General features: G+C 68.6%; 55 protein-coding genes and 1 riboswitch (1 of these 56 only partly in view). Of the genes, 38 read left to right on the forward strand and 17 right to left on the reverse strand.

The window, feature by feature from the left end:
- A protein-coding gene (locus AC6EKW_RS05755; RefSeq protein ID WP_498513894.1) for an MDR family MFS transporter crosses the window boundary here: on the forward strand, positions 1–1,716 show its 3' portion. Its footprint begins 123 nt before the window's first position; only the last 1,716 of its 1,839 coding nucleotides appear in the window; its start codon lies beyond the left edge, outside the window; the stop codon is at positions 1,714–1,716.
- 68 nt (positions 1,717–1,784) lie between these two features.
- Here AC6EKW_RS05755 and AC6EKW_RS05760 read toward each other — a convergent pair whose 3' ends face one another.
- The 4 genes from AC6EKW_RS05760 to AC6EKW_RS05775 all read right to left on the reverse strand — a co-directional run bounded on the left by AC6EKW_RS05760 (position 1,785) and on the right by AC6EKW_RS05775 (position 5,928).
- Complete coding sequence (locus tag AC6EKW_RS05760) at positions 1,785–2,552, reverse strand: SDR family oxidoreductase (protein ID WP_498513895.1); 768 nt, start codon at positions 2,550–2,552, stop codon at positions 1,785–1,787.
- A 15-nt stretch (positions 2,553–2,567) separates the two neighbouring features.
- Positions 2,568–3,887, reverse strand: coding sequence for an amylo-alpha-1,6-glucosidase (locus tag AC6EKW_RS05765; RefSeq protein ID WP_498513896.1), 1,320 nt, complete (start codon positions 3,885–3,887; stop codon positions 2,568–2,570).
- 64 nt (positions 3,888–3,951) lie between these two features.
- Positions 3,952–4,749, reverse strand: coding sequence for a PrsW family intramembrane metalloprotease (locus AC6EKW_RS05770; protein WP_273888444.1), 798 nt, complete (start codon positions 4,747–4,749; stop codon positions 3,952–3,954).
- Positions 4,750–4,833: 84 nt separating this feature from the next.
- The gene (locus AC6EKW_RS05775) at positions 4,834–5,928 is read right to left on the reverse strand and encodes a lysylphosphatidylglycerol synthase transmembrane domain-containing protein (protein WP_273888392.1); all 1,095 of its coding nucleotides are present in this window, start codon (positions 5,926–5,928) and stop codon (positions 4,834–4,836) included.
- Positions 5,929–5,969: 41 nt separating this feature from the next.
- Between AC6EKW_RS05775 and AC6EKW_RS05780 the strand changes: the two genes are divergently transcribed.
- From AC6EKW_RS05780 to AC6EKW_RS05820, 9 genes are all read left to right on the forward strand, one after another.
- Positions 5,970–7,235: an ArsB/NhaD family transporter gene (locus tag AC6EKW_RS05780; RefSeq protein WP_498513897.1), complete on the forward strand. Its 1,266-nt coding sequence runs from the start codon at positions 5,970–5,972 to the stop codon at positions 7,233–7,235.
- A gap of 13 nt (positions 7,236–7,248) precedes the next feature.
- Complete coding sequence (locus tag AC6EKW_RS05785; protein WP_273888394.1) at positions 7,249–7,953, forward strand: hypothetical protein; 705 nt, start codon at positions 7,249–7,251, stop codon at positions 7,951–7,953.
- 217 nt (positions 7,954–8,170) lie between these two features.
- Positions 8,171–8,899, forward strand: a complete 729-nt coding sequence (locus AC6EKW_RS05790) for a response regulator transcription factor (protein WP_273888395.1) — start codon at positions 8,171–8,173, stop codon at positions 8,897–8,899.
- Positions 8,835–10,373: a sensor histidine kinase gene (locus AC6EKW_RS05795; RefSeq protein ID WP_273888396.1), complete on the forward strand. Its 1,539-nt coding sequence runs from the start codon at positions 8,835–8,837 to the stop codon at positions 10,371–10,373. The genes AC6EKW_RS05790 and AC6EKW_RS05795 overlap by 65 nt, the downstream gene beginning before the upstream one ends.
- Before the next feature lie 93 nt (positions 10,374–10,466).
- Positions 10,467–11,627 (forward strand): S1C family serine protease, encoded by a 1,161-nt coding sequence (locus AC6EKW_RS05800; RefSeq protein WP_273888397.1) that lies wholly within the window; start codon positions 10,467–10,469, stop codon positions 11,625–11,627.
- Positions 11,628–11,679: 52 nt separating this feature from the next.
- Positions 11,680–12,747, forward strand: a complete 1,068-nt coding sequence (locus tag AC6EKW_RS05805) for a magnesium transporter CorA family protein (RefSeq protein ID WP_498513898.1) — start codon at positions 11,680–11,682, stop codon at positions 12,745–12,747.
- 46 nt (positions 12,748–12,793) lie between these two features.
- Positions 12,794–13,390, forward strand: coding sequence for a glycerol-3-phosphate 1-O-acyltransferase PlsY (gene plsY / locus AC6EKW_RS05810; protein ID WP_273888400.1), 597 nt, complete (start codon positions 12,794–12,796; stop codon positions 13,388–13,390).
- A complete protein-coding gene (locus AC6EKW_RS05815) occupies positions 13,383–15,629 on the forward strand; it encodes an HAD-IB family hydrolase (RefSeq protein ID WP_498513899.1) in 2,247 nt (748 codons plus the stop codon). The genes plsY and AC6EKW_RS05815 overlap by 8 nt, the downstream gene beginning before the upstream one ends.
- 4 nt (positions 15,630–15,633) lie before the next feature.
- Positions 15,634–16,836 (forward strand): zinc-dependent alcohol dehydrogenase, encoded by a 1,203-nt coding sequence (locus tag AC6EKW_RS05820; protein WP_498513900.1) that lies wholly within the window; start codon positions 15,634–15,636, stop codon positions 16,834–16,836.
- On the opposite strand, the gene AC6EKW_RS05825 is transcribed toward AC6EKW_RS05820, so the two are convergent.
- Both AC6EKW_RS05825 and AC6EKW_RS05830 read right to left on the reverse strand, forming a co-directional pair.
- Positions 16,833–18,110, reverse strand: a complete 1,278-nt coding sequence (locus tag AC6EKW_RS05825) for a cytosine deaminase (protein ID WP_498513901.1) — start codon at positions 18,108–18,110, stop codon at positions 16,833–16,835. The two genes, AC6EKW_RS05820 and AC6EKW_RS05825, sit on opposite strands and share 4 nt — an antisense overlap.
- The gene (locus tag AC6EKW_RS05830; protein WP_498513902.1) at positions 18,107–19,123 is read right to left on the reverse strand and encodes a Rieske 2Fe-2S domain-containing protein; all 1,017 of its coding nucleotides are present in this window, start codon (positions 19,121–19,123) and stop codon (positions 18,107–18,109) included. Before AC6EKW_RS05830 ends, AC6EKW_RS05825 begins: the two co-directional genes overlap by 4 nt.
- A gap of 308 nt (positions 19,124–19,431) precedes the next feature.
- Here AC6EKW_RS05830 and AC6EKW_RS05835 point away from each other — a divergent pair, with 308 nt between their 5' ends.
- The 12 genes from AC6EKW_RS05835 to AC6EKW_RS05890 all read left to right on the forward strand — a co-directional run bounded on the left by AC6EKW_RS05835 (position 19,432) and on the right by AC6EKW_RS05890 (position 30,112).
- On the forward strand, positions 19,432–20,823 hold the full coding sequence (locus AC6EKW_RS05835) for a cytosine permease (protein ID WP_273888405.1): 1,392 nt from the start codon (positions 19,432–19,434) through the stop codon (positions 20,821–20,823).
- Positions 20,824–20,895: 72 nt separating this feature from the next.
- Positions 20,896–21,486, forward strand: a complete 591-nt coding sequence (locus AC6EKW_RS05840) for a protoglobin domain-containing protein (RefSeq protein ID WP_498513903.1) — start codon at positions 20,896–20,898, stop codon at positions 21,484–21,486.
- A complete protein-coding gene (locus AC6EKW_RS05845; protein ID WP_498513904.1) occupies positions 21,417–22,073 on the forward strand; it encodes a MarR family winged helix-turn-helix transcriptional regulator in 657 nt (218 codons plus the stop codon). The genes AC6EKW_RS05840 and AC6EKW_RS05845 overlap by 70 nt, the downstream gene beginning before the upstream one ends.
- An 86-nt stretch (positions 22,074–22,159) precedes the next feature.
- Positions 22,160–22,639 carry a GAF domain-containing protein gene (locus AC6EKW_RS05850; protein WP_273888408.1) on the forward strand — a complete coding sequence of 160 codons (480 nt, stop codon included), beginning with the start codon at positions 22,160–22,162 and terminating at the stop codon, positions 22,637–22,639.
- Positions 22,636–23,325, forward strand: coding sequence for an MOSC domain-containing protein (locus AC6EKW_RS05855; protein ID WP_273888409.1), 690 nt, complete (start codon positions 22,636–22,638; stop codon positions 23,323–23,325). Before AC6EKW_RS05850 ends, AC6EKW_RS05855 begins: the two co-directional genes overlap by 4 nt.
- A gap of 73 nt (positions 23,326–23,398) precedes the next feature.
- Positions 23,399–24,976, forward strand: a complete 1,578-nt coding sequence (gene larAH, locus AC6EKW_RS05860; protein WP_498513905.1) for an NPN-dependent hydroxyacid isomerase, LarAH14/15/16 family — start codon at positions 23,399–23,401, stop codon at positions 24,974–24,976.
- Positions 24,977–25,189: 213 nt separating this feature from the next.
- Complete coding sequence (locus tag AC6EKW_RS05865; protein WP_273888411.1) at positions 25,190–26,839, forward strand: acyl-CoA dehydrogenase family protein; 1,650 nt, start codon at positions 25,190–25,192, stop codon at positions 26,837–26,839.
- A 116-nt stretch (positions 26,840–26,955) separates the two neighbouring features.
- A complete protein-coding gene (locus tag AC6EKW_RS05870) occupies positions 26,956–28,140 on the forward strand; it encodes a glutathione-independent formaldehyde dehydrogenase (RefSeq protein WP_273888412.1) in 1,185 nt (394 codons plus the stop codon).
- 17 nt (positions 28,141–28,157) lie between these two features.
- On the forward strand, positions 28,158–28,403 hold the full coding sequence (locus tag AC6EKW_RS05875; protein ID WP_273888413.1) for a hypothetical protein: 246 nt from the start codon (positions 28,158–28,160) through the stop codon (positions 28,401–28,403).
- Between the two features lie 4 nt (positions 28,404–28,407).
- On the forward strand, positions 28,408–28,887 hold the full coding sequence (locus AC6EKW_RS05880; RefSeq protein ID WP_273888414.1) for a YbaK/EbsC family protein: 480 nt from the start codon (positions 28,408–28,410) through the stop codon (positions 28,885–28,887).
- 64 nt (positions 28,888–28,951) lie between these two features.
- Entirely contained in the window at positions 28,952–29,308 is a 357-nt protein-coding gene (locus tag AC6EKW_RS05885; protein ID WP_273888415.1) for a hypothetical protein, read from the forward strand.
- Positions 29,309–29,362: 54 nt separating this feature from the next.
- Complete coding sequence (locus AC6EKW_RS05890) at positions 29,363–30,112, forward strand: SDR family NAD(P)-dependent oxidoreductase (RefSeq protein ID WP_420542066.1); 750 nt, start codon at positions 29,363–29,365, stop codon at positions 30,110–30,112.
- Here AC6EKW_RS05890 and AC6EKW_RS05895 read toward each other — a convergent pair.
- Positions 30,105–32,504 (reverse strand): glycoside hydrolase family 31 protein, encoded by a 2,400-nt coding sequence (locus AC6EKW_RS05895; protein WP_498513906.1) that lies wholly within the window; start codon positions 32,502–32,504, stop codon positions 30,105–30,107. The two genes, AC6EKW_RS05890 and AC6EKW_RS05895, sit on opposite strands and share 8 nt — an antisense overlap.
- Positions 32,505–32,515: 11 nt before the next feature.
- Positions 32,516–33,466: an ornithine cyclodeaminase family protein gene (locus tag AC6EKW_RS05900; RefSeq protein ID WP_498513907.1), complete on the reverse strand. Its 951-nt coding sequence runs from the start codon at positions 33,464–33,466 to the stop codon at positions 32,516–32,518.
- Between the two features lie 39 nt (positions 33,467–33,505).
- Here AC6EKW_RS05900 and AC6EKW_RS05905 point away from each other — a divergent pair, with 39 nt between their 5' ends.
- From AC6EKW_RS05905 to otsB, 11 genes are read left to right on the forward strand one after another with little or no spacing between them, the layout of a single operon-like run.
- A complete protein-coding gene (locus tag AC6EKW_RS05905) occupies positions 33,506–34,078 on the forward strand; it encodes an anthranilate synthase component II (protein ID WP_273888419.1) in 573 nt (190 codons plus the stop codon).
- Positions 34,078–35,106, forward strand: a complete 1,029-nt coding sequence (gene trpD / locus AC6EKW_RS05910) for an anthranilate phosphoribosyltransferase (protein ID WP_420542064.1) — start codon at positions 34,078–34,080, stop codon at positions 35,104–35,106. The genes AC6EKW_RS05905 and trpD overlap by 1 nt, the downstream gene beginning before the upstream one ends.
- The gene (locus AC6EKW_RS05915) at positions 35,103–35,882 is read left to right on the forward strand and encodes an indole-3-glycerol phosphate synthase TrpC (protein WP_498513908.1); all 780 of its coding nucleotides are present in this window, start codon (positions 35,103–35,105) and stop codon (positions 35,880–35,882) included. The genes trpD and AC6EKW_RS05915 overlap by 4 nt, the downstream gene beginning before the upstream one ends.
- On the forward strand, positions 35,876–36,538 hold the full coding sequence (locus AC6EKW_RS05920) for an alpha/beta hydrolase (RefSeq protein WP_498513909.1): 663 nt from the start codon (positions 35,876–35,878) through the stop codon (positions 36,536–36,538). Before AC6EKW_RS05915 ends, AC6EKW_RS05920 begins: the two co-directional genes overlap by 7 nt.
- Positions 36,539–36,543: 5 nt before the next feature.
- On the forward strand, positions 36,544–37,521 hold the full coding sequence (locus AC6EKW_RS05925) for a ring-cleaving dioxygenase (RefSeq protein ID WP_273888445.1): 978 nt from the start codon (positions 36,544–36,546) through the stop codon (positions 37,519–37,521).
- A gap of 1 nt (position 37,522) precedes the next feature.
- Positions 37,523–38,143, forward strand: a complete 621-nt coding sequence (locus AC6EKW_RS05930) for a phosphoribosylanthranilate isomerase (RefSeq protein ID WP_273888423.1) — start codon at positions 37,523–37,525, stop codon at positions 38,141–38,143.
- On the forward strand, positions 38,121–39,332 hold the full coding sequence (trpB, locus tag AC6EKW_RS05935; protein WP_273888424.1) for a tryptophan synthase subunit beta: 1,212 nt from the start codon (positions 38,121–38,123) through the stop codon (positions 39,330–39,332). Before AC6EKW_RS05930 ends, trpB begins: the two co-directional genes overlap by 23 nt.
- Complete coding sequence (gene trpA, locus AC6EKW_RS05940; RefSeq protein WP_498513910.1) at positions 39,322–40,119, forward strand: tryptophan synthase subunit alpha; 798 nt, start codon at positions 39,322–39,324, stop codon at positions 40,117–40,119. The genes trpB and trpA overlap by 11 nt, the downstream gene beginning before the upstream one ends.
- On the forward strand, positions 40,115–40,960 hold the full coding sequence (gene accD, locus AC6EKW_RS05945) for an acetyl-CoA carboxylase, carboxyltransferase subunit beta (RefSeq protein ID WP_420542067.1): 846 nt from the start codon (positions 40,115–40,117) through the stop codon (positions 40,958–40,960). Before trpA ends, accD begins: the two co-directional genes overlap by 5 nt.
- Positions 40,957–41,952, forward strand: a complete 996-nt coding sequence (locus tag AC6EKW_RS05950) for an acetyl-CoA carboxylase carboxyltransferase subunit alpha (protein WP_273888426.1) — start codon at positions 40,957–40,959, stop codon at positions 41,950–41,952. The genes accD and AC6EKW_RS05950 overlap by 4 nt, the downstream gene beginning before the upstream one ends.
- Before the next feature lie 2 nt (positions 41,953–41,954).
- Positions 41,955–42,764 (forward strand): trehalose-phosphatase, encoded by an 810-nt coding sequence (gene otsB / locus AC6EKW_RS05955; RefSeq protein ID WP_498513911.1) that lies wholly within the window; start codon positions 41,955–41,957, stop codon positions 42,762–42,764.
- Positions 42,765–42,800: 36 nt separating this feature from the next.
- On the opposite strand, the gene AC6EKW_RS05960 is transcribed toward otsB, so the two are convergent.
- Genes AC6EKW_RS05960 through thiE form a run of 5 tightly spaced genes read right to left on the reverse strand, consistent with a single transcriptional unit; the run spans position 42,801 to position 46,611 of the window.
- On the reverse strand, positions 42,801–43,421 hold the full coding sequence (locus AC6EKW_RS05960) for a TenA family protein (RefSeq protein WP_498513912.1): 621 nt from the start codon (positions 43,419–43,421) through the stop codon (positions 42,801–42,803).
- Entirely contained in the window at positions 43,418–43,852 is a 435-nt protein-coding gene (locus AC6EKW_RS05965; protein ID WP_498513913.1) for a M67 family metallopeptidase, read from the reverse strand. Before AC6EKW_RS05965 ends, AC6EKW_RS05960 begins: the two co-directional genes overlap by 4 nt.
- The gene (thiO, locus tag AC6EKW_RS05970; protein ID WP_498513914.1) at positions 43,849–44,970 is read right to left on the reverse strand and encodes a glycine oxidase ThiO; all 1,122 of its coding nucleotides are present in this window, start codon (positions 44,968–44,970) and stop codon (positions 43,849–43,851) included. Before thiO ends, AC6EKW_RS05965 begins: the two co-directional genes overlap by 4 nt.
- A 1-nt stretch (position 44,971) precedes the next feature.
- Positions 44,972–45,946, reverse strand: a complete 975-nt coding sequence (gene thiS, locus AC6EKW_RS05975) for a sulfur carrier protein ThiS (protein ID WP_498513915.1) — start codon at positions 45,944–45,946, stop codon at positions 44,972–44,974.
- On the reverse strand, positions 45,943–46,611 hold the full coding sequence (thiE, locus tag AC6EKW_RS05980) for a thiamine phosphate synthase (RefSeq protein WP_498513916.1): 669 nt from the start codon (positions 46,609–46,611) through the stop codon (positions 45,943–45,945). The genes thiS and thiE overlap by 4 nt, the downstream gene beginning before the upstream one ends.
- 79 nt (positions 46,612–46,690) lie before the next feature.
- Positions 46,691–46,785: riboswitch (TPP riboswitch) on the reverse strand.
- A gap of 309 nt (positions 46,786–47,094) precedes the next feature.
- On the opposite strand from thiE, the gene AC6EKW_RS05985 reads away from it, so the two are divergent.
- On the forward strand, positions 47,095–47,931 hold the full coding sequence (locus tag AC6EKW_RS05985) for a glycosyltransferase family 2 protein (RefSeq protein ID WP_273888433.1): 837 nt from the start codon (positions 47,095–47,097) through the stop codon (positions 47,929–47,931).
- 46 nt (positions 47,932–47,977) lie between these two features.
- Here AC6EKW_RS05985 and AC6EKW_RS05990 read toward each other — a convergent pair whose 3' ends face one another.
- Positions 47,978–49,027 (reverse strand): 6-phosphofructokinase, encoded by a 1,050-nt coding sequence (locus tag AC6EKW_RS05990; RefSeq protein WP_273888434.1) that lies wholly within the window; start codon positions 49,025–49,027, stop codon positions 47,978–47,980.
- A 575-nt stretch (positions 49,028–49,602) separates the two neighbouring features.
- On the opposite strand from AC6EKW_RS05990, the gene AC6EKW_RS05995 reads away from it, so the two are divergent.
- Positions 49,603–50,169 carry a low molecular weight protein-tyrosine-phosphatase gene (locus AC6EKW_RS05995; protein WP_498513917.1) on the forward strand — a complete coding sequence of 189 codons (567 nt, stop codon included), beginning with the start codon at positions 49,603–49,605 and terminating at the stop codon, positions 50,167–50,169.
- Complete coding sequence (locus tag AC6EKW_RS06000) at positions 50,159–51,019, forward strand: fructosamine kinase family protein (protein WP_273888436.1); 861 nt, start codon at positions 50,159–50,161, stop codon at positions 51,017–51,019. The genes AC6EKW_RS05995 and AC6EKW_RS06000 overlap by 11 nt, the downstream gene beginning before the upstream one ends.
- Positions 51,020–51,125: 106 nt before the next feature.
- Here AC6EKW_RS06000 and AC6EKW_RS06005 read toward each other — a convergent pair whose 3' ends face one another.
- On the reverse strand, positions 51,126–52,205 hold the full coding sequence (locus AC6EKW_RS06005; RefSeq protein ID WP_273888437.1) for an isocitrate/isopropylmalate family dehydrogenase: 1,080 nt from the start codon (positions 52,203–52,205) through the stop codon (positions 51,126–51,128).
- A 139-nt stretch (positions 52,206–52,344) separates the two neighbouring features.
- Here AC6EKW_RS06005 and aceB point away from each other — a divergent pair, with 139 nt between their 5' ends.
- Both aceB and AC6EKW_RS06015 read left to right on the forward strand, forming a co-directional pair.
- Positions 52,345–53,961: a malate synthase A gene (aceB, locus tag AC6EKW_RS06010; protein WP_498513918.1), complete on the forward strand. Its 1,617-nt coding sequence runs from the start codon at positions 52,345–52,347 to the stop codon at positions 53,959–53,961.
- 162 nt (positions 53,962–54,123) lie between these two features.
- Positions 54,124–54,405 (forward strand): Sec-independent protein translocase subunit TatA/TatB, encoded by a 282-nt coding sequence (locus AC6EKW_RS06015; RefSeq protein ID WP_273888439.1) that lies wholly within the window; start codon positions 54,124–54,126, stop codon positions 54,403–54,405.
- A 100-nt stretch (positions 54,406–54,505) separates the two neighbouring features.
- Here AC6EKW_RS06015 and AC6EKW_RS06020 read toward each other — a convergent pair whose 3' ends face one another.
- On the reverse strand, positions 54,506–55,504 hold the full coding sequence (locus tag AC6EKW_RS06020; RefSeq protein ID WP_498513919.1) for an alpha/beta fold hydrolase: 999 nt from the start codon (positions 55,502–55,504) through the stop codon (positions 54,506–54,508).
- Entirely contained in the window at positions 55,505–56,275 is a 771-nt protein-coding gene (locus AC6EKW_RS06025) for a beta-ketoacyl-ACP reductase (protein WP_420542068.1), read from the reverse strand.
- Positions 56,276–56,309: the final 34 nt, after the last annotated feature.

Here is a 56,309-nt window from a genome sequence, read left to right on the forward strand (position 1 = left end):
GCCGATTTGAAAGGCTTCGACAAATACGCGTGGGTGACCACCTCGTATCTGCTCGCCTCCACCGCGATGATCCCGGTCATCGGCAAGCTCGGCGACATCTACGGAAGAAAGTGGTTCATCTTCTCCGGTATAGTGGTCTTCCTGGCGGCCAGCGCCCTCTCCGGGGCCTCCTGGGGGATGAACGAGCTGATCATCTTCCGCGGGCTGCAGGGGCTCGGGGCCGGCATGATCTTCTCGAACATCTTCACCTCGGTCGCGGACATCTTCCCCGACCCGGCCCGCCGCTCCCGCTACCAGGGCATCTTCTTCAGCGTGTTCGCGCTCTCCAGCGTCATCGGTCCTACCCTGGGAGGCTGGATCACGGACAACCTCTCCTGGCGGTGGGTGTTCTACATAAACCTGCCCCTCGGCATCTTCTCTTTGTTCGTCCTGCCCTTCGTGCTCCCGCAGAGCAGCAACCGCCGCAAGGCGAAGATAGACCTCGCCGGGGCCGCCACGGTGACCGCCGCCGTCGTCGCGCTCCTGCTCGCCCTCTCCTGGGTCGGGCAGGGATACGACTGGAGCTCCGACCGCGTCGTCGGAGGGCTCATCTCCTCCGCCCTCCTCTTCGCTGCCTTCGTACCGCTGGAGCTGCGCGCTCCGGAGCCCGTCATCCCGCTCTCGCTCTTCAGAAGTCGGGTCTTCGCCTCCGCGTCTGCGCTCATGTTCCTCGTTGGCGTCGCGATGTTCGCCGTCATCCTCTACACTCCGCTCTTCGTGCAGGGCGTGCTCGGCAAGACCGCGACCGGCTCTGGGACCATCCTCACCCCGCTGGTTTTGACGATGACCGCGACGGGCATCGTCGTCGGCCAGCTCGTCGCCAGGTTCAAGCGCACCAAGCCCTTCATGGTGATCGGCACCGTCGTGATGGCCGCAGGCGTCTACCTGCTCAGCACGCTCGGCGTCCACTCCGGCGAGGGAACCGTCGCCCTCTACCTCATCGTCACCGGACTCGGGCTCGGCCCGATCATGCCTACCTCCACCCTCTCGGTGCAGAGCACGGTGGAGAGGAAGATGCTCGGTGTGGCCACCTCGGCCACCCAGTTCATCCGCTCGATAGGCTCCACCGTCGGCACCGCCGTCGTCGGTTCGATAGTCACCCGCGGATACGCCGACAGGCTTGCCAGCGATGCCCCCTCACAGGCCCCACCTCGCCTCGTCCACGCCCTCCAGAACCCGCAGGCGCTGGTCAGCGAGCAGGCCCGCCGCGCCCTCTCCCGGGCCGTCTCCGCCTTCCCCGGCGGCGAGCAGCTCCTGGCCGCGGTTCTACGGAGCGCCCGTGCCGCCCTCGCGCATTCGATCCACGAGGGTTTCCTCTTCACGCTGGTCGCGGTCCTGCTCGGGTTCATGGCCGCGCTCGCGATGAAGAACCTCCACCTCGACGACGCGAGCCTCCCCGGACGCGCACCCGAGATGCAGCAGCCCGACTCCGACCGGGAGCGACAGCGGGCGATCCTCACCGGCATCACCCTGGAGTACCTCGCCCGCAGGGTCGAGAGCGCCAACGGTGACTCTCCGAACCTGATCTCGGCCGCCTCCAGGCTCGTCCCCGAGTCTAAAGGCACCGAGAAGGAGCGCGCGGTGATCGCCGCAAGAGAAGTGCTGCGCCCGCTCGCCGTGCAGGCCCTCCTCTCCGGGATGCGTCGGGACGCAGATGACGATGGTCTCTCCTCCTGAGGGAGGATGTCCGGACCGGATGAAGCTTGCCGGCCAGATCTCCGGTGCGGCCGCCGGGGGTGGAGGGGCTAGAGGCTCCCGGACTGTCGCATCATCCCCCCGTCCACGAAGTAGGTGCTGCCGGTGACGTAAGAGGCGGCGTCCGAGGCGAGGAAGACCGCGACCGAGGCGACGTCCTCCGGCTGGCCGATTCTCCCGAGCGGGATCTCCTCGAGGAGCTGCTTCATCTGGTCGGGGTTCTCTTTCAGATTCTGGTTTATCGGGGTCTCGATCGCGCCGGGGCCGATGTTGTTGACGGTGATCCCGTGCGGGGCGAGCTCGACGGCGATCGTGCGCATGAGCATCTTCAGCCCGCCCTTCGCCGCGCAGTAGGGGGCGTTGGTGGGCATGGTTATCTCCTCGTGGACGCTGGAGACGTTTATGATCCTGCCGCCGTCCCCCTGCGAGACCATCTGCTTCGCCGCCTCCTGGCAGCAGAGCCACACCCCGGTGAGGTTCACCGCGATGACCTTCTCCCAGGTCTCGAGCGGCGTCTCCAGGAACGGCTTCTTCTCTTCGATCCCGGCGTTGTTCACCATTATGTCGAGCCGCCCGAACTCCTCGACCGTCCTGCCGACGAGCTTCTTTATGTCCTCGGGCTTCGAGACGTCGGCCTGCACGGCGATGGCCTGGCCGCCTGCCTTCTCGATCTCTTCCACCGCTTCTCTGGCCTCGTCGGGGTGGCTGCGGTAGTCGACCGTGACCTTCGCGCCCTCCCGGCCGAAGGCCTTCGCGATGGCCTTGCCTATCCCGAGCGATGAGCCCGTTACGATCGCGACCTTGTCCTTGAGCTGCATCTCTTTCGGCTCCTTTCAGCCCTCTTCGTCCATCACGGTATCCAGATAGAGCGCGGCCGTCCACGAGAAGAAGACCGAGCCGTGCCCGCTGCCGTCGAACGGGTCGAAGTACTCGTGGAAGCCGGAGTCCTCGACGAGGTTCGCGATGCTCTCCCGCAGGCGACGTGCCTCTTCGTCGTGCCCGTAGCGCTCGAGCCCGCGCATCAAGAACCAGTTTATGTTTATCCAGACCGGCCCCCGCCAGTACTGCACCGGCGAGAAGCCGAAGCCGTGCACGTCGTAGCAGGGGATCGGAATGACCTTCTCGTTCTCCAGGTCGAAGTAGCCCTTCAGGCTCTCGACCATCCGTCTGGCCTGCTCCTCGTCCGGCACCCCGGCGTAGAGCGGGACGAAGTTCGGGGTGACGTACGCCTGGATCTTGCGTTCCGAGACCAGGTCGTAGTCGAGGTAGATGGCGTGCTCTTCGTCCCAGAGCTTCTCGTTCATCGCCCTTCTGGTCTTCTCGCCGCGTTCCTCCATCGGGGAAGGGTCCTCGCCGAGGATGCGCGCGATCTCGGCGAGGTCCTGATCGGACCGGTACAGCAGCGCGTTGAAGAGCACGTCCTGCACCAGAAACGGACAGTCTTCCCGGATCTTCGCCTCGTCGTACTCCCGCTCGGCGAAGAACCTGACCAGCCAGGCGAAGCGGTCGTAGGCGCTGCTCGTCGGGCGGTCGGCGGCGGAGACGGTGTGGGTGTCGGCGCGGTGGTAGCGCGGGATCTCCTCTGCTTTGAGGTGTATCGCGAGCATGACCGTATCCCACAAAGGGGAGTTGTCCATCCCGCTCTCCCACGGGTGGCGGATGTAGACGAGACCCTCGTCCTCCGGGTCACGTTCCCGGTAGAGGTAGTCGTGCCAGCTCCTGAGGTGGGGATACGCCTCTTCGAGGAACCTCCTGCCCTCCTTCTCGTCTCCCGCGTGGCGGTAGGTGTGCAGCACGGCGGTGGCGTGCACCGGGGGCTGGATCACGCCCGAGGTCTTGTGGTGCTCGGGTGCGTTCGGGCTCTCCTTGGCGTGCCAGAACCCGGGACCCGGGAAGTAGTTCCCGAACGCGGGGTTGAAGACGATCTGCGGCAGGAGCCCGTTCTTCCACTGCGCGCTGAAAAGGTGGCGCAGCTCGCGCACCGCCCGGGAGGTGTCGTAGCGGGCGTAGCCGAAGGCGACGAGCCCCGAGTCCCAGGACCACTGGTGCGGGTAAAGCCGCGGCCCCGGCTGCGTGTAGCTGCCGGTCCAGTTGAAATCCAGTATCTTCCTGGCCTGCTCGATCGAGATCTTGCGTTTCTTCTCGCTCGTCAAAGCGCCCACCTCCGTCTCGTGCCAGAAACAGGATAATACCTTCGGGAGAGGGATGCGGGATCGTTCAAGGGGAGGAGCGCTTGTCCGCGCTCGCCTCGCGCACCCGCCGGATCAGGAGCGAGAAGCTCACGAGCGCGACCAGCAGGCCGAGCAGCCTCAGAACGGGCCAGCCGTACACGGCCGGGCCGAGCCCCGCCCCGTTGAAGGTGTCCCAGAGCGCGTGCAACACGACCGCCACGACGAAGGCTCCGACGACGCGGCCGTTCACCACCGGTCTGCCTGCCGCGATGCGTTCGCGCCAGAGCGTCGCGCACACGAGCCCGGTCCAGGCTGCGTGCCCCGCCGGGGAGAGGATCCCGCGCGCCAGGAGCACCGTGTTCAGCGCGGTCAGGTTGCCCCCGGACTTGAGCAGGATGACGAACGCGTAACCCATCGTCTCGAGCGCGGCGAAGCCCATCGCGGTCGCCACCCCGAGTACGATCCCGTCGGCCTCCGAGCGGTAGCGCCCCATGAGGTAGAAGACGACCGGGACCACCAGCTTCGCCGCCTCTTCGATGAGCCCCACCCCCAGCAGCGGCAGGAAACCCAGGCTCAGCAGCACCCGGTACTCGAACACGCCGGCGAGGACGGTGCCGAGCACCCCGCCCCACAGGAAGCAGACGGCGAGCGCCGGAAACGGAACCTCCCAGTCCGGCATCCTCTCGTAGAGGTAGGCGGTGAAGCTCACCGGGACCAGGAAGGCCCCTATCATGATCACCGAAGGGACGTAGTTGGGGTTCCCGGTCCGGACGAGGGCGTTCTCGAGCAAGTAGAGCAGCACGAGCCCGCTCACGAAGATCTGCAGCCACCGGCGCTTGATCATGCCCAAGCGGAAGCCCCCGCCTCTCCTCGACAAGAAACGTTCGATGCCAAGATAGCCGGATCGATGGCGCGGGTCAAGCCAGCCTCACCTCACCTTCCTGCGCCCGACGCGGAGCGTGGGATAGAGCACGGCGGCCAGCGGTATCGGCAGCCAGAAGTTCAGGATGCGGTATCCCAGGATCGGGACGACGGCCTCAGATCCCGTGCCGAGCAGCGCGAGCGTCCCGAGCATGAGCGTCTCGAAGACCCCGATGCCGCCGGGGGTGATCGGGAGGGACCCCACCGTGGTGGCGATGCCGTAGGCGACGAGGAGTTCGACGACCCCCGTGTTCACCTCGAACGCGCGGAAGGTGAACACCAGGCAGAGGGCGTCGAAGGCCCAGTAGCCGGAGGCGAGGATGGCTAGCCGCGAGGCTTCGGCCGGGTTGTTCCGGATCTGGCGGAACATGGCCCGCAGCTCGTCGCGCACCCGGTCGACGATCTGTGCGGCCTTCCTTTCCGCCTGCAGCTCGCCGTGCCGTCGGCCGGGGAGTCGGTACCAGAGGCTCGTCACGCGCACCAGGAAGGCCTTCGCCGTGCGTGGGTTTCTGTTGGCCATGTAGCCTCCCAGGAGGATGAAGCCGGCGATCACGAGCGCGACGGACGCCGTGGCAGAACCGACCGGGCCGCGCCCGCCGTGGGCCAGCATGTATAGCGCGCTCGCCGCGAACATCACACCCAGGGCCGCGTACGAAAGAGCCGTCGCGGCGGCGAGCGCGAGGCCCGCCCGCCGGGGTTCGATCTCCCGGCTCCGTATTCCTCCGTAGGTCACCGTCGCCGCCGCGGCCCCGCCGCCCGGTAGTACCCGCGAGGCGCCGAGGCCCGTGAGCGTCAGGCGGAGCATGTACCAGAAGCCCAGCCCGGCGCGCCTGCGCAGCCCCGGCGACGCCCCTATCCCCGACGCGGCGCCGACCGAGCGCCCCAGGAGCTCCGAGTAGCAGATGCTCCTCACCGTTTCGGAGACGAACGCGGCGACCAGCAACGGGGTGTCGGCGTGCAGCACGAGCCGTACCGAACGCTCGATGCCCGGCAACTGCGGCAGCAGCAGGTGTAGCGCCAGCCCCACCGAGACGAGGTAGAGCAGGTTGCGCACCAGGGTGTGCAGAGCGTATCCTCCCGCTTCTTGGTCGAGACGCCACAAGATAACAGCATCCGGTGCCCCGTGCGTGTATCATCACTTGCGTGAGCGGGCTCTTTGCCGGGCTGGTCTTCGCCGCGACGCTCGCCCTCGTCCTCACCCGCCCCCGCGGCATCGGCGAGGCTTGGTGGGCCGCCGCCGGAGGTGGAGCCGTGCTCGCGGCCGGGCTTGTCTCCCTCTCCCAGTTCGGCGACATCCTGCGGACCACCCAGGACGCGCTGATCTTCCTGGTCGGCCTCATGGCGCTGAGCGCCGTGGCCGAGCGGGCGGGGTTCTTCGAGTGGGTGGCCTCGCGGGCGGCGCGGGCCGGGGGCGGGAGCGTCCCCCGGCTCTACGCTTTCGTCTTCGTCGCCGGGACGCTGGTTACGGCGTTTCTCTCGCTGGACTCGACCGCCATAGTCCTGACCCCCGTGGTCTACGTCATGGTCTCGAGGCTGCGCCTCTCGCCGCTGCCCTTCATGTTCGCCTGCACCTACACGGCGAATACCGCCTCGCTGTTTCTGCCGGTCTCGAACCTGACCAACCTCCTCGTCTACAACACTTTGGGGTTGGGCTTCCTCCGTTTCGCCCTGGTTATGCTGGTGCCGGCCCTCTTGGCCGTGGCGACGAACGCGGCGGTTTTCTTCTGGCTCTTTCGTGGAGAGTTGTCCGGGGCCTACGAGCACAAACCGGCTTCTTTCGTCCCGGAGAACCCCGCCTTCTTCCGACTGGCGGCGGCCGGCATGGCCGCCGTGCTCGCGGGTTTCTTCGTCGCGCCGGCCCTCGGCGTTCCCATAGGCCTGGTTGCGCTCATCGGGGGAGCGGTGCTCGTGGCGGTGGCGCGCTGGCGCGGGTGGGTGGGGCTGCGCGAGGTGGCGGGGTCGGTGTCGTGGGGTCTGATCGTGCTGGTAGTTGGGCTCTTCGTGGTGGTGCGGGCGGTGGAGAACGCAGGACTCGCGGGGGCGCTGCACGAGGCTTACGCGGCGGCCGGTCCCGGCGAGGGGCTGCTTCCGATCCTGGCCGTGGCCGCCGGGACCGCCCTCGGCGCGAACCTCATAAACAACGTCCCCATGACCGTGGCCTCGCTCGGAGCCCTCTCGGAGGCCCATCATCCGGCGCTGGCCTACGCCTCGCTCCTCGGCATCGACATAGGCCCCAACCTCACGGTGGTCGGCTCTCTGGCGACCCTGATCTGGCTCTCCATAGTCCGCGGGCGGGGGATGGAGATCACCTCCCGAGAGTACCTGAGGGTGGGCCTGGTCTCCGCCCCCGTGATCCTGGTGGCCTCGGCGGTGGGGCTCTGGGTCTCGTTCGGCCTCTTCGGACCATAGGGGGTGCTCTCTTTTGCTTGCGATGGTCTGCATCGAGGGGAGGGACCGGGAGCGGATGGTGCGCGGCGCCTCGCGCTACCTCTCTGGGGTGCGTCGGATCCTGCTCGCCCACGTTCTGGACGAGCGGGCCCTCCGGGGCTACGACCTCGCGTTGCGGGGACTGCTCGGGAGGCGCCAGCCGGACTCCGGGGACCTCCTGAGGGAGGCGGAGGCCGCCGCGATGGAGATGCTGGAGGAGGAACGGTCGCTCCTCTCCGGCGCTCTGCCGGGTGCCGGGGTGGAGGTCGGGGTCCTTCTGCTGCGCGGCAGACCGGAACACGAGCTGGTGCGGGCGGCCGAAGAGCACGGGGTCTCGGTGCTGATCCTCGGCCGCGGGGGCGGGGACGGCGGACCGGTCGTGGTCTCCGACAGGATCTCCGGCTGGCACCGCAGCCCCCGCGGCGAGGTCGATGGTTTCTACCTGGAGGACGGAACGGAGGTGCGCTTCCCCCCGCACCGGGGAGCGCAGATCGAAGCCGCCCTGCGCGAGGGCGAGAACGTGGAGGTCCGGGGAGAGCGGCGCCCCCGACACGTCCACGCCCACCTCGTCGTCTCTCTCGACTCCGGAGCCTCGTTCGAGGCTCACCCGCCGGAGCGCGGGCCGGCCCGCCGTCGTCTGGGTCACGTCGCACGCTTCGTGACCGACCACGCCGGCTGCGACGTGGTGTTGCTCGGATGAAGGGTGTGCAGGGACATTCTTACCGGACTCTTACGCGGCTCTGCGCCGCGTCTGACATAGCCACGGTATCATGCGGACACACATCCTGGGGCAGCCTTCACGACAACACTACAACCCCCTCGCTCCGGGATGGAGGTGATATAAGGGGAGGTGCGTCCGGGCGCCTCCCCGCACCCGGTCGGCGGTGGTGTGAAGAGCGAGTTTTCAGGAGAAGTTCTTGTCCAGAGCCCGCGTGCTCGTGATCGACGACGACAGGAGCATAACCGGCTTCCTCAAGCGCGCCCTCTCCTACGCCGGGTTCGACGTGGATCTCGCGCACAGCGGGCCGGAGGGGCTCGAACGGGCGCTCCTCTTCCGGCCTGAGGTGGTCGTGTTGGACATCCTGATGCCGGGGATGGACGGGCTCGAGGTCTGCCGGCGCCTGAGGGCGGCCGACGACACGCCGATCCTGATGCTCACGGCCAAAGACGAGGTCTCGGACCGGGTCGAGGGGCTGGAGAGCGGCGCGGACGACTACCTGGTCAAGCCCTTCGCGCACGAGGAGCTCATAGCCCGGGTGCGGGCCCTGCTCCGCCGTAGCGGCCGGGAAGAGGACCGGAAGAACGTGGTGCGTTTCGCCGACCTCACCGTGGATCTCGCCGCGCGTGAGGTCCGGCGCGCAGACCGGCCGGTGCACCTGACGGCGAGGGAGTTCGATTTGCTCGCGGCCTTCCTCAGGCACCCGCGGCAGGTACTCTCCCAGGAGCAGCTCCTCGAGCAGGTCTGGGGCATAGACTTCGAGGCCCACACCCACGTCGTCGCCGTCTACGTCGGTTACCTGCGCGAGAAGCTCGAGGCGGGTGGCGAGCCGCGGCTGATCCACACGATGCGGGGGGCAGGTTATGTCCTCAGAGAAGAAGAAAGACCCCACGATGGCGAAACCCCGGGCCCTGCGCCTGCCCGGTAGCCTGCGCGCGAGGCTCACCCTTTGGCACGCCTTGATCCTGGGGGTGGTGCTGGTCGCCTTCGCCGCCGCCGTATACGCCATCCTCGCGAACAGCCTCTACGGGCAGGTCCGGCAGTCGCTCGTGGAGCGTGCGCGGCAGGTCAACGACGCGGTGAGGCCCCGGATCACGTACTCCCACTTCTCGCCGGGCGTGGAGATCTTCATCCCGCCGCCCAACACCTTCGCCTCCTCCGACACCTTCGTGCAGGTGAGCACGCCCGACGGACGGGTGCTGGGAACTTCGGAAAACCTGGGCGGGAGGACGTTGCCCGAAGACCCCGTCACCTCCCACTCTGGCCGCCCGGACTTCAGGGTCGTCAGGGTGGGCGGCGAGGAGGTGGAAGTCTACAGCTCCCCGCTCGTGGTGGACGGCCGGACGGTCGGGGTGGTACAGGTGGGGCGCTCCCTCGCCCCCGTCCGTCAGACCCTCTCCCAGCTCCGACTGCTCGCCGGGGTGGGGCTTCTGGCGGCGCTGGTCCTCTCGGTCGGGGTCGTCTCGTTCATGGCTGGCGAGACCCTGCGTCCGCTCCGGCGCCTGATGAGCACCGCAGAGTCGATCGGATCCTCCCGCGACCTCTCCCGGAGGGTGAAGCTCCCCGACTCCGGTGACGAGGTCGGGCGCCTCGCCGTCACCTTCAACGAGATGCTCCGCCGGCTCGAGGCCTCGGACCGCCAGCTCCGCGAAACGCTCGAAGCGCAGAGGCGCTTCGTCGCCGACGCCTCCCACGAACTGCGTACGCCGCTCACCACGATCCGGGGCAACGCGGGGCTGCTGCGCGCGGTCCCGGAGATGTCCGCTGCCGACCGGGAGGCGGCCCTCGCGGAGATCCACGGGGAGTCCGAGCGGATGAGCCGACTGGTCGGGGACCTCCTGACGCTGGCCCGCGCCGACGCCGGGCGTGCGCTGGAGCGAAGGCCCCTGGACCTCGCCACCCTGGCCAGGGAGGCGGTGGCGCAGGCGAGGGCACTCACCGAAGGCCAAAAGCTTTCGCTCGATGCGCCGGAAAGGATCGAACTCGCGGGCGACCGGGACGCGCTCAAGCAGCTTCTGCTCATCCTGCTCGACAACGCGATCAGGTACACCCCCTCCTCAGGGCACATCACCGTCCGGGCCGAAGCCTGGAGGGACGGTGGGGCGCACATCAGCGTTTCGGATACCGGGGAGGGTATAGCGCCCGAGCACCTGCCGCACATCTTCGAGCGTTTCTACCGCGCCGACCCCGCCCGCGCCACGGAGGGTACGGGGCTCGGGCTCTCCATCGCGAGCTGGATCGTCCGGCAGCACGGAGGAACGATTGAGGTCGAGAGCGAGCCGGGCCGGGGCTCGACGTTCACCGTCCATCTGCCTCCGAGCCTTCCCGGGGAACGAGAGAACGGCGCCGCCTCTCGGTCATCCGCCGAGACGGACGGGAGGCGAGGCGGCGGGAATCTCTGATCGGAATCTTACCCGCGCCTTAAACTGGCTTGATCCCGACGTCCTAGACTCGGTGCGTAAGACCTGCCTCGCGAGAGAACGGAGGTCCCCACCATGAGATTCGAAGGTCTGCGCCATCCCCGTCCCGCGCTCGTCGCAGCAGCGCTGGTGGCGCTGCTGCTCGGCGTGGCCGCCGCGGGCTACGTGCTCCTCGACGAGGGTCCCGCGACCGCCCAGCCCACCACGGCCGGAAGTTCCGCTTCGAGCTCTTCCGGAGGTTCGGGGTCCGTGGCGAAGGTCGCGAGCGAGGTGGTCCCCTCCGTCGTACAGATCGACGTTGGCTTCTCTTCGCGGCCCAGATATGGAGCCCGGTTTGGGCAGGGTTCGAGCGGAAGCTCCTCCCAGGGCGAAGAGGGTATCGGAAGCGGTGTGATCTACCGCAGCGACGGCTACATCATCACCGCCGCCCACGTCGTGCAGAATGCGAGCTCGGTCAGGGTGATCTTCGCCGACGGCTCGACCGCCACCGCCAGCGTCGTGGGCACCGATCCCTACACCGACATCGCGGTCCTCAAGGTGAACCGCAACGGCCTCCCCGCGGCCACCTTCTCCAGCGACAGGAGGTTGCTCGTGGGTGAGAGGGCGATAGCCGTAGGCAGCCCCTCTGGCCTCCAGTCCACCGTCACCTCCGGCATCATAAGCGGCCTCAACCGCGACCTTCCAGCCGGGCTGACCGGCACGGGTTCCCAGGAGCCCTCGCTCACCAACCTGATCCAGACGGACGCCGCCATCTCCCCCGGCAACTCCGGCGGGGCGCTGGCCAACATCAAAGGCGAGGTGATAGGGATAAACGAGGCCTACCTGCCGCCGGGCCAGACAGGGGCCGAGAACATAGGCTTCGCCATCCCCTCCTACACCGCCATCTCCATCGCCGACCAGATAATCCAGAACGGCCGGGCCACCCATCCCTACCTGGGCGTCGCCCTGACCGACCTCACCCCCCAGATAGCGGGCCGCTTCGGCCTCCCGGTCGACTCCGGCGCGCTGGTCACGTATGTCCAGCGGGGCGGGCCCGCGGCCAGCGCCGGGATCAGGCGCGGGGACGTGATCGTCGGGATAGGCTCAAGGAAGGTGAGCGACTCGGGGGACCTCATCGCGGCGCTCGAGCGCTACCGGCCGGGGGAGAGCGTCACCCTGACGGTCGAGCGGAGCGGCGGCCGTAAGACCGTGGACGTCACGCTGGGACGCCTGAGCCGGAGCAGCACCCGGAGTTAGAGGAATCCCAAGGTGCGCTCGGACGGGCCACGGTTCGGGTACACTCTGGCGTATGTCTGGCAGGCCAGAAAAAAGATCCGGCCGCGGTTACCTCGGGGTCTGGGATCCGACCGGCGGCGAGGCGAGACGTGGGAGCGGGCTACCGATCGAGGGCGGAGCCGAGCAGGTCAACGTCCTCGTGCGGGCCGGGGGGCGGGTGTGGGGGGTGGATTCGGAGCGGCTCCCCGAGGCCTTGCAGGAGTCCGAGATGGTCTGGATAGACCTCGTGCGGCCCCGCGAGCGGGCGCGGGTTATCCTGGGTGAGGTCCTCCGTCTCAACCCGCTCACCGTCGAGGACTGTCTCTCCCCGCTGCGCATGCCCAAAGTCGACCTCTTCGACGGCGGGGCTTTCATAGCCGGATTCGCCGCCCGGGTGGAGGGAGGCGAGCCGGTTCGGCTGAGCGCGATGGAGGTGGACCTGGTCTTCGGTGAGAGATGGCTCGTCACCGTGCGCGATGGCCCTCTGGAAGAGGTGCGCTCGCGGATCGAAGAGAGGCTCGGATCACCTGCCGGCATTGGAGCGCCGGGGGCAGAGTTGGCCTATTGCGCGCTGGATACGCTCGTCGACGGGCACCTGCCGGTGCTCGTGCAGGCCGCGACGGCCGCCGAGAGGCTGGAGTCGGCGCTCGACCCTTCACACGAGCGTGCTTCGCTCGGGGCTCTGGAGAACCTTATCTCGATGAAGCGTGACCTGCAGGCGTTCCGCCGGCTCGCCGTGGCTCAGCAGGAGGTGATCCGGCGCCTCGGGAGGAGCTTTCGGGAGCAGCGCGACTACCTCTCGGACGTCTCGGACAACCAGCGCGAGGCGGTGGACATGGCCGATGCAACCCGCGACTACGTAGACGGTGCGATAGAGGCCTACAGGATGCGCCGCGACGAGCGCAGCGAGCTCGGCATCCGGCGCCTCACCGTGCTCGCCGCCCTGCTCGGCCCGCTGAGCGTCCTCGCCGGATGGTACGGGGTGAACTTCAAGTACCTCCCCGGCCAGGACAACCCCGCCGGGTTCTGGGTCTTCATCGCCGTGCAGCTCGTCTTCGTCCTCGTCTCCGCCCTCTACCTGCGCCGCCGGGGGTTGCTCTAAAGGGAGCCGCCCGCGCCGCCCTCCCTTCCGCTATACTCTCAGAGCTGTGTCCGGAGTACTGCTCATCCTGTTCGGGTACCTGCTCGGTTCGATCCCGACCGGCCTTCTGGTCGGGCTGGCCCGCGGCGTCGACGTACGCAAGGTGGGAAGCGGCAACATCGGTACCGCGAACGTCCTCAGGAGCGCGGGCAGGCTCGCCGCCTTCCTGACCCTGCTGGGCGACATGCTCAAAGGGCTCGTCCCGGTCCTCGTGGCGCGCGGTCTGAGCGATTCGGAGTGGGTCTGGGCGCTCACCGCCCTCGCCGCCATCGTGGGACACTGCTGGCCGGTCTTCCTCCGTTTCCGCGGAGGGAAGGGGGTCGCGACCGGGGCCGGGAGCGGCCTCGCGCTCGTCCCTCCTGTTGGTCTGGGGGTCTTCGTGCTGTGGTGGATCATCGCGTTCGCCTTCCGCTACACCTCGCTCGCCGCGATCGTCGTCTCGGTGGCGGCTCCGGTGGGGTACCTGATCACGGGTCAGCCCCTGCCGTACCTGGTCTACGCGTTCGTCGGGGCGGCGGTGGTGCTCTGGCGGCACCGGGAGAACGCCCGGGCCCTGCTGGAGGGGCGCGAGCGGAGGTTCGGGCAGAGGAGGAGAGATGGCTAGGCCGCTGCGTGAGCTCTACGCGGGGCGCTCGGTGCTTCTGACCGGTGCGACCGGCTTCGTGGGGACGGCCCTCTGCGAGAAGATCCTGCGCTCCCTGCCACAGATAGGCAGGCTATACGTGCTGGTGCGCCCGGCGCGCGAGAGGAGCGCCCGGGAGCGCTTCGAGCGTGAGGTGCTCGGTTCGGCGGCCTTCGGGAGGCTGCGCGAGCGGCTGGGGGATGGCTTCGAAGGGCTCGTCTCGCAGAAGGTGCGGGTGCTGGAGGGGGACGTGGGCGCCCCCGCGCTCGGCCTCGGAGAGCGTGAAGTCGAGGAGCTCTCCCGCGAGGTGGACGTCGTCATCCACTCGGCGGCCTCGGTCGTCTTCGACGCCCCGCTCGATGCCGCGCTGGCCTCGAACGTGCACGGGACGCTCGGTCTCTTGCGTCTGGCCCGCTCCTGGGAGAAGGAGCCGCTCTTCGTGCACGTCTCGACGGCGTACGTCGCCGGGATGACCGACGGGCTCGTGCCGGAGGAGTTGCCGGGGGAGATCTCTCCCTCCGGCGCCCGGATCGACGCCCGCCGCGAGGTCGAGGAGATAGAGCGTGTGATAGCCCGAACCGAGCGGGATTCCCGCGCTGCGAAGCTGCTGCGCGCCTTCGAGGAGGAGGCGCGCCAGAGCCTCGGGATGGTCGGCTCCGAGGAAGAGGTCTCGGAGAGGGTCGAGCAGCTCCGGCGGGCCTGGGTGCGCGACCGGCTCGTGGAGCGCGGCTCGGAGCGGGCGAAGGAGCTCGGCTGGCACGACGTCTACACCTACACCAAATCGCTCGCCGAGAGGCTGGTCCTGCTCGAAAGGGGGGATCTGCCGCTCGTCATCGTGCGCCCGGCGATCATCGAGAGCAGCCTCCGCGAGCCCTACCCCGGATGGATCCAGGGCTCCAAGATGGCGGACCCCCTGATCATGGCTTACGCCAAGGGTATCCTGCGCGAGTTCCCCGGTGACCCGGAGAGCATCGTGGATTTGGTGCCGGTGGACCAGGTGGTCTGCGCGATCCTCGCCGCCGCGGCGAGACGCCCCGCGGAGCCCGAGGTCTTCCAGGTCGCATCGAGCGAGCGCAACCCGCTGCGCTACCGCGAGATGCACGCCTACGTGAGGGAATACTTCCTCGAGAACCCGCTCAGAGACCCTAGCGGGCGGCCGATCCGGGTCCCCGAGTGGGACTTCCCGGGTAGAAGACGGGTCGAGGCGAAGCTGCGGGCCGAGCTTCTGGGGCTCGGGGTGGCCGGGTCGATCCTCTCCCGGCTGCCGGAGGGGCACATGGTCTCGGATCTGCGCACCCGGGCCTCGCGCGCCGAGAAACGGGCGAGGATGGTGCTCTACTACAGCAGGATCTACGGCGGCTACGCCACGATGTCCGCACGGTTCTCCACCCGCAACACCCGCGCGCTCCTCGACTCCCTCACCCCCGAGGACCGACGCGAGTTCTCCTTCGACATCGACGAGGTCGACTGGCGGCGCTGGATGCAGGAGGCGCACCTGCCCTCCCTGACCGCGAAGCCGGGGCGCCGGGCGAGGCGCCGCACCGCGCCGGAGAGGGACGGGGAGGTCGCCGCGATCTTCGACGTGGACGGCACGCTCGTGGGCTCCAACGTCGTCTCGTACTTCGCGCACCTCAAGCTGCGCAGTCTGCCTCCGGCCGCGCGACCGCTCTGGCTGGCTTCTTTCCTGCCCCGCATCCCTTACTACTGGGCGCTGGACAAGGTGAGCCGGGCACACTTCAACCGCGCCTTCTACCGCAACTACCGCGGCTGGAAACCGTCCGAAGCCCGCCGCCTCGGGCTGGAGAGCTTCGCCGGGTACACGTTGGAGAGGATCTACCCGGAGGCGCTCGAGTGCCTGCGCGAGCACCGTCGGGCCGGGCACCGCATCGTGCTCCTCTCCGGAGCCCTGGACTTCATCCTGGAGCCGCTCGAAGACCTCGCCGACGAGGTGCTCTGCGCCCGTCTGGTCGAGGAGGACGGGGTGTACACCGGCGAGATCTCCGGCGCGCCGGTCGCCGGGGAGGCCCGGGCGCGGATGCTCGCCTCCTTCGCCCGCAAGCGGAACCTGGACCTCTCCCGCTCCTACGCGTATGCGGATTCGATCTCGGATCTCCCGATGCTCGAGACGGTGGGCAACCCGGTCGCCGTGAACCCCGACCGCCGGCTCGCCGCGGTGGCGCAGGAGCGGGGCTGGGAGGTCCGCAACTGGGAGGTCCGCTGAGAGGTTGCGCGCCCTCGTCTACCACAAGTCCGCCCCGCGCTACCTGCTGGTGCGTGTTGCCGGGCGCATCGAGAGGATCGAGACCTCCCGCCTCTCACCGCTGAACCTCGAAGACGTCCCCGAACCCCCGCTCCCCGCGCCGGGGTGGGTGCGCGTGAAGCCCCGCCTCTCGGGTATCTGCGGCTCGGATCTCGCGACCCTCCTCTCGAAGAGCTCGCCCTACTTCTCCCCGCTGACTTCCCCGCCCTTCGTCCTCGGGCACGAGATCGTGGGAGAGGTGGCCGAAGACGCCTCCGGTTTCACCGCCGGAGAGCGCGTCGTCGTCGAGCCGGCGCTCGGCTGCGAGGTGCGCGGGATAGATCCCCCCTGCCGGATGTGCGCCGCCGGGGAGTACGCCCTCTGCACCAACGTGACCGGGGGAGACCTCGCCCCCGGCATCCAGACCGGCTTCTGCCGCGACACCGGGGGCGGGTGGTGCGAGGGGACGCTCGTCGCGCATCCCTCCCAGCTGCACCGCGTCCCGGAGGATCTGCCCGACGAGGCGGCGGTCTCCGTAGAGCCCCTGGCCTGCGCGGTGCACGCCGCACTCCGCGCAGAACCGGGAGAGACCGTCCTCGTCCTGGGAGCGGGGAGCGTCGGGCTGCTGGTCGTCGCCGCGCTGCGGCACCTCAGGCGGCCGGGTCGCATCGTCTGCGTCGCAAAGCATCCACGCCAGCGCGAGGAGGCGCTGCGCCTGGGGGCCGACGAGGTCGCATCTCCGGGCGAGCTCTACGGTGAGCTTCCCGCACGGCTCGGCGCGAGGGTCGAAAAACCCGAGCTCGGGAAGCCCGTCGTCCTCGGCGGCGCGGACCGAACCTTCGAGTGCGTCGGGGTTTCCGGGACCGTCGAGGACGCCATCAGGCTCACCCGCCCCGGTGGGGAGGTCGTCTTCGTCGGGATGCCGGGGGCCCGCAGCCGCCTGGATCTCACCCCGCTCTGGCACGGGGAGGTCGGTCTCGCCGGGAGCTACGCCTACGGCTACGAGGAGTACGGGGGAGAGCGGGTGAGGAGCTTCGCGCTCGCGCTGCGCCTCGCCCGGGAGATAGAGTTGCAGAGCCTGATCGGGCCGCTCTTCCGCCTTACGGACTACCGCGAGGCCGTAGCCGCCGCCCGATCCGCCGGCAGGAGGGGGTTCATCAAGGTCGCCTTCGATCTGCGGAGGCCCTAGCGCAGGAAATCCACGCGCTCTTTCCCTCCACCCCGGTAGAGCGTGGTGCGGGAGGGCTCGGTCTCGGCCACGATTCTGCCGTCCTTCACCACCCACAGGCGGGCGGGGTCGAGGCGCAGCGCGTCGAACGTGCCCGGGGCGTCGAGGACGACGAAGCTCGCTGGTTTGCCCTCCTCGATGCCGTATCTATCCTCCACCCCCAAAGTGCGGGCGGCGCGGTTCGTGACCAGCTCGAGCATCTCCCCGATCTCCTCCTCACCGCTCATCTGCAGGACGTGCAGCGCGAGGGAGGCGGCCCCGAGCATGTCGCCGCGGCCGAGCGGGTACCAGGGGTCCATGATCGAGTCGTGTCCCAAAGAGACGTTCACGCCCGCCTCGAGGAGCTCCTTCACCCGCGCCATCCCGCGCCGCTTCGGGTAGGTGTCGAAGCGGCCCTGCAGGACGGTGTTGTCGAAGGGGTTCGCGACGACGTTGATGCCAGATCTGGCGAGCAGCCGGATCAGCTTGAACGCGTAGGCGTCGTCGTAGGAGTGCATCGCGGTGCAGTGGCTCGCGGTGGCCCGGCTCCCGAAGCCGCCCTCGACGGCCTCCCACGCGAGGACCTCGGTGAAGCGGGAGTTCGGGTCGTCGGTCTCGTCGATGTGCAGGTCGAGGGGCCTCGCGTACTTCTTCGCGAGCTCCGAGGCGAGGTGGACGTCCCTCTCGCCGAGCGCGCGGGTCGGCTCGTGGTGGGGGATGCCGCCGACCACGTCCGCCCCGAGCCGCAGCGCCTCCTCCATGAGCGCAGGACCCCCGGGCGTGGCGTAGATCCCGTCCTGCGGGAAGGCGACGATCTGCAGCTCGACGAGGTCGCGCACCTCCTCGCGCAGCTCGACCAGAGCCCTGAGCGCGGTGAGCTCCGGGTCGCAGACGTCGACGTGGCTGCGGATGAAGAGCGTCCCCTGCGCCGCCTCCCACTTTATCGCCTCGAGCGCGCGGCCCTTTACATCTTCTTCGCTCAGGGTCTGCTTGCGTTCGCCCCAGATCTCGATCCCTTCGAGCAGCGTCCCGCTGCGGTTGAAGCGCGGCTCGCCGACGGTGAGCGCCGCGTCGAGGTGGACGTGGCTGTCTATGAAGGGAGGTGTCGTGAGGCGGCCCCTCGCGTCCAGCTCCCGCTCCGCGGCGATCTCCAGGTGCTCCCCGATCCTGCGGAACGTCCCGTCCAGTATCGCGAGGTCCACCAGACGTCCGTCCATGAGCCGGGCATTGCGGACGAGAAGGTCGGCCCGGATCATATCTGCTGCGGGATGCCGAGCTCTTCCAGCCACTTCTGGTAGGAGATCAGCGGGAGGTCGGCGGGTCGGATGTAGAGCATCATCCGCGAGCTGAGGGGCGGCAGGAGCCACGGCCGCTGGCTCTCGACGACGGGGCGGTCCTGCTCCTGGATCTCGTCCTGCAGCCGCTCGTAGTCCGGGTCGCGATCCACCCCCTTGTCGAAGGTGCGCGCCTGGTAGGAGAAGACGAGGGTCTCGTCCCACGAGATCGGGGAGGATGCCTGCCAGATTACGTAGGTGCCGGCGGCGCTCTCCTTGACGAGCCGGATGCTCGTCGGGGTGACGTGGTTGGTGTAGGTGACCTTCTCGAGCGCCGGCCGTCCCTCGCCGCTTGAGACGGTGTCGTTGGCGGGCTGGAGCATGGTGTAGGTGCACACCAGGCGGTCGCCCTCCCGCCAGACCTCGTGCTCGGGTGGTTCGGGGTGGGAGGGGTCGCCGAGGATGCCGGGGTGTACCCAGGGGAAGTGGGTGTCGTCGAGCGCGGCCATCACCACCCGCGGCGCGCTCGCCCGCCACGGGCCGTAGGTCCTCAAGGGACCTTTATGGAACTCTTCGTCCCCGTACTCGGGGAACGGCGGGATATCCTGTACCGGCTCGTCGGCCAGGCACACCCAGACGATCCCGTACGCCTCCCGGATGTGGAAGCGCCTCACCTTCGCCTCGCGCGGTATGGAGCGCCCTCGCCGGGCCGGGATGTCCACGCAGCGGCCGGTGCGGTCGTAGCTCCAGCCGTGGTAGCGGCAGCGCAGGTAACATCCCTCGACGACGTCCCCGATCGAGAGCGCCGCCCCGAGATGGCGGCACAGATCCTCGAACGCCACCGCCTCTCCTTCGAGGCGAGCGAGGACCAGCCGCCGGTCGAGCAGCCTCACGCCGAGCGGACCCTCGGCGAGGTCTGCGGTGCGGGCCACGGGATGCCAGAGGCCCGAGAGGGCCTCGCGGTAAGCTTCTGCTGCGTCGTCCGGTGCGCTCACGCTGTACGACATGATAGTGCAAATGGGTTCGGTGCGACAGCCCGGACGAGGGCAGGCGTGAAGTTTCGCCGCGGGGCCCGATCCGGTAGATGCCGGGTGGTGCGTCTTTGGCCCCCGGGCCGAAGAACGAAGCCGGGGTCTCTTCTATCTTGATGTACCCCGGATCACCCAGTGACTCGGGGAGAGCGATGGTTTAAACTGGGCCCGGACTGTCGTCCGCCGGAGGCGTCCCCCGGAATGGGGTTTGCGGCGGAGAGGTTGTGCATCGTACCGCTCCCTGTGGGACGGAACGTTTTTGGAGGAGCCGCATGTCAGAAGAAGTAGTAGAGATTCCAGAAGAAGAAGGGATCGAAACCCACGGCATCGAGCGCGTCTCGCCCAAGGCGCGGGTGCACGTCAGGATCCGGGACAACTTCACGATGTGGTTCTCGGCGAACCTGGTCCTCTCGACCGTGTCTCTCGGGGCTCTCGCGATACCGCTCTTCGGGCTCGGGTTCTGGGACAGCCTCGCGGTGATCATAATCTTCAACGCGCTTGGGGTGCTGCCGGTCGCGTTCTTCTCGACTTTGGGACCGAAGCTGGGCCTCAGGCAGATGACGATCTCGAGGTTCTCCTTCGGTTGGGTGGGTGCCGCGATCATGGCATGCTTCAACGTCGCCGCGTGCATCGGGTGGTCGGCGGTGAACGTCATCATCGGTGGGCAGCTCGTCGCCGCGGTCACGCACGACGCCGTCCCTCGCTGGGCGGGCATCCTGATCATTGCATTCCTCACCACGATGGTGAGCATCTACGGTTACCGCTACGTCCACCGCTACGAGCGGTACGCCTGGATCCCGATGGCGATAATCTTCCTGATCGTCACCGCCGTCGCCGCACCGCACTTCAGGATCGTCCCCACCCCCGCGCTGCATACCGCCGAGATAGCCTCGATGGTCTCCTTCGGAGGCGCGATCTACGGCTTCGCGACCGGCTGGAGCTCCTACGCCGCCGACTACAACGTCAACCAGCCGGAGGATACCCCCGCCCGGCGGGTCTTCACGATGACCTATCTGGGCATCTTCCTCGCCTGCATCCTGCTCGAGACGCTCGGTCTCTTCCTGACCACCGTTCCGGCCCTCAAGGGCAAGGAGGGCGGTGAACTCCTCGCCGGCGCGGTCGCCCCGCTCGGCGGCTTCGGCGACGTGCTCGTCGGGCTTCTGGCCCTGAGCGTCATCGCCAACAACATCCCCAACGATTACAGCCTCGGCCTCTCCACCCAGGTCATAAGCCGCTCGTTCCAGCGCGTTCCTCGCTGGGTGTGGACGCTCGCAGGCGCCGTCCTCTACGTCCTCATCGCCCTGCCCGCGGCGAAGAACTTCGGTTCGACGCTCGAGGGGTTCCTCCTGATCATCGCCTACTGGCTCGGCCCCTGGTCCATCGTGCTCATCATCGAGCACTTCGTCTTCCGCCGCGGCCGCTACAACGTCGAAGACTGGAATACCCGCTCGCGGCTGCCGCTCGGTTGGGCCGCGCTCTGCGCGATGGCCGTCGGACTCTTCGGCGCCTTCCTCGGCATGTCACAGGCGTACTTCGTCGGTCCGGTCGCAGACCTCGTCAACAAACCCTACGGCGTGGACGTCGGCTTCGAGCTCGGTATCGTCCTCGCCGCCGCCGTCTACCTCGTCCTGCGCCCCGTGGAGCTGCGTAGAACCGGTCGTTAGAAAGATGCCCGTTGCACCAGCCATCCACCTCTGCTAAAGTTATTTAGGAGTCCTAATTAAAGGGGGTGGCAAGTGGCGCAGGGAGGAATACCGGGTTATACCTACGGGGCGCAGGAGCTGGCGCGCTCCCCGGTGAGCCTGGAGGAGTTGGATCTTCTGCGGCAGACGGTGCTCTTCACGGAGGAGGACGAGCGTTATCTGCGGATGGCGGGGGATGTGCTCGAGGGCCGGCTCGACGACGTGTTGGATCTGTGGTACGGGTTCGTCGCCGACCATCCGCATCTGGTCTACTACTTCAGCGACCGCGAAGGGCGGCCCATAGGAGAGTATCTGGAGAGGGTCAGGGGGCGGTTCAAGCAATGGGTGCTGGACGTGTGCCGCAGGCCCTACGACCAGCAATGGCTCGACTACCAGCACGAGATAGCCCTCCGGCACACACGGGAGAAGAAGAACCGCACCGACGGGGTGGAGGCCCCCGGGGAGATCCCGCTGCGGTACATGATCTCCTTCATCTACCCCATAACCGCGACGGTCCGGCGGTTCCTGGAGGACGGGGGACATCCGGAGGAAGAGGTCGAGAAGATGCATCAGGCGTGGTTCAAGGCGGTCGTGTTGCACGTCACGCTCTGGAGCCAGCCGTACGCCAGGGAAGGGAGCTTCTGAGCGGGAATGAGATAGAGAGCAAGCTCGCCGACGCGCTGGAGCGCCTCTCGCAGGCTCTGGAGGCCTTGCTGCGCGAGGAGGCCGGGCGGCGGGGCCTGAGCCCGATACAGGCCCGCTTTCTCGTCTACCTCCTCCACCGGCCGGTCGAGCTGCGACGGGTCGGGGAGCTCGCTCGCGAGTTCGGACTCACCCCGGCGACCGTGAGCGGGGCGGTGGATGCCCTGCAGAGGAAGGGGCTGCTCGTGCGCGAGGAGTGGCCGGAGGATCGCCGCTACGTCACGCTGCGGCTCACCGGGGCCGGCCGGAGCATCGCCGGGGAGCTCTCCGGCTGGTCCGGGGCCGTACGGGAACCCCTCGGGGAGCTCGGCGGGGAGGAGAAGGAGGTTTTGCTCGGGGCGCTCTTGCGCCTCGTCGCCTCGCTGCAGCGGGAGGGGCTCGTGCGGGCCCGGATGTGCCTCAGCTGCCGTTTCTTCAGACCCGATGCACACCCCGGCCGGGAGAGGCCGCACCATTGCGCGCTGCTCGACGCCCCGCTCGCCGTGCGCGAGCTCCGGGTGGACTGTCCCGAGCATGAACCCGCCGGGTAGTGCCGGAGGGGTTTGCGCCGCCAGGGAGCTGGGGCTAAGCTCTTTCTGGTTCGTCGAGGCAGAGAGCGTCGTGGGAGGTCTTGCGGATGGCACGGACGAAGGACCGGGGGGAGATCCTCCGTGAGGTGCGCCGGGTCTCGGGCTCCGGAGGTCCGGATCAGGAGGTTTTGGAGGAGGTCGTGCGGGTGCTGCACGAATCGCACCCGCGCTGGGATTGGACCGGCATCTACCTGTTGAAAGGAGACGAGCTCGTGCTCGGGCCCTGCAGCGCCCCGGCCTCGCACGAGAGGATCGCCCTCGGCGAAGGCGTCTGCGGCACCGCCGTCGCCGAGGGCGAGAACCAGCTCGTCGACGACGTGCGCGAGGTCGAGAACTATCTGGCCTGCTCGCTGAGCACCCGCTCGGAGATCGTGGTTCTGATCCGCCACGAGGGACGCATCGTCGGCCAGTTCGACGTAGACAGCGACGAGGTCGGCGCCTTCGGTGAGGAGGACGAGACACTCCTCGAGGAGGCCGCCCGCATCGTCGCCCCGCGGGTCGCCGCGCTCGCCGCGAGCGCCGGATGACGGGTTACGCGGCCCGGGTCCTGAGCGTGAACCTCGGGCGCGTGGTCCGTCTGGAGGGGCGCCGAAAGAGCGTGCCGAGCGCGATCTTCAAGGCGCCCGCCCCCGGAGCGGTGTGGCTCGGGCGGGAGGGCTTCGCCGGAGACGAGCAGGCCGACCGCAAGAACCACGGCGGGCCCGAGAAGGCCGCGCTCGTCTACCCCATGGAGCACTACGTACGCTGGCGGGGGATGCTCGGCCGGGAGATCGGCCCCGCCGCCTTCGGCGAGAACCTCTCCACCCGGGGTATCACCGAGGAGGACGTCCACCTGGGGGACGTCTGCCGGCTCGGGGGTGCGGTGGTGCAGGTGAGCCAGCCGCGACGCCCCTGCTACAAGCCCGCCTGGCGCCACGGTGTCCGGAACATCGCCCTCCTCACCCAGCAGAGCGGGCTGACCGGCTTCTACCTGCGGGTCCTGGAGGAGGGAGAGGTGAGAGCCGGCGACGCACTCCTCCTGCTGGACCGTCCGCCGGGGACCGTGAGCGTGGGGGAGGCGAACAGGGTCATGCACCGGGGCCGGGACGATGCGGAGGGGATCGAAAACCTCCTGTCCTGCCGCTGGTTGCCGCCCTCCTGGCGGAGGGACCTCCGCCGCCGTCTCGCCGGGATGGAGGAGGACGCCGCGGAGAGGCTGGAGGGACCCATCTGAAACCCGGGGCCCTTGCCAGCCGGGGGCTGCGGCCTCAGAATAAGGTCCGCTCGCGAGAAGACGTGGAGGTGAGATGAGCCGGCCCAGCCAGACGATATACCTGGAGAAGACGAGCCCGCCGATGATGTTCAACGCCGGGGACGGCTTCCACTACGAGAAGCTGCCCGAGGGAACCCGCGTCATCTACGCCCCGGGGCCGCTGGAGCCGCTGCCCGACGAGAACGTCGCCATAGAGCGCGCGCTGCTCTCCCCGCTGGAGATGGAGCCTTTGCACGAGCTTCTGCACCCGGGGATGAAGCTCACCATCGCCTTCGACGACATCTCGCTGCCCCTGCCGCCGATGCAGCAGCCCGACATAAGGCAGCTCGTCATCGAGAAGGTGCTCGAGAAAGCCTACGCCAGGGGGGTCGAGGACATACACCTGATCGCGGCGCTGGGGCTCCACCGCAGGATGACCCGCAAGGAGCTCGAGCACTGCCTGGGCAAGAAGATAATGAGCGCCTTCTACCCCGAGAGGCTCTACAACTACGACGCCGAAGACCCTGAGGGCAACGTCCCGATAGGGAAGACCGAGAAGGGCGAGGAGGTCGTCGTGAGCCGCCGGGTCGCCGAGAGCGACCTGCTCGTCTACGTCAACATCAACTACATCCCGATGGACGGCGGGCACAAGTCGGTGCACACCGGGCTCTCGCCCTACGCCTCGATCCGCCACCACCACAACCCGGACACCCTGCATCACAGTCGCTCCCTGATGGATCCGCCCAACTCCGCGCTGCACGCTTCCGTCGCGCGGATGGGGCGCCTCTTCGAGGAGCACGTCAAGGTCTTCCACATCGAGACGACCCTCAACAACGCCGCCTTCCCGCCCGTCTTCGACTTCATGGAGAAGCCCGAGCACGAGTGGAGCCCCATCACGAAGGCCAACTTCCTCGCCAACCACGCCGCCACGAAGAGGCTGCCGAACGCGATCCCGCACCGCATCTTCCACTCCATAAAAGCCCCCCACCGCATGACGAGCATCCAGGCCGGGGCCACGGAGCCGGTGCACGAGAGGACCCTCGAGAACTGCCACCGCCAGCAGCTCGTCCCCGTCGAGGGACAGGCCGACGTGCTCTTGATGGGCATACCCTACCTCGGCCCGTACAACGTGAACTCCATCATGAACCCGCTGCTCGTCTTCAACATGCTCCTCGGCTACCTCTTCAACCTCTACAGGGGCAAGCCGCTGGTGCGAAAGGGCGGGGTCCTCATCGGCACCCACCCCATGCCGGAGCAGTTCCACAAGATCCACCACCCCTCCTACATAGACCTCTACAACGAGGCCTTCTCCGAGACCCACGACATCCGCGAGATCGCCCGCCGCTACGAGGAGAAGTACGCGACCGACCCCTGGTACCGCACGCTCTACCGCAACTCCTACGCCTACCACGGCGCCCACCCCTTCACCGTCCTCTACTGGGGCGCCCACGCCCTCGACCATCTGGGGGACGTGATCGTGGTCGGCGCGAACCCGAACGCCGCTTCCCGCATGGGCCTGAGGCGCGCGGACACCATCGCCGAGGCGCTCGAGATGGCGAAGGACACCGTCGGGCCGAGCCCCGAGATCACCTACATGCACCTGCCGCCGCTGTTCATGTGCGAGGTGAGCTGAGGGGCGGCGCTCTCACCGCCCCCTTTAGATGCGGCCTCTGTTATCATCCGATACCATCGGAGGGAGAGGAGGCCGTCCGGAACGGGGTTGCCGGAGAGCGTGCCGCTGACCTCTCCGGAGTCTTCTCCCCCTGCGGCCCATCCCCGGGGCGCTGGTCTGGCTCGCGCCGCGGAGGAGTGGAGCGCTGCTCGAGCTTTTACTCTAGGAGGAGAGATGCCGGAGACGCACGAGGTCTTCAACCAGGTCCCGCCCCTCGTGGACTACGACGCCTCCGACGACCCGGCGCTGCTCGAGGCGCTGCGGCGTGAGGGTGCAGGAGAAGCGGAGGCGGAGGTGCGCAAGCTGGGTCGGCTCGTCGGCTCGGCCCGCATCCAGGAGCTTACGCGCCTGGCGAGCGAGTACCCGCCGGTCCTTCACACCCACGACCGCTACGGCCACCGCATCGACGAGGTCGAGTACCACCCGGCGTGGCACGAGCTCATGCAGACGGCGGTCTCGCTCGGTCTCTCGGGAGGGCCGTGGCGCGACCCCGCCCCCCGCGCCCACCTCGTGCGCGCGGCGAAGTACCTGGTCTGGGCGACGCAGCCCGAGCAGGGCAACTGCTGCCCCGTGACGATGACCTACGCCGCCGTCCCGGCCCTGCGCTCCGAGCCGGAGCTCGCCGGACGCTTCGAGCCCCTCCTCACCTCCCCCGAGTACGAGTTCGGCCTCCGGCCCCCGGAGGAAAAACGCGGCCTCGTCTGTGGGATGGCGATGACCGAGAAGCAGGGCGGCTCCGACGTGCGGGCCAACACCACCCGCGCCGAGCCCGCGGGCGACGGGACCTACCGCCTGACCGGCCACAAGTGGTTCTGCTCGGCGCCGATGAGCGACGTCTTCCTCGTCCTGGCGCAGGCTCCGGGGGGACTCACCTGCTTCCTCCTGCCGCGCGTCCTGCCCGGCGGGGAGCGCAACCGCATGCACCTGCAGCGGCTCAAGGACAAGCTCGGCAACCGCTCCAACGCCTCCGCCGAGGTCGAGTACGACGGCGCGGTCGCCTGGCGCGTCGGGGAGGAGGGGCGCGGCGTGCGCACCATCATCGAGATGGTCAACGTGACCCGGATGGACTGCGTCATCGGCGCGGCGGGCGGGATGCGCTGGGGGTTGCACCAGGCCGTCCACCACGCCCGCCACCGCAGGGTGTTCGGCCGGCGCCTCGGCGAGCAGCCCCTGATGCGCAACGTGCTCGCCGACCTCGCCGTTGAGTCCGAGGCCGCGACCACGCTCGCTCTGCGGCTCGCCGGGTCGATGGACCGCGCGCTCGGCGGCGATGCCGCCGAGGCGGCGTTCGGGAGGCTCGCCACCCCCGTCTCCAAGTACTGGGTCACCAAGCGCTGGTCCGCCCACGCGGTCGAATGCCTGGAGTGCCTCGGGGGCAACGGCTACGTGGAGGAATCCGGGATGCCGCGCCTCTACCGCGAGTCGCCCCTCTACAGCATCTGGGAGGGCTCGGGCAACGTCGCCGCGCTCGACGTGCTGCGCGCCATGACCCGCGAGCCCGCGAGCGTCGAGGCGTTCTTCGCCGAGCTCGAGGCCGCCTCCGGCGCCGATCGCCGGCTGGACGGGGCCGTGCGCGCGCTGCGGCGCGAGCTCGCCCACCCGGAAGAGCTGGAGCTGCGCGCCCGGGGGCTCGTCGAGCGCATGGCGCTCGCGCTGCAGGGGGGCCTCCTCGTCCGGTACTCCCACCCGGCCGTCGCCGACGCATTCTGCGCCTCCCGGCTCGCCGGGGAATGGGGGCACGCCTTCGGCACCCTCCCGGCCGGTCTGGACCTCGACCCCATCCTGAGCCGCGCCCTTCCCGAGACCGCCGGGCCCGCGCGCTGAGCGAGACGATGGATTCTCACTATCTGGGAATCCACGTTGCGTGAGGCTGGCGCCCGGAGTAGCATGGTGGAGCAGTAAACCATCATGGGAGTCTCTCGGGGAAAGGAGTGAAGGCCGTGAAAGCCGTCGTATACAAAGGACCCTTCGAGGTCGCCGTAGAGAACGTGGAGGATCCGAAGATACAAGATGCGAACGATGTGATCGTCAGGATCACATCGACCTGCATCTGCGGCTCGGATCTGCACATGTACGAGGGTCGGACCGCGGCCGAGCCGGGGATAGTCTTCGGGCACGAGAACATGGGGATCATCGAGGAGGTCGGGCCCGGGGTCACCTCGCTGCAGGTCGGCGACCGGGTGGTGATGCCGTTCAACGTCGCCTGCGGGTTCTGCCGCAACTGCCAGCGGGGATACACCGGCTTCTGCCTGACGGTCAACCCCGACCCGGGCTTCGCCGGCGGGGCCTACGGGTACGTCGCGATGGGACCGTACATGGGCGGGCAGGCCGAGTACCTGCGGGTGCCCTTCGCGGACTTCAACTGCCTCAAGCTCCCGCCCGGCGACGAGCACGAGGCCGACTACGCGCTCCTCGCCGACATCTTCCCGACCGGATACCACGGCACCGAGCTCGCCGACGTGAAGCCCGGTGAGACGGTCGCGGTCTTCGGGGCCGGGCCGGTCGGCCTGATGGCGGCCTACAGCGCGATGATCCGCGGCGCCGATCGGGTCTTCGTCGTCGACCGGGTCAAGGAGCGGCTGGAGAAGGCCGAGCAGATAGGCTGCATCCCGGTCAACTTCGACGAGGTCGACCCGGTCGAGTACATCAAGGATCAGACGCCGGGCAACCGGCTCTCGACCCTCTCGGTCGACAACGAAGCCAACCGCGGGGTGGACAAGGGGATAGACGCCGTCGGGTACCAGGCTCACGCCCGCGGCGGCGAGCACGAGGAGCCGGCGGTGGTCCTGAACACCCTCATCGAGTGCGTCAGGCCCACCGGCGCGCTGGGCGTCCCCGGCCTCTACGTCCCCTCCGACCCGGGTGCGCCGGACGACGCCGCCAAGCGGGGTCAGCTTTTGGTCTCCATCGGGCGGATGTTCGAGAAGGGGCTGCGGATGGGCACCGGGCAGTGCAACGTCAAGCGCTACAACCATTACCTGCGCGATCTGATCACCTCGGGGCGCGCCGAGCCTTCGTTCGTGGTCTCTCACGAGGTGCCGCTGGAGGAGGCCCCCGACGCCTACCAGAAGTTCGACAAGCGCATCGACGGATACACCAAGGTCATCCTCAAGCCCGGCTCGTAGCCGACGCCGCGGAGCGCGTGAAGGGGGCGGCCCGTACGGGCCGCCCCCTCCTTCTGCTATCATTGGCTCTCGTGAAGGTGAGGCTCACGCGGGAGGTGAGAGACCTCGGCGGGAACGTCTACGCCGAGGGATCTCTCGTCGAGGTCAGGGCGGCCAGGGACGGCAAGCTCGAGGTCGTCGGCGCGCACTTCCTGCCCCTCTCCGACGAGGAGTGGGAGCCTTACCTGAGCGAAGAAGATCTCGGGCGGCTCCTCGGGGGCTAAGGTCTTGGCCTACACGGAGAGGGCGAGCGTGGTGAAGGTGCGCGAGGCGCTCGAGGAGCGGGGTGTGGAAGCGGAGCTCGTCGAGCTCGGGGAGACCGCGCGCAGCGCCCGCGAGGCCGCCGCCGCGCTCGGCCGCAGGGTCGAGCAGATCGTGAAGTCTCTGGTCTTCAGGGGGAAGAGAAGCGGTCGGCCCCTGCTCGTCCTCGCCGGTGGGGCGAACCGGGTGGACGAAGCGAAGGTCTCCGAGCTCTTCGGAGAAGAGCTCGAGAAGGCGGACGCCGACTTCGTGCGCGGGGAGACGGGCTTCTCCATCGGCGGTGTGCCGCCGGTCATCCCCGGTGGCCAGCCGCCGACCATCCTCGACGAGGATCTGCTCGAGGAGGACGAAGTATGGGCCGCGGCCGGACACACCCACGTGGTCTTCGGGGTACATCCCAAGGAGCTCCTCCGGATGACCGGCGCGAAGGCGGCCAGGATCAAATAACCCGCCCCCGCGGTGCGAAGTCTTTTACCCCACCCTTCGCTCCCGCCTGCTAACATCTCGCGGTATGGAGAAGGCTCCTGAGAACGGGCGGCCCGGCGCGCTGCGGGCCTGGCTCGCCTGGAAGAGGCGCAGCCGGGTGAACAAGACCATGTTCGTCGTCTCGCTCGCGGTCGCCTTCTTCGTGACGGCGGCGTTCGCCTGGGCCATGGCTTTCCCCGCTCCTGGGGACTTCGCCCGCTACCTCACGTTCTACTGGATCTGGGGGCTTTGTGCCGTGGGGATAATGACCGGGCTCGTCGAGTACAGGACGCGACCGGTGCGCCGGGGCGGAAACTCCTGGGGCGAGCTGTTCATCATCTTCTACCTGGGGGCGCTCCTCATCGCCACCCGCGCCATAAACCTCTTCCTGTTCCACGGCTAGCTCCCTTATACTCTCCTTCGGCCGGTCGTCCCGAGCGGGAAGGAGAAGACGATGATGCTCGAGGGTAAGGTCGCCGTGATCACCGGGGCCGGGAGCGGCATAGGGCGGGCCACCGCGCACAAGTTCGCCGCCGAGGGCGCGAAGGTCGTCGTCGCCGAGCTGGACGAGGAGAGGGGGGAGGCCGCGGCTCGCGACGTGCGGGAGTCCGGCGGCGAGGCCCTCTTCGTTCGCACGGACGTCTCGGAGTTCGACCAGGTCGAGGCCGCCGTCGAGCGGGCGGTAGAGGAGTACGGGACGCTGGACGTCATGTTCAACAACGCCGGCATCGGGCACTACGCCCCGCTTCTGGAGCACGAGCCCGAGCACTACGACCGGGTGGTGAAGGTCAACCAGTACGGCGTCTACCACGGCATCCTCGCCGCCGGCAGGAAGATGGCCGAGCTGGAGAACCCCGGCGTGATCATCAACACCGCCTCCGTCTACGCGTTCCTCGCCTCTCCCGGCGTGATCGGCTACCACGCCTCCAAGGGCGCGATAAAGATGATGACCCAGGCCGCCGCGCTCGAGCTCGCCCGCTACGGCATACGGGTCGTCGCGATCGCCCCGGGCGGGGTGGACACCCCGATCATCCAGGGATACAAGGACATGGGGCTGGACGAAGAGCTCGCCCGCGGCCAGATGCGCCGCAGGCTCCAGACCCCCGAGCAGATCGCCGACGCCGTCGCCCTGCTCGCCACCGACGAGGCCGACGCGATAAACGGCTCGGTGGTGATGGTCGACGACGGCTACGCGGAGTTCAAGTAGCTTCGATCTCGACCACGGTCTCCCCGGAGCGCTCCCCGAGCGACACGAGGAGCCTCCCGTCCCCGGTTCGGAACTCCTGCTCCTCGCCGTCCACCCTGACCTCGCGTACCTCCCCTGCGCCACGCACGTCGAGGAGCACCTCCCGCGGTCCCGGCTCGTAAGAGCCCTCGCGCTCCCCGAGCCGGACGGTCGTGCGCCCGCCGGCGCCCTCGCAGGAGATCCTCCGCCGGGCGTAGACGCCCTCCTCGTAGCCGAAGCCGTCGCCCTCGTCCTCGTAGAGCGTCGTCGAGCCCGATCCGTCGGCCGGGTGGATCAGAAGCGTCAGCGGGTCCTCCGGCGAGCGCTCGCCGGTGTGGCTGATCTCCGGCCCGAGCGGGAGGGGGTGGTTCGCCCTCACGTAGAGCGGCGGCTCGCCGAGCGGGGCGCGGGCGAGGATGTCGGCCGGTCCCTCGATGCGCTCGCCGCTCCAGAGGTGGAACCAGGTACCCTCCGGGAGGTAGACGTGACGGTGAGAGGCGCCGCGACGGGTGATGGGGGCGGCGAGCAGGGCGCTCCCGAGCATGAACTCGTCGTCGGTGGTACGGGTGCGCCCGTCCTCGGGGAACTCGAAGAAGAGCGGACGCAGGATCGGCGCGCCGGTGCGGTGGCACTCCTCGAAGAGCGAGTAGAGGTAGGGCAGCAGGCGGTAGCGCAGCTTGATCATCCTGCGGCACACCGATTCGTAGGGCTCGCCGAAGGCCCACGGTTCCTGCTCGCGGGTGCCCTTCGCAGAGTGGTTGCGGCAGAACGGCTGCAGCACGCCGAACTCGGTGAAGCGCGCGAGAAGCTCCCCGTCGCAGTCGTCGCCGAAGCCTCCGATATCCACCCCGGCCCAGGCGACCCCCGAGAGCCCCATGTTCTGCAGCTGGGGCATAGCCATCCACAGGTGCTCCCACCACGAGGAGTTGTCCCCGGTCCACTGCAGCGCGTCTCGCTGCACCCCGGCGTAGCCCGAGCGGGTGATCACGAACGGACGCTCCTCCGGGTGCAGCCTCAGGAGCCCCTCCCGTGTCGCCCGCGCCATCAGCATCCCGTAGGCGTTGTGGACCTCGCCGTGCTCTCTCGGATTCCCGTCCCCCGGGTGTACGACCTCGGGCGGCATCGTGGACTGGCGGGGGATGTTCAGCGAGGGCTCGTTCATGTCGCACCAGATGCCGGCGACCCCGGCGTCCACGAGCGCCCGGTGTTTCTCGCCCCACCACGCCCTGACCTCGGGGTCGGTGAAGTCCGGGAAGGCGCATACCCCCGGCCAGACGACGTTGCGGTATTCCTCGCCGTCGGGCGTGAGGCAGAAGAAGCCCTTCTCCCGGCCCTCGCGGTAGACCGGGTAGTCCCCGTCGACCTTCACGCCGGGGTCGACGATCGTGACGATGCGGAAGCCGTCCTCCGCCAGGTCTGAGATGAGCTTCTCAGGGGTGGGGAACTTCTCCTCGTCCCAGGTGAAGACCCTGAAGCCATCCATGTAGTCTATGTCCAGGTAGAGGACGTCGCAGGGGATGTCCCTCTCGCGGAACTCCCGCGCCACCTCGCGCAGCCTAATCTCGGGCTCGTAGCTCCAGCGGCTCTGCTGGTAGCCCAGAGCCCACAGCGGCGGCATCGGCGTCCTTCCGGTGAGCGCGGTGTAGCGCTCGACGACGTCGCGTGGCGCTGGTCCCGCGAGGACGTAATAGACGAGGTCGCCCCCGTCCGCCTCGTAGACTACGAGCCCCTCGTCCTCCTTCGCCAGGTCGAGGACGGAGCGGCGCGGGCTGTCCAGGAAGAGGCCGTAGGACCCCCCTCCCCGCATCGAGAGGTAGAACGGGATCGAAGAGTAGAGGTTGCTGAGCGCCGCGGTGTGCCCGAGCGGCGGGTCGACGTTCCAGAAGATCTGCCGCGAGCCGGTCTTCTCCAGGCCGCCGGTGCGCTCGCCGCAGCCGAAGAAGCGCTCTCCCTCCTCCCGCCGCTTGTACAGCCGGAGCCTGCCGTCCCGGAGGGTGCCCATCCCGAGCCTCGCGTCGTCCGCGGCGAAGGGTCTGCCCGAGTCATCGGCGAAGCCCACCCGCAGCGGGTCGAGCGAGACGTGCGCCTCGATGTCCCCGGCGCGCAGGACGATCCCGCCTTCCGACTCCCGCAGTTCGGTGGCCGGTGGATCGCACGCTCCCTCCACGACGGCCCAGGAGCCGTACTCCACCGGGTGTCCCCCCGGGAACATCCCGACCCGGAAGATGCCGGGGGCGGGCGCGGACACCTCCACCGTCGTATCTCCGCACCGCAGCCGTACGCCGCCCTTCGGGCTATCCGTTACTTCCGCCCGCCCCAGCGGGCGATAGCCCTCCTCGAAGGGCGTCGTGAACCTCTCCGGTTCCTCGAACAAGTCTCCTCCTCTCAGAAATCCACGTCGCGGCCGAGGTTTTGCTCCAGCGCCCGGTCGTAGACCAGTCGGGCCGTCGCGACGTCCTCGAGCGCTATCCCCTGGCTGACGAAGAGCGTTACGTCCTCCGGGCCACGCCGGCCCCGGATGCGTCCGGCGACGACCTCCGAGAGCTCGTGCACGGCCTCCGGGAAGAGGACGCCGGTGTCCAGCGAGGGAAGGAGGCTCCCGGCTTCGAGTCCGATCTCCTCGCGGGAGTCTATGCACACCAGGCTCGAGCGACGGACCGTGTCGCGGTCGATCTCGCTCTTGTACAGGAAGTTCGAGCCGGCGGCGTTGACGTGGGATCCGGGGGAGAGCCACTCGCCGCGCAGCACCGGCTCGCGGGAGGAGGTGATCATGACCACGATGTCCTGAGCGGCGGGCTCCTCGACGGAGGAGGTCGGCTCGACCTCGAGGCCCGTCCTCTCGCTCATCCTCTCGGCGAACGCCCGGCGCGACTCCCCGGTTCTGCTGTAGACGACCACGCGCTCCAGATCACGCACGCAGGCTATCGCCTCGAGCTGGGCCTCGGCCTGCCAGCCCGCCCCGTAGATGCCGAGCGTCCTGGCGTCCGGCCGGGCGAGGTGCCGGGTGGCCACCGCGCTCGCCGCGCCGGTGCGCATCTGCCCCAGCCGGTCGGCCTGGACGATCGCGAGCAGCTCGCCGGTCGAGGCGTCGAAGAGCATCACGTAGAAGCGTGCCCCGGAGCGCGAGATCGAGTAGGCCTTCAGGCCCATCGACCCCATCTCGGGTGCGCCGGCGAACATCACGTTCAGGCCGCTCGAGGGCGTCATCACCCGGCGGCGGGCGTGGTTCGTCGCCAGGCCCTCGGCCTGCTGCCGGAAGGCCTGCTCGACGGACTCTATCACGCTCGGGAAGTCGAGCACGCTCTCGACGTCGGATTCGGTGAGGAGCAGGGTCAAAGCGCCCCTCCTTCCCCACCTGCTAAAATTCTCCTGGCGATGCGGGTTCTCGTCCTGGACAACTACGACTCCTTTACCTACAACCTCGTGCAGTACCTCGGCGAGCTGGGCGCAGGCGAGGTGGTCGTCCGCCGCAACGACGAGATCTCACCCCGCGAAGCCCTGGCCCTCCATCCGGATAGGATAGTAGTCTCGCCGGGACCGTGCACGCCGGACGATGCCGGGATCTCCGTCGATCTCGTGCGGGAGGCGGCCGGCGAGGGCGTGCCGCTGCTCGGGGTCTGCCTCGGACACCAGGCGATAGGCCGGGCGTTCGGGGCAGAGGTCGTCCGGGGCGAGCCGGTGCACGGCAAGACCTCGCGCATCCTGCACGACGGTGAGGGGGTCTACCGGGGGCTCGAACAGGGTTTCACCGCGACCCGCTACCACTCGCTCGTCATCGAGCCCTCCTCGGTGCCGGAGTGTCTCATGGTGACCTCGCGCACGGAGGACGGCGTGATCATGGGGGTGCGCCACCGGGGATCCCCCGTGGAGGGTGTCCAGTTCCACCCCGAGAGCGTGCTCACCGGGAACGGCAGAAGACTCCTCTCGAACTTCCTGTTGGACGATTAGTGCTTCGCGAGACGTTGCGCACCCTGGCATCCGGCGGCACCCTCTCCGAGGGGGAGGCCGAGCGGGCGCTCGAGACGGTGATGGAGGGGGTGGCCTCCGAGGCGGCGACCGCGGCGCTCCTCACAGCGCTCAGGCTGCGGGGGGAGACGGTCGACGAGATCGTGGGCTTCGCCCGGGCGATGCGCCGTTTCGCCCAGAAGGTTGAGGCTCCACCGGAGGTGGTGGACACCTGCGGGACGGGCGGGGACGCGAAGGGCACGATCAACGTCTCCACCGCGGCGGCTTTCGTCGCGCGCGGCGCGGGGGTGAAGGTCGCCAAGCACGGCAACCGGGCCGCGACCAGCCGCTCGGGCTCGGCCGACGTGCTGGAGGCTCTGGGGGCGGAGATAGAGCTCTCCCCGGGGCAGGTCTCGCGCTGCATCGCCGAGACCGGCATCGGGTTCATGTTCGCCCGCACCCACCACCCGGCGATGCGATACGTGGCCCCGGTGCGCTCGGAGCTGCCGTTCCGCACGGTCTTCAACCTGCTCGGCCCGCTGACCAACCCGGCCGGGGCGAGGCGTCAGCTCGTCGGGGTCTTCAGCCGCGAATACCTGAGGCCGGTCGCCGAGGCGCTGCTCCGGCTCGGGGCCGAGCGGGCGCTGGTGGTGCACGGCTCGGACGGGATGGACGAGATCACGCTGTGCGGAGAGACGTTCGTCGCCGAGGTCGGAGATGACGGGATAAGGGAGTACGAGATCTCGCCGGAGGACTTCGGGATGGAGGTGCGTGGGCCCGACGCCCTTTTGGGCGGCGACGCCCACCTGAACGCCCGCATCCTGCGCGACGTGCTCTCGGGCGAGGAGAGGGGGGCGGCGCGCGAGGTGATCCTGCTCAACGCCGGCGCCGCTATATACGTCGCCGGGCTCTGTCCGGATCTCGCCTCCGGGGTTCGCCTCGCGGCCAAGTCGGTCGACGGAGGGGAGGCGCTCGCGGCGCTCGAGAGCTTCGTGCGCACGACCCGCCGCCTCGCCGGGGGTGTCCTGTGAGGGGTAGCGTCCCGAGCATACTCGAAGCCCTCGCGGAGGTGGCGCGCGAGCGTGCCGCGCAGCTCAGGAGGAGCGCGGACCTGGACATCCTCTACGAGGAGGCGCTGCGCTTCGAGAAGAGGCCCTTCGCCGCCGCGCTCGAGGCCCCCGGCGTCTCGGTGATAGCCGAGGTCAAACGGGCCTCGCCCTCTGCCGGGGACATCCGGGAGCTCGACCCGGCCGGGTGGGCGGAGCGCTACGAGCTGGAGGGGGCGAGATGCCTCTCGGTGCTCACCGAGCCTTCGAGGTTCCGGGGTTCGATGCTCGACCTGGACGCCGCACGCGAGAGGACGGCCCTGCCGGTTTTGCGCAAGGACTTCACGGTGGACGAGGCGCAGGTCATAGAGGCGGCGACCCGCGCGGATGCGGTGCTCCTCATCGTCGCGCTCTTCAAGGACGCGAAGACGCTCTCGCGTTACGTCTCGCTCGCCGGGGAGCTCGGCCTCGCCGCGCTCGTCGAGGTGCACGACGAGCGGGAGGCCTCTCTCGCGCTCGAGGCCGGGGCCGGGATCGTAGGGGTCAACAACCGCGACCTCAGGGACTTCTCGGTGGATCTCGCGACGACCGAGAGGCTCGCCCCGCTGCTCGGGGACGTCGTGCTGGTCGCCGAGAGCGGGGTGAGAGAGGTCGCCGACGCCCGCCGGCTGCGCGACGCCGGGGCGGACGCGGTGCTCGTCGGCGAGGCGGCGGTGCGCGACCCTTCTCTGGTCCGCAGGATCTCCTCGATGCCGTGGTAGGCGAGGGGCCGCACCCAGGCTTCGTCCACCGCTTCATCGGCGGGAGGGGCGGATCCGGCGTGACGCTGCTCCTGCTGCACGGCACCGGGGGGGACGAGAGCGACCTGATCCCGCTCGGCAGAGAGCTCGCGCCCGGCGCCGCCCTGCTCTCGGTACGGGGGAAGGTGCTCGAGAACGGCCTGCCGCGCTTCTTCCGGAGGCTCGCCGAGGGGGTCTTCGACCAGGAGGATCTTCGCCTGCGCACGCGCGAGCTCGCCGTCTTCGTCGGGGAGGCCTCCCGGGAGTACGGCTTCGACCCTTCCCGGGTCGTCGCCGTCGGCTACTCTAACGGGGCGAACGTCGCCGCGAGCGTCATGTTGAGATGCCCGCAGACCCTGCGCGCCGCGGTGCTGCTGCGCGCGATGGTCCCCTTCGAGCCGCGGGAGTTGCCGGACCTCTCCGGCAGGAGCGTCTTCCTCTCCGCCGGCAGGTTCGACCCGATGATCCCGCGCGAGAGCGCCTCCCGGCTCGCGGAGATCCTGCGGGCGGCTGGGGCGGAGGTGGAGCTGCGCTGGCAGGAGGCCGGGCACGGGCTTACTCGCGCCGAGATCGAGGAGGCCGGGGTGTGGCTGCGCGATGGGGTAATATCCCGTATCGAGGACGAGCGAGAGGGGTGAGCGGGATGCAGCTGGGCGGGATACACCACGTGACGGCGGTCACGGCGAACGCCTCCGGGAACGTCGCTTTCTACACCGGCGTTCTCGGGATGCGGCTCGTCAAGAAGACCGTCAACCAGGACGACGTCTCGGCGTACCACCTGTTCTACGCCGACGAGATCGGACGCCCCGGCACCGAGATGACGTTCTTCGACTGGTCCTTCGCCGCCCCGCACCGGCCCGGAGCGGGCCTCGTCTCGGCGACGGCCTTCCGGGTCTCGGGACGGGAGGCGCTCGGGTGGTGGGCCGAACGCCTCGAGGAGCATGGCATCTCTTCCGGTGAGGTGCGCGAGCGGGAGGGACGGGCGGTGCTCCCGTTCACCGACCCCGAGGGGCAGAGCCTGGAGCTGGTCGACGATACCGGTGGCGGCGCCGAGCCCGGCGTGCCGTGGGAGAAGAGCCCGGTGGAGGCCTCGCGCGGCATCCGGGGGATCGAAGGGGTGAGCCTCGCGCTCTCTGAGCTCGGGCCGACGCTGGAGGTGATGACCCGGGTCATGGGTTTCCGCAGGGCGGCGGAGTACACGGAGGACTCTCACCGGGTGGTGACGCTCGAGGTCGGTCCCGGAGGGCCGGGGACTGAGGTGCGGCTGGTCGAACGCCCCGATCTCGCGCGCCACCGCAGGGTGGGTGCTGGTGGCGTGCACCACGTGGCCTTCCGGGCTTCGGACGAGGGAGAGCACGCCGCCTGGCGCGAGAGGCTCGCACGGGCGGGCCTGGGGGTCACCCCGGTCATAGACCGCTACTACTTCCGTTCGATCTACTTCCGCGAGCCCGGCGGGGTCCTCTTCGAGATCGCGACCGACGGCCCCGGCTTCGCGGTGGACGAGGACCAGGATCACCTGGGAGAGAACCTCTCGCTCCCTCCGTTCCTGGAGCCTCATCGCCGGGAGATAGAGGCAGGGCTCGTCCCGCTCGAGACCGCAGTTCGGAAGGGTGCCTCCTGAGATGGTCCTGGTGAAGATCTGCGGGATCACCAACGTGGAGGACGCGCTGGCCGCCGCCGGAGCGGGCGCGGACGCCGTCGGGTTCGTCTTCGCCGAGAGCCCGCGACGCGTCGGGGTGGAACGGGCGCGGGAGATCTCCTCCGCGCTGCCCGGCGGCATCCTGAAGGTCGGGGTCTTCGTGAACGAGGAGCCGGGGAGGATCCTCGAGATCGCGGAATCGGTCGGGCTCGACCTCGCGCAGCTCCACGGCGACGAAGGGCCCGGGGAGATCCAGGAGCTCCGCCGGGGCGGCCTCGGCGTGATGAAGGCCATCCGGGTGCGCGACGCCGCCTCCCTCGCGGTGATGAACTCCTGCCCGGCCGACTTCTTCCTGCTCGACGCGTACGACGGTGCGGCGAGGGGGGGAACCGGGAGGACGTTCGACTGGGAGGTGGCCAACGAGGTGAGGGGCTGTGCTAACATCTTCGTCTCAGGGGGGCTCTCGCCGGAGAACGTGCGGGAGGCGGTCGAGCTCTTCCGCCCGTACGGCGTGGACGCCTCGAGCTCACTCGAGGAGAGGCCCGGCAAGAAGAGTGGTGAGCGCATCCGGAGGTTCGTAGGTGCAGCAAAAGGCTGGCGGTGAAGAGGTGAGGGCCGGGTACTTCGGCCCCTACGGCGGCAGGTACGTGCCGGAGACGCTCATCCATGCGCTGGAGGAGCTCGAGGAGGCCTACGAGCGCTACAGGACCGACCCCGAGTTCGTGGAGGAGCTCGACTCCCTCTCCCGGGACTTCGTCGGCCGGCCGACGCCGCTGATGTTCGCCGCCCGGCTCACCAGGGCGTGGGGCGGGGCGAACGTGTGGTTCAAACGCGAGGATCTGGCGCACACCGGGGCGCACAAGATCAACAACGCCCTCGGTCAGATCCTGCTCGCCGACCGGATGGGCAAGAGGAGGATCATCGCGGAGACCGGGGCGGGCCAGCACGGGGTGGCGACGGCGACGGTGGCGGCCATGTACGGCAAGGAGTGCGTCGTCTACATGGGCGAGAAGGACACCGTCCGCCAGCGGCTCAACGTGGTGCGGATGGAGCTTCTGGGGGCGAAGGTCGCGCCGGTCGGGAGCGGGTCGAAGACGCTCAAGGACGCGGTGAACGAGGCGATAAGGGACTGGGTCACGAACGTCGAGGACACCCACTACATCATCGGGAGCGTGGTGGGGCCGGCCCCCTACCCCAGGATCGTGCGCGACTTCCAGGCGGTCATAGGGCGCGAGATAGAGGTGCAGTCGCGCGAGCGCTTCGGATCGGACCCGGACGCTATCGTGGCCTGCGTCGGGGCGGGCTCGAACGCGATCGGTGCGTTCTACCCGTTCATCGGGCGCGAGAACGTGCGGCTCATAGGCGTCGAAGCGGGCGGACGCGGCCTCGCTTCGGGGGAGCACGGGGCTTCGCTGGCCGAGGGGCGGCTCGGGGTGCTGCACGGCGCGAAGAGCTACGTGCTGCAGACCGGGGACGGGCAGGTGCGCGAGGCGCACTCGGTCTCGGCCGGTCTCGACTACCCGGCGACCGGACCCGAGCACGCCTACCTCAAGGACGAGGGTCTCGCCGAGTACGTGAGCGCGACCGACGAGGAGGCGCTCGCCGCCTTCGAGCTGTGCTCGAGGGCGGAGGGGATAATCCCAGCCCTGGAGACGGCGCACGCGATACATTACGCCGAGAAGGTGGCGAAGGAGCTCGGACCGGGGAAGAACCTGGTCGTGAACCTCTCGGGCCGCGGCGACAAGGACGTCGAGGAGGCGGCCAAGGCCCTCGCGGAGCGCGATGGACGGTAGCGGGAAGATAAGGGAGGCCTTCAGGAAGGGCAGGACGGCGCTCATCCCCTACCTGACGGCCGGGTTCCCGACGCTCGAAGGGGCGCGGGAGGTCGGCGAGGCGTACGTCGAGGCCGGGGCGGACATCGTCGAGATCGGGGTGCCCTTCTCCGACCCGCTCGCGGACGGGCCCGTGATACAGGGGACGACCGCCCGCGCGATCGAGGAGGGGGCGAACCTCGACTACTGCCTCGATCTGGCGCGCGGTCTCTCATCGCGCGTGCCGGTCGTGTTTTTGATCTACTACAACGTGATCTTCGCCCGGGGTGTGGGGCGTTTTCTGGAGGAGGCGGCGGACGCCGGGGTGGCGGGGCTCGTGGTCCCGGACCTGCCGGTGGACGAGTTCGGGGACTTCGGCAGGCTCGCTGCAGAGCGCGGGGTGGCGGTGTGTCCGCTCGCGGCCCCGACCTCGACGGATGAGCGTCTGGAGAAGATAGGCAGGGTCGCGACCGGGTTCGTCTACTGCGTCTCGGTCGCCGGTGTGACCGGCGAGCGGGAAGGACTCCCCGAAGGAGCGCTCGCGCTGGTACGGAGGGTGAAGGCGAAGAGCGGAGGTGCTCCCGTGGCGCTCGGGTTCGGGATCAGCTCCGCGGAGGCCGCGGCGGAGGCGGCCTCGGAGGCCGACGGGGTCATCATCGGGAGCCGGCTGATGCGGCTCGTCGAGGAGGGCGGGGCGCGCGTCGCCGGGGAGTGGCTGCGCGGGGTCCGGGAGGCTCTCGCGCCGGAGAGGGCGGGGGCCGGCGATTAGGCACTGGCTGAGCAAACGGAGGGAGTACTCCCGCAGCGCCCCCGAGACCGAGAGCGGGCTCGGGCAGATAAACGGCGTCTTCACCAAGTGCAGGGGGTGCAAGAAGCCCGTCTACGAGGAGGATCTCAAGAGCCGGTTCAACGTCTGCCCCAACTGCGACTATCACTATCCGATCTCTGCGCCGGAGAGGATAAAGCTGCTCGCCGACCCGGGTAGCTTCACGGAGATGGCCCGTGAGATGCGGGCGGAGAATCTGCTCTCCTTCGAGGGGTACGAGGGGCAGCTCGAGAAGGCGCGGGAGAAGAGCGGGCTCGGTGAGGCGATGGTCGCCGGGAGGGCCACGATCGGGGGCAATCCCGTGGCGCTCGCGGTGATGGACTTCAGGTTCATCGGGGGGTCGATGGGGAGCGTCGTCGGGGAGAAGGTCGCCCTGACGATGGAGGCGGCGCTGGAGGAGGACCTCCCGCTCATCATCGTCTCCTCTTCGGGGGGGGCCAGGATGCAGGAGGGGATCTACTCGCTGTTGCAGCTCGCGAAGACGAGCGTCGAGCTGGTCCGCTACACGCGGGAGCGCAAGAAGCCCTACGTCTCGGTCATCACCGACCCGACCTTCGGAGGGGTCACGGCCTCTTTCGCCACCGCGGCCGACGTGATCCTCGCCGAGCCCGGCGCCCGGGTGGGGTTCGCCGGGGCGCGGGTGATCGAGGGTGCGACCAAGGAGAGGCTGCCCGAGGGATTCCAGACCGCCGAGTTCCAGCGCGAACACGGGATGGTCGACAGGATCGTGCACCGGCTCGAGCTCAGGGAGGATGTGAGGCGTCTTCTGGAGCTTCTCGCATGATCCTCGATTTCGAACGCCCGATAAAGGAGCTCGAAGACCGCATCCTGGAGCTGCAGCGGCTCGCCGGGGAGAGCGAGGAGCTGCAGGGCGAGATCGCGAACCTGCAGCGGGCGCTCGAGACGGCGAGAAAACGCATCTACCTCAACCTCACCCCTTATCAGCGGGTCCAGATATCCCGCCACCCCGAGCGGCCGAACTTCCGGACCTACGTCGAGGCGCTGACGGAGGACTTCTACGAGCTCTCCGGAGACCGACACTACGGGGAGGACGTCGCGGTCTCGGGAGGCTTCGCCCGGCTGAAGGAAGGTGGGCGCCGGGTGGTCCTGGTCGGGAACGACAAGGGCAGGGACGTGAAGAGCCGGGTTCGGACCAACTTCGGGATGGCGCACCCGGAGGGATACCGCAAGCTCCGGCGGCTCTACGCGCTCGCCGCCAGGTTCGGGCTCCCGATCGTCTCGCTCGTGGACACGCCCGGGGCGTTCGCCGGGCGCGGGGCCGAGGAGAGGGGGCAGGCGTGGGCGATCTCGGAGGATCTTCTCGCGCTCGCCCGCTCGCCGGTGCCCGTCGTCTCGGTGATCACGGGCGAGGGAGGCTCGGGTGGCGCTCTCGCGATGTGCCTGGCGGACTACCTGGGGATACTCGAGAACTCTTACCTCTCGGTGATCGCCCCGGAGTCCTGCGCGTCGATCATCTTCCGGGACCCCTCTCGCGCCGAGGAGGCGGCGGAGGCGATGAGGATCACCGCGGAGGACCTCGCGGAGCACGGGATCGTGGACGAGGTGATCCCGGAACCCCTCGGAGGGGCCCACAAGGATCCTGCTCCGGTCGTCGAGGCGGTGGGGGGTGCGATCGGGCGGGCGCTGGAGAGGCTGGAGGGGACCGACCCCTCCGCGCTCTTCGAGATGCGCTACCGGCGCTACCGGGCGATCGGGGCCCCGAAGTCTCTCGAGGCCGGCAGGAACGGGCACCATACATCCCGCGGGCGCGGCTAGCGATGGCTGACCGCCCCGTCTCCGGGTTGCCCTGCGCCCTCGAGTACCGGGCAGAGATCGAACGCCGGATGGGGGGACGTCCACCGGCGGTCTTCCTCGACTACGATGGGACGCTCACCCCGATCGTCGAGAACCCCGAAGAGGCCGTGATCTCCGGGAGCATGCGGGAGGTGGTGCGCTCGCTCGCCCGGCGCTGTCAGGTCTGCGTCGTGAGCGGGCGCGACCGCAGAACCGTGCAGCGCCTGATGGGCCTCGAGGATCTCATCGTCGCCGGCAGCCACGGCTTCGACATCTGGAGCCCCGAGAGGGGCGAGATCGGCCACGAGGCTTCAGCCGGGTACGAGGGGTTGATCGGGGAGGTGGAGGGCAGGCTGCGCGAGGAGCTCAGGGGGATCGGGGGCGTCGTGATCGAACCCAAGCGGGCCTCCGTCGCGGTCCACTACCGGCACGTCGCGGCGGAAGGGCGTCCCCGGGTGCGGGAGGTGGTCGATGCTCTCCTCGCCTCGCGTCCCGGCGAGCTGAAGGTGACGCCGGGCAAGATGGTCTACGAGGTGCAGCCGAACCTGGAGTGGGACAAAGGGCGGGCGGTGCTGTACCTGATCCAAACCCTCGGCCTCGAGGATGACTTCCCCATCTACCTGGGGGACGACGTGACGGACGAGGACGCCTTCCGGGCGCTCTCGGGGAGGGGAGTGGGGATCTACGTCGGGGAGCCGGACGATCCGGAGGCCGCGGGCAGGACGACCGCGGCGGACTACCTGCTGCGCTCGGTGGACGAGGTGGAAAGGTTCCTGGACTCGCTCGCCCGCTAGCGCGCCACCGCGCCGGCCTCTATCCCGGGCATCCCTTCACCCGCTGCGTCCTTCACCGAGCGCCATCTCCCAGAACCTCCGCTCCAGATCGGCCACCTCCAGGAAGAGGGTGACGGCCCGTTCGTCGGCCTCTCCGGTCGCGAGCGCCCGGTCGGCGGCCTCCTCGAGCGAGGCGACGAAGGCGGCGAACTCCGGGGTACTCCAGTGCTCGACGAACTCCCGGTACTCGCAGGCCCCGGGGGAAGCGCCCCGCCACGCCTCGAGATAGGCGCGTTCAATCGCCCAGAGCGCGGTGAGCGCGGCCGGGTAGGGCTCGTCGGCGAGGGCGCGCAGGAAGCGCAGGTAGGATTCGGTCGCGCGTTCGGGCCGGGCCGAGAGCGTGAGGTTCCTGCGGCGCGCCTGCTCCTCGAACCAACCCAGCTCCTCCTCCAGGGCGGCGATGCCGGACTCGAAGAGGTTTTGGTCCCGGCGCGGAGCGCCCGGGAGGAGGCGGCGGAGAAGACCGAGCTCCTCCTCGACGAACATGCGGTCCTGAACGAGCCACCGCTCGAACGCCCCTTCCGGCAGGGTGCCGTCCCTCACACCTTCGAGGAAGGGGTGGCGGGTCGCGCCCTCCCACGCTCTGCTGTGGTTCCCGATGAGATCGCCCGCTTTCATGTCCGTCCTCCTGCGGTCTTCGCCTCTCGCCCGGTCTGGACTATCGAGATCGGTGTGTTCCCCGAGGGCGTTATCCGGAAGGCCCTCACGTCGGGATCCGTATCCGCGAGGGAGACGATCACGTGCGCCACGTCCGGGTAGAGCGCGAGCCGGCGGTCGCGGGGGGAGGGAGCGGCGGGGGTTCTCGGGTGGGAGTGGTAGGTCCCGAGGAGCTCGAGCCCCAACCGCCGGACCTCGCGCATCGCCGCGAGTTGTGCCTCCGGCTCCATCTCGAACCGTGTCTCGGGGGTGAGGGAGACGTTCGGGATCGGATAGAGCCGCATCACCCTGCCCGCTTGCCCGGCGAGCAGGCCGCAGACCTCGCGCGGGGCGTGCCCGCGGGCTTCTTCGAGGATCTCACGCAGGATGTTCTCCGGCACCACGAGCTTCATCGCTGCCCCTCGAAACGCAGCGGGGAGAAGGGGGAGAGGTCGACCGCGGGTTGCTCCCCGAGCGCGAGAGCCGAGACCGCATCTCCGGTGATGGGGGCGAGGAGGACCCCGTTGCGGTAGTGCCCGGTGGCGATGAGGAGCCCCTCGGGGTCTCCCGCAGGCCCGATCAACGGCCTTCCGTCGGGGGTTCCGGGCCGGAGCCCTCCCCACGCTCCGGCGAATGGGCTTCGGGCGAGGTGCGGGAGCAACCCGATGGCGGCCCCGGAGAGGCCGGCGACACCGCCGAGCGTGGGGCGGCGGTCGTGCGTGCCCGGCTCTTCGGTCGCCCCCACGATCACGCGGCCGTCCCGCTTGGGGACCAGGTAGCATTCCTCGTCCCACACGTTGGAGGTGATGGGCGGAGTGGTGGTCTCGACGGAGAGGATCTGCCCTTTCACCGGCGCCACCGGGAGGCGTATGCCAAGGTGTCTGGCCAGCGTACCGCTCGCCACCCCTCCGCAGACGACGACGCTCCCCGCTGCGATCTTCCTCCGGGCCGTTCGGACACCGGCGATCCTGTTTCTCTGGCGTATCAGCCCCGAGGCGGGCTCTCCCTCGGAGACCTCGGCTCTGTTGCGGGCCGCCGCGAGCGCGAGAGCGCGCACGAGCCTGGGGGAGTTCACCTGTCCGTCCTCCGGGAGGTAGAGGGCGCCGGAGATTCCGGCGGAGAGCGCGGGCTCGAGCTCGCGCACCTCTGCTCCGTCCAGCCACCGGGCGGAGAGCCCCGCTTCTCTCTGCCAGCGAAGCGCCTCGGAGAGATCTTCGGCGTGCGCCTCGGAGAGGGCGACCCGCAGCGTCCCCTCCCAGACGTACTCCGCGTCGAGACCCGTCACCTCGTACAGCTCGGCTCCGAGTTTGCGGTGCATCTTCCGGCTCTCGAGGAGCAGGTCGAGGAAGGAGTCCGGACCGCGGGCTTCGGCCTGAGCGGCGAGCATCCCGGCCGCCGCCCCGGAGGCCCCCGACCCGACCGTCTCCGCCTCGAGCAGGACGACTCTTGCCCCGCGCCGGGCGGCGTGGTAGGCGACGGAGCACCCGACCACGCCGCCCCCGACCACGACGACGTCGGCGGAGGGGTTCATCTCAGGAGCCGCTCCCGACCGGCACTCCCCGTGTCGGGCTCGAGGGAGCGGCGAGAGGTTTGGCCTCCATCCGTCCCGCGAGGTACGCCAGACGCCCGGCCTCCACCCCGCGGCGCATCGCTTCGGCCATGAGCGGGGGATCTCCGGCCCGGGCGATGGCGGTGTTGACCAGCACGGCGTCGGCGCCGAGCTCCATCGCGAGGGCGGCGTCGGAGGGGACGCCTATCCCGGCGTCCACTACGACCGGGACCGAGACCCGCTCGATTATGCGGCGGATGGAGGCCCAGTCGGGCATACCCTGCCCGCTGCCGATGGGGGAGGCCAGGGGCATCACGGTTGCCGCCCCGGCCTCCTCGAGCCGGAGGGCGGCGACGAGGTCCGGGCTGGTGTAGGGGAGCACGACGAAGCCCTCCTCCACGAGCACCTTCGTGGCCTCGACGGTCGCGGCGGTGTCGGGCCAGAGCGTGCTGGGCTCGCCCACGACCTCCAGCTTGAGCCAGTTGGTGCCGGTGGCCTCGCGGCCGAGGCGGGCGAGCTTGACCGCCTCGGCGACGGTCGTGGCCCCGGCGGTGTTCGGCAGCAGGCGGTAGCGGGAGGTGTCGATGTCCTGCAGGATCGGACGCTCCCCGGCGTCTATGTAGCGGACGGCGACGGTGACCAGCTCGGTGCCGGACCTCTCGAGCGCCTGTTTCATCGTCTCGGGGTCCGGGTACTTGCCGGTGCCGAGGAAGAGGCGCGAGGAGAGACGCTCCCCGGCGATCACGAGCTCGTCGCTCCCCCCTGCGACGGCGTGGACGAGCTCGACCTCGTCGCCCTCCCGCAGACGCCGGCTCTTCCATTCTTCGCGGTGCACGATCTCGCCGTCCACCGCGACGACGACGGACTCACCGGTGAGGCCCTTGCGGGCGAGCAGGGCTTCGATGGTCGGGTCTTCTTCTTCCATCTCGAAGGGCTTCTGGTTCACCGTGATCCTCATCGGGCTCCTTTCCTCTCGGGTTTCGGGAAGGGATGCCTCGGGGCGTGGGGGGAGGTCTCGAGCGTCTCTCTGATCTTCTCCGCGGTCGATCGGGGGTCTTCTGCGGCGAGGATTGCGGAGATCACCGCGATCCCAGAGGCGCCCGTCGCCGCGACCTCCCGCGCGTTGGATGCGTCTATCCCCCCGATGGCGAGGACCGGCACCTCCACGGCTTCTACGACCCGTGCGAGCTCCCGCACGCCACGTGGAGGGAGCCCTGGCTTGGAGGAGGTGGGGTAGACGTGCCCGAAGGTGAGGTAGTCTGCCGCCACCTCTGCTCTTTTCGCCTCCTCTACGCCGTGCACCGAGACGCCGAGCAGGAGTCTTCCCCCCACGACGCGCCGGGCGGCCTCCGGCGGGAGGCTCTTGGCGGCCAGATGGACTCCGTCGGCACCCGTCGCGAGCGCGACGTCGACCCGATCGTTGATGAGGAGGAGGGCGTCTGCCGCACGTACCGCTGGAGAGATGGCCAGCGCCGTTTCGTAGAGGAGAAGGGCCGGCCCTCCCTTCTCACGCAGCTGTACGGCGTCGATGCCGCCTTCGAGAGCGCCGACGACCGCGTCTCCCAGTGGGTGGGACGATCTTCTGCGGTCGGTTATGAGGTGTATCTGAAAGCGGCGTTCCAAATCTCGCTGCCTCCCTCGGCGGCGGTAAGAAATACCGCCGGCCGCTTTTCGGGGAGGCGCGGCGGCAGCGCCAGTTCCGCTGCCCCTATCCACGCTTCCCTCCGCCGGTACTGACCGGATCAGGTTCCAAGGGTATGCTCTCAGCCCCTGCGCGAGGCACCCCCAGCGTTCGAGGGGCAGTTTAGCACGAGCGGGCGGTTCTTGGCTGTGCATGGTGCATGCCTTAAAATTTATGCGATGCGTGAAGCGTCCTTCCCCCGCACGACTTCGGACGGCCGTGGTGCGCCCGGAGCGAAGACCGCTCCGGGCGGCCCGAGGGTCGTGGACGGGGCCATGGACGAGCCCGAGGGGAGGGCGCCACCGCACCACCCTCCACCCGTCTTCTGCGAGCGAGCACTTCTCTCTCGCTGACTTCCCGGCGCAGGGACGTCGCAGGATCCTGCGCCGCCCGGAGTGGATCTCTCGTGACGGAAGGAGGTGGTGGTGCGCTTTTCTCTCGTTACGCCGACCCTCGGCCGGGAGAAGGAACTCGAACGCCTGCTGGACTCTCTGCTCGAACAGAGCTTCGACGACTTCGAGATCATCCTCGTAGACCAGAACCCGGATGGGAGGCTGGATCCGCTGGTCTCCCGCTACCGGGATGTCCTGCACCTGCACCACCTGAGGTCGCCGCGCCGCGGCGCCTCGAGGGCCAGGAACACCGGGCTCGCCCGCTGCCGGGGTGAGATCGTCGCGTTCCCGGACGACGACTGCTGGTACCCGCGTGACCTTTTGGAGAGGGTGGACCGCTTCTTCACCCGGCACCCCGAAGTAGACGTCCTGTGCACCAGGCTCGTCGACGGACGGGGTGCCTCCTGCATCCTCGACTTCGATACCGAACCCGGTCCGATCGACCGCATCAACGTCTGGAGGCGCAGCATCGAGTCGACGATGTTCCTGCGCCGGGAGAGTACCCGCCGCCTCTGGTTCGACGAGAGCCTGGGCACCGGTTCCGGAACCCCGTGGGGCTCCGGGGAGGGAACGGACTACCTCTTGCAGCTCATGGATCGCGGTGCATCGTTGTATTACGACCCTGAGATCGCCGTCATGCACGACCCTCCGGTACCGCCTTTCGACGAGAGGGCGATGAGGCGCGCGTACACCTACGGGTGTGGGATGGGGAGGGTTCTGAAGAAGCACAAGTATCCCGCCGGGGCGAAGCTGCGGTTGCTGGGTGCACCGCTCGGGCAGGCGCTCCGCTCCGCGGCCGGCGCGAAGGGTGGTGCGGCCCGCTACCATCTGAGGGTCTTCGGCGGGCGGGCGAGGGGCCTGATGATGTAGAGGGCGAGCGCGGAAGCGCTCGCCCCTTGCGTTACGGAAGCGTTCTCTAGCCGAAGAAGGTGCTCAGGACCTGCTGCAGATCTTCGGGGACGGTCCTGGTCTCGGAGGTCGCCTCCTCGAGCGAGACGGTCACCACGTCGTTTCCGCGCAGGGCGACCATCTTGCCCCACTCGCCGTTTTTCACGGCCTCGGCGGCGCGCAGCCCGTAGCGGGTTGAGAGGATGCGGTCGTAGGCGGTCGGGGTGCCGCCGCGCTGCAGGTGCCCCAGGACGACGTGGCGGGTGTCTATCCCGGTGCGCTGCTTCAGTTCCTTGGCGAGGGTCTCCGCGATGCCTCCGAGGCGGACGTGTCCGAACTCGTCGCGCTCGACGTCCTGGGTTATGTACTCCTCGCCGAGTGTCACCCCCTCGGAGACGGCGACGATGCCCCACTTCTCGCCGCGCTCGGCGCGCTTCTTGAACAGGTCCGCGACCGCATCCATGTCCACCTCGACCTCGGGGATGAGCGTGACGTTCGCTCCGGAAGCGAGGCCTGCGCCGTAGGTGATCCAACCGGCGTGCCGGCCCATCACCTCGACGACGATGATCCGCTCGTGGCTCTTCGCGGTGGTCCTTATGCGGTCTATGGCCTCGGTGGCGATCGAGACGGCGGTGTCGTAGCCGAAGGTCGTGTCGGTCGCCGAGAGGTCGTTGTCTATGGTCTTCGGGCACCCGACGACCCTGACCCCGAAGTCCTCGTGCAGCCTCCTCGCCACGCCTAAAGTGTCGTCGCCTCCGATGGCGACCAGAGCGTCTATCCCGAAGCGCTCCATGTTCTCGACGACCTTCTTCGCCTCGCCCTCGTTCTTGTAGGGGTTGGTGCGCGAGGAGAGGAGGATCGTGCCGCCCTCCTGGAGGATGTAACGCACGTCCTCCACGCCGAGCTTCACGACCGAGTCCTCTTCGGGAGCCAGCAGCCCCTTCCATCCGCGCTTGATCCCGACTACCTCGTAGCCGTATTCCCCGGCGCATCGGGTCGTGACCGCCCGGATCACGCCGTTTAGACCCGGCGCGTCGCCCCCTCCAGTGAGCATCCCGACCCTGCGAACCTCGCTCATGCCTTCATCCTCCTTGGGTTTCCCTCGAACGCGACTCGAAACCCAGTCTAGCAAATATGAAGCCCGCAGCAGACGGCAGACGGGCCCGGCGCTCCGTAGGGGGAGGGTTGGAGCGTAGCGCCGGACCCCGGCTTGATGGTCGGCCTCCCCGGTGAGCTTCGGAATGAGCCCTGAAACCGCGGGAGAGCCTGCCAGAAGTCTATTGCCTGCCGGGGATTTTGGAAAGGGTGGGGTGATCAAGGTAGACATTAATCAATACCTGTAGGCGTAGCGGGTATTAATACCTGGTATGGCCGTGCTCCTGCGGGCACGGGCTGCCTCTGCGCGAAACGCGCACGCGGAGACTCCCCAGGTGTGGGGATAAGTACTGGTTCTGCATGGTCATGCCATCCGTGGACGGGCTCTGTCTGAATCTCCTTGATCTTCCGGATTGGAGCGATGCGTTCTTGGGTGATGCCCTGCGACTCAGATTCAAGCAGGGGCGGATGCCCGCGGCACGATCCGCCGGGCGGCGCACCGCCCGGTGAGCCGGGGATGTGACGCTGAAAGCCGCTTTCTTTTCGAATGCCGGGAGAATGTCGGGGGTGCTTGATCCCGGGGGCTTCCCGGGTGAAAATCTCTTCTTCCTGAGGGTGTACGTCCACGACCGGGAGGTGCGTTTGGTACGCGTCCTGTTCGTCTGCATGGGTAACATCTGCCGCTCGCCGATCGCGCAGGGGATCTTCGAGGAGATGGTGCGGCGTGAGGGGCTGGAAGGCGAGATCCTCGTGGACTCCGCCGGGGTCGGATCCTGGCACATCGGCGAGCCGCCCGACCCGCGGGCGCAGGAGGCCGCCCTGCGACGCGGGGTGGACATAAGCGGGCAGCGGGCGCGTCAGATCTCACCGGAGGACTGCGAGAGCTTCGACTACATCCTCACGATGGACGAGGAGAACTACCGGGCGGTCTCCTCGCTGTGCCCGGACGGGCGGGTCGAGGTCCGGTCCTTCCTGGAATTCGCCGATGTCCCGCAGACGGAGGTGCCGGACCCGTACTACGGTGGCCCCGAGGGCTTCGAGTACGTCGCGCTCCTCCTCGAGGAGGCTGCCGGAGGACTGCTGGAGGAGATCCGCCGCAAGCACCTGAAGAGCAATGTCCTATAGGCTGCTCTCGGAGGGCGTGGAGGGGGCGCTGGGGGAGCGCCTCGTCTCGGCCCGGCCGCTGGGCGGAGGCTGCATCGGCGAGGTCTACAAAGTGGAACTCTCCGATGGCACCCCGCTCGTGGCCAAGGTGGATAGGGAGGGCGGGGCCCAGCTGGAGTGCGAGGCGTACATGCTGCGCTATCTGCGCGAGCGGAGCAGCCTCCCGGTGCCGGAGGTGCTGCACTGCTCGGAGCATCTTTTGCTGATGGAGTTCGTGGAGGGGGAGAGCCGCTTTTCCCCGGCCGCAGAGCGCCACGCCGCCGAGCTTCTGGCGGCGCTGCACGACATCGGGGGGGCGGCCTACGGCCACGAGCGGGACACCCTGATCGGGAGCCTCCCTCAGCCGAATCCCTGGACGGAGAGTTGGGTGGACTTCTTCCGGGAGCACCGCCTGCTCTACCTGGCGCGGGTGGCCCGTGAGGCGGGGCGGCTCCCGGCGGAGGATGCGCGCCGGGTCGGACGGCTCGCGGAGCGGCTCGCCGATGAGATCGGCGAGCCGCAGCCCCCGGGCCTCATCCACGGGGATGTGTGGAGCGCCAACGTGCTGGCGAAAGGAGATCACATAGCCGCCTTCCTCGACCCGGCCATCTACCACGCCGACCCCGAGGTGGAGCTCGCGTTCATCTCCCTCTTCGATTCCTTCGGGAAGGCGTTCTTCGAGCGGTACTCCGAGATCCGCCCCATAAAGGAAGGCTTCTTCGAAGTCCGGCGCGACCTCTACAACCTCTATCCTTTGCTGGTGCACGTGTACTTCTTCGGCGGCGGGTACCTCGCCGCCGTCCGGCGCACCCTGGATCGCTTCGGGGTCTAGCGCCGCAGCAAAAACGCCGCGCCGCAGGCGAGCGTGAATAGGGCCACCGGGAGATCCGGGAGGCCCCCTCTGGCAGCGAGCAGCGCCGCGTCCGCCAGACGTCCGTTCACGCCAGCGTGCTCCACACCTCGAGCTTGTTCTTCACGTGCCGGATCACCTCGTCGGTGAACTCCGTGGTGTGCGCCGAGCCGCCGAGGTCGGCCGTCTTCGTGCCGTCGAGGATCGTCTCGAAGGTGGCCTCGTAGATCGCGCGGGAGACGCGGCTCGCGTGCTCGGAACCGACGAAGGTGAGAAGCGCCGCACCGGCCAGGATCATCGCCATCGGGTTGGCGATGTCCTTGCCCTCGAGCGCGGGCGCCGTGCCGTGCGGGGCCTCGGACATCACGATCTCCGGGTTCTCGTCGTCGTCGAGCGAGATCAGGAGCGATTCAGCCCCGGCTATCGAGCCGAACATCTGCAGCACCAGATCCGAGAGGCAGTCGCCGTCGCGGTTGAGGGCAGGGATCACCATCGGCTCTCCGTAGCTGGAGAGCAGCAGCGCGTAGGTGGCGTCGATGAGCTGCGGCTCGTAGCGGACGTCGCGGTTCTTCTCGGCCGCCCGGTCGAGCTCCTCCTTGAACATCCCCTCGTAGACCGGCGAGACGGTCCACTTCGGTCCGCCGAAGACCTTGGCGTGCATCCTCCTGGCCTGGATGAAGGCGAACTCGGCCACCCCCCGGCAGACCTTGCGGCTTATCCGCTCGGTGCGGTAGGCGACCTCGTCCAGCCCCTCACCTTCACGACGCTCCTCGGCCCCGTAGGCGTCGTCCACCGCCATCCGGACCACCGAGATGGGGGCGTGGACGCCCGGCAACGGGTTGACGCCGGGGATGCGCCGGCCGGTGCGTACGATCACCGTCCCACCGATGTCCTTGCGCAGGATGGCGTTCGGGGAACCCACGTCCCCGGCTCCCTCGGGCGTTATCGTCGCGGCCTTCATGCCCAGACCGGCCGACTTCATGGCCTCCGCGGCCTCGTGTACCACCCCGTTCTTCGTCCTGCGCCGGTTCTCGAGGGACAGATCGAAGCGCAGAAACTCGAGTTCGAGCTGAGTGACCGAGGGGTCGAGTACCCGTAGCGCCTCCTCGAGCAGCTCCTGCCCCGTCTGATCCCCTTCCATCACGACTATCGCTCTTCTCTCGCTCATCTCTCACCTCTCGGATATCAGCTTCGCTCTTTTGGTGTGAGTATAAGGGCTCGCAGGTGGCCTTACCTCCGTGAGCATCCGGTGTTGCTTCCTGGTAAAGTAATTCCGTAGTACGACAGAACGATCGGGAAGGAGCATCATGGCAGACGGTAGCAGCGGGTTGCCGGAGGGTGTGGAGTTCACCGCGCCCGTTCCGCGGGAGTACGAGAGCGTGCTCACGCCGGAGGCGGTCTCGTTCGTTGCGAAGCTCGCCCGGGAGTTCACCGGCCGGGTCCACGAGCTTCTCAGGGAGAGGCAGGAGCGCCAGGAGAGGATAAACGCCGGGGAGATGCCGGACTTCCTCCCGGAGACCAGGCACATCCGCGAGGGGGACTGGAAGATAGCGCCGGTCCCGGAGGATCTGCAGGATCGGCGGGTCGAGATAACCGGTCCTCCGGACCGCAAGATGCTCATAAACGCGCTCAACTCCGGCGCCTCGACCTACATGACCGACCTCGAGGACGCCAACTGCCCGACCTGGCACAACATGATCGAGAGCCAGTACAACATCCGGGACGCGGTCAACCGCACCATCACCTACGACGACCCCAACACCGGGCGTCACTACGAGCTGGGTGAGGAGCTGGCGACGTTGCTGGTGCGGCCGCGCGGCTGGCACCTCTTCGAGAAGCACATGCTCGTCGACGGCAGGCAGGTGCCGGCCGGGATCTTCGACTTCGGGCTCTACCTCTTCCACAACCACAGGGCGCTGCTGGAGGATCTGGGCACGGGGCCGTACTTCTACCTGCCCAAGTTCGAGAGCCACCACGACGCCAGGCTCTGGAACGACGTCTTCCTGATGGCGCAGGACGAGCTCGGGATCCCACGCGGCACGATCAAGGCGACCGTGCTCATCGAGACGATCCTCGCCACCTTCGAGATGCACGAGATCCTCTACGAGCTCAGGGAGCACGCCGCGGGCCTGAACTGCGGCCGGTGGGATTACATCTTCTCCTACATCAAGAAGTTCCGCGAGCACGACATGCTCCTGCCCGACCGGGCCCAGGTGACGATGACCGTGCCTTTCATGCGCGCCTACACCCAGCTCACGATCCAGACCTGCCACAGGCGCGGGGCGCACGCGATCGGGGGGATGGCGGCCCAGATCCCGGTGAAGGGCGACCCGGAGCAGAACGAGCGGGCCTTCGCCGCGGTGCGCGCGGACAAGGAGCGTGAGGCGAAGGATGGGCACGACGGTACCTGGGTGGCGCATCCGGGGCTCGTGCAGACCGCGAAAGAGGTCTTCGACCGCTACATGCCTCAGCCCAACCAGATCGAGACCAAAAAACGCGAGGACGTGCGGGTGAGTGCCGCCGACCTGCTGGAGAAGCCGGAGGGCACGATCACCGAGGCGGGCTTCCGCAACAACGTTAGCGTCGGGCTGCAGTACCTCGGGGCCTGGCTCGCCGGACGCGGGGCGGTCCCGGTCTTCAACCTCATGGAGGATACCGCGACCGCCGAGATCTCGCGGGCGCAGGTCTGGCAGTGGATCCACCACCCCAAGGGCGTACTCGAGGACGGCACCGAGGTGACCAAGGAGCTCTTCCACCGGGTCGTCGAGGAGGAGCTCACCAAGATCAGGGACGACATCTACGGCCCCGAGCGCTTCGAGCGCGACTTCGAGTTCGGCAAGGCCCGGGAGCTCTTCGAGCGGATCTCGACCCAGGACGACTTCGTCGAGTTCCTCACCCTCCCCGGCTACGACTACCTGGAGTAGGAGATCTGGAGGGGGACGCCGAACGGTGTCCCCCTCCAGATCTCGTGGAAGGTGCGATTATTCTCCCGGGAGGACCCGGGATGTTACTCCAAGACCCTCCGCTCGGGATACAATGAGGTATGATACCCGTAGAGAGCGTGAGAGAGGAAAGGATGCGCTTCGATGTTCGCGGGGCTTGAACAACCTACACACCTGCTGATCCTCCTCGTCATCCTGCTGCTCATCTTCGGCGGTCGGAAGATCCCCGAGCTGGCCAAGGGGCTTGGGCAGGGGGTGAGAGAGTTCAGAGAGGGCATGAACTCCGCCGAGAGCGAGGACGAGAAGGAGAAGAAGCCCAAGGCGGTTCGGGCGGCCGAGGAGGGCGTGAAGGCCGCGCGCGAGGAGCTCAGGGACGAGGAGTCCGGTGAGCGCCCGCGTGATCCGGAGCGTTCCGAGCGGCGCTAGGCCCTCCCGGACGGAGCACGCGAGACCTCCCATGACGGCCGGCGGGCGGGGGATCCCCCGCCCGCCGGTTTCTTCTGCATGAAACTGCGGTTCCTTCGGCCTACTCCCGGGTCAGGAACTCCTCCACCTCACGGTTGAAAGCCTCGGGGCGTTCATCGTGCGGCATCAGGGCCGCCTCACGGAAGAAGCGTGGTTCGGCACGCGGGTTGCGCAGCAGAAAGTCGTGGATGAGGCCGGCCGGCATCGCCCGGGCTTCCTGTCCCCAACAGATGAGGATGCGCTGCGGCAGCCTGGGGAAATACGGCCCCGCATCCTGGTTGAGCCGGCCGGAGACGAAGGCCGCCGCGGCGTACCGCGCTCCCTCCCGGTGGCTCGCCGTATAGTACCCCTCGACCAGCTGCGGGGTCACGAGATCCGGGTCGTGGTAGAGGGCGCGCTCCAGGTAGAAACGCAGCGCCCGGCGGCTGGTGAGCGCGTGATACACGCTCTCCCCGACGATGGGGGAGATGAGCCCGGCCTCGATCGTCTGCCCGAGCTTCCCCGATGGCCGCGCGAGCGCCGCATAGCCGGTGGGGCAGACGAACACGAGCCGCCCGAAGAGGCGCGGGCTCCTCACCGCCGCGGGCATCGTGAGCGCGCACGAGAGCGAGCTCGCGAGCAGGTGGGCGGGGCGCCCGATCTCTTCCCGCACGAAGTCTTCTACCTGCGCGGCGAAGTCCTCCGGCGTGTACCGACGTCGGGGTTTGTCTGAGCGACCGTAGCCGAGGAAGTCCGGGGCGTAGACCCTGAACCGGCGCGCGAGCGGGAGCATATTGCGGCGGAACTCGAAGGACGAAGCCCCCATCTGCGGGCTGTGGACGAGCACGAGAGGAGCAGCATCCTCCTCACCCGCCACGGAATACGCTATCCTCCCTTCCCGCCAGCGGTAGACACGCTCCTCCCCACCGATACCGGCGGACGTGCCTTCCCCCGCGTTCCTGAGCCTGTGGTTGACAACCGCGGCGCCGCCGACGAGCAGGCCACCGGCTGCCAGGGCTCTCCCGCCCCCCGGTCCGGCCCTCCTCGATACCCCGAACGGGTTTCTACGGCGCAGCGGCAACTAAACCACCGAGCTCGAAGGCCCCCCCGCGACGTAGATCGTCTCGCCGCTTATGTAGGAGGCCTCGTCGGAGACCAGAAAGGCCACCACGTTGGCGACGTCCTCGACCCGGCCGAACCTGCGCAGCGGTATGCTCCTCGCGAAGCGCTCCTTCATCTCCTCCATCGTCATGCCCACCCGCTCGGCCGCCGCCTTGGTCATCTCGGTCTCGATCCAGCCGGGCGCAACCGCGTTCACGTTGATGTTGAACCGACCCAGCTCCAGCGCCAGCGTACGGGTCAGACCCTGCACCCCCGCCTTCGCCGCCGAGTAGTTCGCCTGACCCCGGTTCCCGAGCGCCACGACCGAGGAGGTCATCACGATCTTGCCGTATTCCTGCTCGACCATGTACTTCTGCGCAGCCTTCGAGCATAGAAAGCTGCCCTTGAGATGTATGTCGAGCACGGTGTCCCAGTCTTCCTCGCTCATCTTGAACGAGAGGTTGTCCCGGATCACGCCGGCGTTGTTCACCAGGATGTCCACCGTCCCGAACCTCTCGGCCACCTTCTCGAAGGCTTCCTCGACCTGATCTGCGCGCGAGACGTCACACGCCACCGCCATCGCCTCCGAACCGAGCTTCTCGATCTCCGCTACCGTCTCCTGGCACGCCTCTGCCGACAGGTCGAAGACCGCTACCTTCGCCCCGTCCTTCGCTAGCCTCTTGGCCTCGGCCGCCCCTATGCCACGCGCCCCCCCAGTGACGACCGCGACACGACCCTCCAGGTTTCCCACGAAGATCACCTCTTCTGTCGAGCCTGCATCAGAT

This window comes from Rubrobacter sp. M3-4 (assembly GCF_059772285.1).

Excerpts from the sequence above, each read along its gene's own strand:
- AC6EKW_RS05760 (WP_498513895.1), bottom strand. The coding sequence starts at position 2,552 with ATGCAGCTCAAGGACAAGGTCGCGATCGTAACGGGCTCATCGCTCGGG.
- AC6EKW_RS05770 (WP_273888444.1), bottom strand. The coding sequence starts at position 4,749 with ATGATCAAGCGCCGGTGGCTGCAGATCTTCGTGAGCGGGCTCGTGCTG.
- AC6EKW_RS05795 (WP_273888396.1), top strand. The coding sequence starts at position 8,835 with ATGTCCTCAGAGAAGAAGAAAGACCCCACGATGGCGAAACCCCGGGCC.
- AC6EKW_RS05800 (WP_273888397.1), top strand. The coding sequence starts at position 10,467 with ATGAGATTCGAAGGTCTGCGCCATCCCCGTCCCGCGCTCGTCGCAGCA.
- AC6EKW_RS05805 (WP_498513898.1), top strand. The coding sequence starts at position 11,680 with ATGTCTGGCAGGCCAGAAAAAAGATCCGGCCGCGGTTACCTCGGGGTC.
- AC6EKW_RS05815 (WP_498513899.1), top strand. The coding sequence starts at position 13,383 with ATGGCTAGGCCGCTGCGTGAGCTCTACGCGGGGCGCTCGGTGCTTCTG.
- AC6EKW_RS05825 (WP_498513901.1), bottom strand. The coding sequence starts at position 18,110 with ATGATCCGGGCCGACCTTCTCGTCCGCAATGCCCGGCTCATGGACGGA.
- AC6EKW_RS05835 (WP_273888405.1), top strand. The coding sequence starts at position 19,432 with ATGTCAGAAGAAGTAGTAGAGATTCCAGAAGAAGAAGGGATCGAAACC.
- AC6EKW_RS05850 (WP_273888408.1), top strand. The coding sequence starts at position 22,160 with ATGGCACGGACGAAGGACCGGGGGGAGATCCTCCGTGAGGTGCGCCGG.
- AC6EKW_RS05855 (WP_273888409.1), top strand. The coding sequence starts at position 22,636 with ATGACGGGTTACGCGGCCCGGGTCCTGAGCGTGAACCTCGGGCGCGTG.
- larAH (WP_498513905.1), top strand. The coding sequence starts at position 23,399 with ATGAGCCGGCCCAGCCAGACGATATACCTGGAGAAGACGAGCCCGCCG.
- AC6EKW_RS05865 (WP_273888411.1), top strand. The coding sequence starts at position 25,190 with ATGCCGGAGACGCACGAGGTCTTCAACCAGGTCCCGCCCCTCGTGGAC.
- AC6EKW_RS05885 (WP_273888415.1), top strand. The coding sequence starts at position 28,952 with ATGGAGAAGGCTCCTGAGAACGGGCGGCCCGGCGCGCTGCGGGCCTGG.
- AC6EKW_RS05890 (WP_420542066.1), top strand. The coding sequence starts at position 29,363 with ATGCTCGAGGGTAAGGTCGCCGTGATCACCGGGGCCGGGAGCGGCATA.
- AC6EKW_RS05905 (WP_273888419.1), top strand. The coding sequence starts at position 33,506 with ATGCGGGTTCTCGTCCTGGACAACTACGACTCCTTTACCTACAACCTC.
- AC6EKW_RS05925 (WP_273888445.1), top strand. The coding sequence starts at position 36,544 with ATGCAGCTGGGCGGGATACACCACGTGACGGCGGTCACGGCGAACGCC.
- AC6EKW_RS05930 (WP_273888423.1), top strand. The coding sequence starts at position 37,523 with ATGGTCCTGGTGAAGATCTGCGGGATCACCAACGTGGAGGACGCGCTG.
- trpA (WP_498513910.1), top strand. The coding sequence starts at position 39,322 with ATGGACGGTAGCGGGAAGATAAGGGAGGCCTTCAGGAAGGGCAGGACG.
- AC6EKW_RS05950 (WP_273888426.1), top strand. The coding sequence starts at position 40,957 with ATGATCCTCGATTTCGAACGCCCGATAAAGGAGCTCGAAGACCGCATC.
- otsB (WP_498513911.1), top strand. The coding sequence starts at position 41,955 with ATGGCTGACCGCCCCGTCTCCGGGTTGCCCTGCGCCCTCGAGTACCGG.
- AC6EKW_RS05960 (WP_498513912.1), bottom strand. The coding sequence starts at position 43,421 with ATGAAAGCGGGCGATCTCATCGGGAACCACAGCAGAGCGTGGGAGGGC.
- AC6EKW_RS05965 (WP_498513913.1), bottom strand. The coding sequence starts at position 43,852 with ATGAAGCTCGTGGTGCCGGAGAACATCCTGCGTGAGATCCTCGAAGAA.
- thiO (WP_498513914.1), bottom strand. The coding sequence starts at position 44,970 with ATGAACCCCTCCGCCGACGTCGTCGTGGTCGGGGGCGGCGTGGTCGGG.
- thiS (WP_498513915.1), bottom strand. The coding sequence starts at position 45,946 with ATGAGGATCACGGTGAACCAGAAGCCCTTCGAGATGGAAGAAGAAGAC.
- AC6EKW_RS05990 (WP_273888434.1), bottom strand. The coding sequence starts at position 49,027 with ATGAGCGAGGTTCGCAGGGTCGGGATGCTCACTGGAGGGGGCGACGCG.
- AC6EKW_RS05995 (WP_498513917.1), top strand. The coding sequence starts at position 49,603 with ATGTCGGGGGTGCTTGATCCCGGGGGCTTCCCGGGTGAAAATCTCTTC.
- AC6EKW_RS06000 (WP_273888436.1), top strand. The coding sequence starts at position 50,159 with ATGTCCTATAGGCTGCTCTCGGAGGGCGTGGAGGGGGCGCTGGGGGAG.
- AC6EKW_RS06005 (WP_273888437.1), bottom strand. The coding sequence starts at position 52,205 with ATGAGCGAGAGAAGAGCGATAGTCGTGATGGAAGGGGATCAGACGGGG.
- aceB (WP_498513918.1), top strand. The coding sequence starts at position 52,345 with ATGGCAGACGGTAGCAGCGGGTTGCCGGAGGGTGTGGAGTTCACCGCG.
- AC6EKW_RS06015 (WP_273888439.1), top strand. The coding sequence starts at position 54,124 with ATGTTCGCGGGGCTTGAACAACCTACACACCTGCTGATCCTCCTCGTC.